This window comes from Streptomyces sp. NPDC008317 (assembly GCF_042955955.1).
Classification (GTDB): Bacteria; Actinomycetota; Actinomycetes; order Streptomycetales; family Streptomycetaceae; genus Actinacidiphila.
In genome coordinates this window covers 658,010-714,565 of record NZ_JBIBFQ010000004.1, presented here as the reverse complement: position 1 = coordinate 714,565, position 56,556 = coordinate 658,010, and the positions used below count along the sequence as shown (strand labels likewise).

Genomic DNA, 56,556 nt, shown 5'->3' with positions numbered 1-56,556 from the left:
GCAACGATTCCCGCGAGTCGCCGCATGCGTACCGCGCCCTTCGCCGCGCCACGGCCGCTTGCCGCGTGCTCCTTTTCGGAGGCTATGTCCGGTGTGTCCGGAGCGCGACTCGGAGTTCCGTTCCCGCCAGCCCGCCAGCCCGCCCCGCCAGCCCCGCCCGCCTGCTCCCCCTGCCCGCCCCGCGCGGGGCGGGCAGGCAGGCAGGGGAGAGGGGAGCTACTCGCCGCGGCGGCGGATCTTGTTGCCCAGCCAGATCAGCGGATCGTACTTACGGTCCACCGCCCGCTCCTTGAGCGGGATCAGCGCGTTGTCGGTGATCTTGATGTGCTCCGGGCACACCTCGGTGCAGCACTTGGTGATGTTGCAGTAGCCGAGCCCGTGGTCCTCCTGCGCGGACGAGGCGCGGGTCAGACCGGCCTCGGAGGCCGCGTCCAGCGGATGCATGTCCAGCTCCGCGATCCGCATCAGGAAGCGCGGCCCGGCGAACGACGTCTTGTTCTCCTCGTGGTCGCGCACCACATGACAGGTGTCCTGGCACAGGAAGCACTCGATGCACTTGCGGAACTCCTGCGAGCGCTCCACGTCGACCTGCTGCATCCGGTACTCCCCGGCCGCGACCCCCTTCGGCGGCACGAAGGCCGGGACCTGCCGGGCCTTGTCGTAGTTGAAGGAGACATCGGTGACCAGGTCGCGCACGACGGGGAAGGTCCGCATCGGGGTGACCGTGATCGTCTCCTCCGGTGCGAAGACCGACATGCGGGTCATGCACATCAGCCGCGGCCGTCCGTTGACCTCCGCGCTGCACGACCCGCACTTGCCCGCCTTGCAGTTCCAGCGGACCGCCAGGTCGCCCGCCTGGGTGGCCTGGAGGCGGTGGATGATGTCGAGCACGACCTCGCCGTCGTTGACCTCGACCTGGTAGTCGCGCAGCTCGCCGCCCTCGGCGTCACCGCGCCACACCTTGAAGTGCGCTTCGTAACTCACCCGTCGAGCTCCTCGTCCGTCAGGTATTTGAGCAGCTCGTCCCTGTCGAAGAGGTCGAGCAGGTCGCCCCGGATCGGGTCCGTCGCGCGCCGGCGCAGACCGATCTGGCCGTGGTCGGGGTCGGTGGCGGCCAGGCCCCCGGTGGGGTCGGTCAGCTCGCAGACCAGATTGACCTTGCGCCAGGCGCGGTCCATCTCCGGATGGTCGTCGCGGGTGTGGCCGCCGCGGCTCTCGGTCCGCTCCAGCGCGGCACGCGCCACGCACTCGCTGACCAGCAGCATGTTCCGCAGGTCGATCGCCAGGTGCCAGCCGGGATTGAACTGCCGGTGCCCCTCGACGCCCGCCCGCCGCGACCTGGCCCGCAGCCCGGTCAGCCGGTTCAGCGCGTCCTCCATCTCGGGACCGCGCCGGATGATGCCCACCAGGTCGTTCATCACCTGCTGGAGCTCCTGGTGCAGGGTGTACGGGTTCTCCGCGGGCCGCGCCCCGCCCGCCTGCGCGCCCCCGCCCGCCTGCGCGCCCCCGGCGGCCTCCGCCGCGTCCGCGTCCTCCGCGCTGAACGGCCGCAGCGCCTCGGCCGCCGCGGTGTCGATCTGCTCCTCGGGTACGACGGGACGCGCGCCCTCGACGAACGAGGCCGCGTACCGCGCCGCGTGCAGCCCGGCCCTGCGGCCGAAGACCAGCAGGTCGGAGAGCGAGTTGCCGCCCAGCCGGTTGGAGCCGTGCATGCCGCCCGCGACCTCGCCCGCCGCGTAGAGCCCCGGCACCCCGCGCGCCGCGGCGGTGTCCGGGTCCACGTCGACGCCGCCCATCATGTAATGACAGGTCGGGCCGACCTCCATCGGCTCCGCGGTGATGTCGACGTCCGCCAGCTCCTTGAACTGGTGGTGCATCGACGGCAGCCGCCGCTTGATCTCCTCGGCGGGCAGCCGCGTCGACACATCGAGGAAGACGCCGCCGTGCGGGGTGCCGCGCCCGGCCTTCACCTCGGAGTTGATCGCGCGCGCCACCTCGTCGCGGGGCAGCAGCTCCGGCGGTCGGCGGTGGGTGTCAGGGGCGGAGTACCAGCCGTCGGCCTCCTCCTCGGACTGCGCGTACTTCTCCTTGAAGACGTCCGGCACGTAGTCGAACATGAACCGCTTGCCGTCGCTGTTGCGCAGCACCCCCCCGTCGCCGCGCACCGACTCGGTGACCAGGATGCCCTTCACCGACGGCGGCCAGACCATGCCGGTCGGGTGGAACTGGATGAACTCCATGTTGATCAGCGGCGCCCCGGCCAGCAGCGCCAGCGCGTGCCCGTCGCCGGTGTACTCCCAGGAGTTGGACGTCACCTTGAAGGACTTGCCGATGCCGCCGGTCGCCAGCACCACCGCGGGCGTGTCGATCACGAACAGCCGCCCGGACTCGCGCACGTAACCGAAGACGCCCGCGACCTTGTCGTCCTGCTTGAGCACGCGGGTGACCGTGCACTCCTGGAAGACCTTCAGCCGCGACTCGTAGTCGCCGGTCTCCGCGAAGTCCTCCTGCTGGAGCGAGACGATCTTCTGCTGGAGGGTGCGGATCAGCTCAAGGCCCGTACGGTCGCCGACGTGTGCCAGCCGCGGGTACTCGTGGCCGCCGAAGTTGCGCTGCGAGATCTTGCCGTCGGGGGTGCGGTCGAACAGCGCGCCCCAGGTCTCCAGCTCCCAGACCCGGTCGGGAGCCTCCTTGGCGTGCAGCTCCGCCATCCGCCAGTGGTTGAGGAACTTCCCGCCGCGCATGGTGTCGCGGAAGTGCACCTGCCAGTTGTCACCGGAGTTGACGTTGCCCATGCTGGCCGCGATGCCGCCCTCGGCCATCACCGTATGGGCCTTGCCGAACAGCGACTTGCAGATCACGGCGGTACGCATGCCCCGCTCCCGGGCCTCGATCGCGGCCCGCAGCCCGGCGCCGCCCGCGCCGACCACGACCACGTCGTACGCGTGCCGTTCGACTTGTGTCATCTCAGAAGAACCTCGGATCGTCGAATACGCCGCTGGAGACCAGATAGATGTAGAGGTCGGTGAGGCCGACGCTGATCAGGGACGACCAGGCGAGCAGCATGTGACGGCCGTTCAGGACGCCGACCCAGCCCCAGAGGCGGTAGCGCACCGGGTGCGCGGAGAAGTGCCTGAGCTTGCCGCCCATGATGTGCCGACACGAGTGGCACGACAGCGTGTACGCCCAGATCAGGATGATGTTCACGAGCAGGACGACCGTGCCCAGACCCATGTGGCCCCAGCGGTCGTGCTCGTCGCGGAAGCCGAGCACCGTGTCGTAGGTGAGGATGCCCGCCACCGGCAGCGCGAAGTAGAAGAAGTAGCGGTGCACGTTCTGCAGGATCAGCGGCAGCCGCGTCTCGCCGGTGTACTTCGCGTGCGGTTCGGCGACCGCGCAGGCGGGCGGCGAGGCCCAGAAGCCCCGGTAGTACGCCTTGCGGTAGTAGTAGCAGGTCAGCCGGAAGCCGAGCGGGAAGACCAGCACCAGCAGGGCCGGTGACAGGCCCCACCAGTCGCCGAACAGCGGCCAGTTGGCGCCGCCCTTCATGTCCGCGCAGTTCGACGCCAGGCACGGCGAGTAGAACGGCGAGACGTAGGGCGCCGCGTAGTAGTGGCTGTTGGCGAAGGCCCGCCAGGTCGAGTAGACGACGAAGGCCGCCAGGCCGAGCGCGGTGACCAGCGGTGGCACCCACCACCGGTCGGTCCGCAGATGCCGTTCGGAAATGGCCGCGCGCCCCGGCGTCAGGACGCCGCGGCGCGCGGTGGGGGAGGGGGTGGTTCCGGTGGCCAAGGAGGACTCCGAAGGAACGGGGGAGGGGACGCCGCCGGGTGCGGGCGCCGAGGGGTGCGGGGGTGGTACGGCCGCCGCGGGCCGGTGCCGCGCGCTACGGCGCGTGCCGGTGCGGCGAGCCCAGCCCCTCGTCCTCCGCGTCGGCCCACAGGCCGCGGTCGTACGGCGCGTCCGGGATCGTCACCATCTCGACCTTGCGGATGCCCGCGGTTGTCGGGACGGCCTCGTGCAGCAGAGCCAGGCTCTCCCGCAGATGGGCCGCGTCGGCCCGCACCCTGCGCATGTCCAGGCTGTCGCCCACGTGCTCGTCCAGCCGCCCGACGCAGCGCATCAAATCGTCGAGCCGCCGGGTGACCGACGTCAGATCGTCTTGCAGGGACATACGGATGCCTCACCTTCTCCGCCGTGCGGGGGTGATGCGGTTGATGACGCTGCCGCGCCTGGAAGTGTCGCGCGTCACACCTTCGGTTGGGAAGACGCGTGCACCAATTCCCCTCCGGGGCGGTTCGCCGGTCTCCGGGCGCGCCGCCCGCCCGGCCACCCCGCGCAGTCCCCCGCGCCCCTCATGGGCCGCCCCCCGCGCCAAGGGGCCGTCCGGGTGGAAGAGCGGGGCATTGCGGTCGTGTCGGGGCGGAGAGCCGCTCCTCGTCCCCTCCACTGGGAAGTGATTACCCGGAAATCAGGCCAAATGAGTATGTCCCCGGTCTATGCCGGGCCGCCGGAGGTGTCCGATCCATGAACCGCAGCGCGAACCCACCCGTATTGCGCGCCGCCGTGGCGCTGACCGCCGGGGCGGCCATGACCCTGACCGCCTGCTCCTCGGGCGGCGGCGCCGCCGGGACGGCGGGCACCGACATCGCGACCGTCTCGCGCGCGGGCGTCCGCGACGGCGGCACGCTGCGCTGGGCGACCGATGAGCTGCCCCGCACGCTGAACGCGTACCAGGCGGACGCGGACGCCGACACGCTGACGATCGCGGGAGCCACCCTCCCGGCGATGTACCGGCTCGACGGCCACGGCTCCCCGCGGGCCGACAGCGACTTCCTGGCGAGCGCGGACGTCGCGCAGTCACCGCGCCAGGTGGTCACGTACCACCTGAACCCCAAGGCGAAGTGGAGCGACGGCCAGGCGGTCGGCGCGGCCGACTTCGTCGCCCAGTGGAAGGCGCTGAACGGCAAGAACAGCGCCTTCTGGACGGCCCGCAACGCCGGTTACGACCGGATCTCCGACGTCCGGCAGGGCAAGGACGCCCAGCAGGTCGACGTCACCTTCGCCAGCCCGTACGCGGACTGGAAGTCGCTGTTCAGCCCGCTGTACCCGAAGTCGGTGACCAGTGACGCGGACACCTTCAACGACGGCGTGCGCACCAAGCTGCCGGTCGTCGCGGGCCCCTTCGCGGTCGAGGCCGTGGACACCAAGAAGGGCACCGTCACGCTGGACCGCAACAAGGCGTGGTGGGGCGAGCCCGCCAAGCTCGACCGGATCGTGCTGACCGCCGTGCCGGTGGACAAGCGCCCCGCCGCGCTCGCCGCGGGCGCCCTCGACCTGGCCGAGATCGACCCCGGCGCGGTCACCGCCGTGACCGGGACCAAGGGCCTGGCCGTACGGAAGGCGCCCGACGCCGCGTACGCGCAGCTCGCCATCAACGGCAGTACGGGACCGCTGGCTGACGAGCGCATCCGGCACGCCGTGGCCCGCGCCATCGACCGCAAGGCCATCGCCACCGCCGTGCTCAAGCCGCTCGGGCTGCCCGACGAGGCGCTCGGCAACCACCTGGTGCTGCCCTCGCAGGACGGCTACCGCGACAACAGCTCGGCGCTCGGCACCAACGACGTGCAGCAGGCCCAGGCGCTGCTGGCCGACGCGGGCTGGACGCGCAGCAACGCCAAGACCGGCGACCAGGCGGCCGGCGGCCCCGGCCGTACCGCGGCCTCCGGCGCCGTCACCGTCGTGGAGCCCGCAGCCGCCGTCAGCAAGGCGGGCAAGCAGCTCACCATGCGCTTCGTGCTCCCGGCGGACTCCCCGACGCTGGACGACGTCGGCACCCGGATCGCCTCGATGCTCTCCGGCATCGGCATCCGCACCGAGATCACCAAGGTCGCGGGCGACAGCTACTTCCAGGACCACATCGCCTCGGGCGACTTCGACCTGGCGCTCTACTCCTGGCCCGGCACGGCCTACCCGGCCACCGACGACACCCCGATCTTCGCCAAGCCGGTGCCCGCCCCCGACGGCTCGCTGACCGTGGCGCAGAACTACACGCGGGTCGGCACCGACCAGATCGACCAGCTCCTGGACCGGGCGGGCGGCGAGCTGGACACCTCCGCGGCCCGCGACCTGACCTCCAAGGCCGACGCCCGGATCTGGGCCGCGGCCGGTTCCATCCCGCTCTACCAGCGCCCCGGCCTGGTCGCGCTGCGCACCACCGTCGCCAACGCGGGCGCCTTCGGCTTCCAGACCCCCGACTACCAGAACCTCGGCTTCCGCAAGTAGGCGCGCGCGGTCGCGGAAAACCGTGCGATTACGGGCCCCAAATCCCCTCTGAAGCCAGCCATCGGCGGCCGAGGGGGGTTGGGGCCCGTACCATGGGGTAAGGCCGCGGCGTGACCTTGCCCGGCAGGCGAGCGCGTCAACGAGGAACGCGACGTCCATCCACGATTCCGGGAGAAGCGCCGCAGCATGTCCACGCGCCACGATATTCGTAACGTCGCCATCGTCGCCCACGTCGACCACGGCAAGACGACCCTCGTCGACGCGATGCTCAAGCAGGCCGGCGCATTCGCCGCCCACCAGCATCTCGACGATCGGATGATGGACTCCAACGACCTGGAGCGCGAGAAGGGCATCACCATTCTCGCGAAGAACACCGCCGTGAAGTACCACCCCAAGGGCGGTGGCGATGTCATCACGATCAACATCATCGACACCCCGGGCCACGCCGACTTCGGCGGCGAGGTGGAGCGCGGCCTGTCCATGGTCGACGCGGTCGTGCTGCTGGTGGACGCCTCCGAGGGCCCGCTGCCGCAGACCCGTTTCGTGCTCCGCAAGGCGCTGTCGGCGAACCTGCCGGTCATCCTCTGCGTGAACAAGACGGACCGCCCCGACTCCCGGATCGACGAGGTCGTCAACGAGACGTACGACCTGTTCCTGGACCTGGACGCCACCGAGGACCAGATCGAGTTCCCGATCGTCTACGCGTGCGCGCGGGACGGCATCGCCTCGCTGACCAAGCCGGAGAACGGCACGGTTCCGGCCGACAGCGACAGCCTGGAGCCGTTCTTCTCCACGATCCTGTCCACCGTCCCGGCCCCCACGTACACCGAGGGCGCGCCGCTCCAGGCGCACGTCACCAACCTCGACGCGGACAACTTCCTCGGCCGTATCGCCCTGCTCCGGGTGGAGGAGGGCGAGCTGCGCAAGGGCCAGCAGGTCGCGTGGATGAAGCGCGACGGCTCGGTCAGCCAGGTCAAGATCACCGAACTGCTGATGACCGAGGCGCTGACCCGCAAGCCCGCCGAGATGGCGGGCCCCGGCGACATCTGCGCGGTGGCCGGTATTCCGGAGATCACCATCGGCGAGACGCTGGCCGACCTGGAGAACCCGGTCGCGCTGCCGCTCATCACGGTCGACGAGCCCGCGATCTCGATGACCATCGGTACGAACACCTCGCCGCTGGTCGGCAAGGGCGGCAAGGGCCACAAGGTCACCGCCCGCCAGGTCAAGGACCGCCTCGACCGGGAGCTGATCGGCAACGTCTCGCTGCGCGTGCTGCCCACCGAGCGCCCCGACGCCTGGGAGGTCCAGGGCCGTGGCGAGCTGGCGCTGGCCATTCTGGTCGAGCAGATGCGCCGCGAGGGCTTCGAGCTGACCGTCGGCAAGCCGCAGGTGGTCACCAAGGTGATCGACGGCAAGGTCCACGAGCCGGTCGAGCGGATGACGGTGGACTGCCCCGAGGAGTACCTGGGCGCGATCACCCAGCTCATGGCGACCCGCAAGGGCCGCATGGAGACCATGACGAACCACGGCTCCGGCTGGGTCCGCATGGAGTTCGTCGTCCCGGCCCGCGGCCTGATCGGCTTCCGTACGGAATTCCTCACCGACACCCGCGGCACCGGCATCGCGCACAGCATCTTCGAGGGCCACGAGCCGTGGTTCGGCGACCTGCGGACCCGTAACAACGGCTCCCTGGTGGCCGACCGCGCCGGTGTCGTGACGCCGTTCGCCATGATCAACCTCCAGGAGCGCGGCGTGATCTTCGTCGAGGCGACCACGGAGGTCTACGAGGGCATGATCATCGGTGAGAACTCGCGGTCCGACGACATGGACGTGAACATCACCAAGGAGAAGAAGCTCACCAACATGCGCGCCGCGTCCGCGGACAACACCGAGAACGTGGTGCCGCCGCGCAAGCTCTCGCTGGAGCAGTCGCTGGAGTTCTGCCGCGAGGACGAGTGCATCGAGGTGACCCCGGAGACGGTCCGCATCCGCAAGGTCGTCCTGGACCAGAAGGAGCGGGGACGCTCGGCCGCTCGGGCCAAGCGCTGACCGCGCAGCGCCCGTAGGGGCGCGGGGAGCCGCGCGACCAGACTCCGCCGCCGGACGGCGGGGACCGGTCACGCGCTCTCCGCGCCCCTTTTGGGTTTTTCGCACTGTCCGTTATCCGGACGTTCATCTCCGCTCAGCGGCGTAAGAAAGATCACACTGTCCGTTTCGAACCTGTCTGTGTACGTTCCAGATTGTCCGAATTTTGAGCAGGCTCCTCTGCCCATCGTGACCGAAGCGAAACCAGACCCTGTTCCGAGCGACCTCAAACGTGCCCGATAGTGGACGAAGTTGAGCTCGGGTCAATGGGTCACGCGCTGATGGGGAGCGCCGACTCACGAGCACGGAAGGCCAGGCCCTTCTCCTGTCAGGGGTGTCAGGAGTGTCAGCAGCGACCGGCCTTCCTTTCACGTATCGACAGTGACTCCTGAGGAGGCAAACCCATGCGCGGTGCCAAGAGCGCCAAGTGGGTCATAGGCGCGGCAGTCGTCGCCCTCGCGGCAACCGCCTGCGGTTCCGGTGATTCGGACAACAAGGCCGGCGGTTCCAACGACGGCATCGTCAGGGCGTGGTGGGGAGACCCCCAGAACCCCCTGGAGCCGGCGAACACCAACGAGGTCCAGGGCGGCAAGGTCCTGGACATGATCTTCATGAACCTCAAGGAGTACGACCCCAAGACGGGGAAGGCCAACCTTGAGGCCGCTGACTCGATCACCACGACCGACCAGCAGAACTTCACCATCAAGATCAAGCAGGGCCTGAAGTTCTCCGACGGCACCCCGGTGACCGCCAACTCGTTCGTCGACGCCTGGAACTACGGCGCGCTGCTGACGAACAAGCAGCTCAACGCGTACTTCTTCGCGGACATCGACGGCTACGCCGCGGTGCACCCCGACAAGGAGGGCGCCGCCCCGACCGCGAAGACCATGTCGGGTCTGAAGGTCGTGGACGACACCACCTTCACCGTCAAGCTCACCCAGAAGTTCTCCACGTGGCCCGACCGCCTCGGCTACAAGGCGTTCGCGCCGCTGCCGAAGTCGTTCTTCACCGACCACGCCGGCTACCTGAACAAGCCGGTCGGCGACGGCCCGTACATGATCGACTCGTACAGCAAGGGCTCCAGCATGAAGCTGGTCCCGAACCCGAACTACACGGGCCCGAGCAAGCCGAAGAACAAGGGCGTGCTGCTGAAGGTCTACACCGACAGCAACACCGCCTACGCCGACCTCCAGGCGGGCAACCTGGACGTCCTGGACGACGTTCCGGCCGAGCAGCTCAGCCACGTGAAGTCGGACCTCGGCGGCCGCTACCTCAACCAGCCGGCCGGCATCATCCAGACGGTCTCCTTCCCGCTGAACCAGAAGGCGTGGAGCGCCCCCGGCATGGAGAAGGTCCGCCAGGGCCTGTCCATGGCGATCGACCGGAAGACCATCACCGAGAAGATCTTCCAGGGCACCCGCACCCCGGCCACCGACCTCACCTCCCCGGTGCTGGGCGCGGCCGGCGGTTACAGCGACTCCGTCGGCGGCGAGTCGGTCACGTACGACCCGGTCAAGGCGAAGCAGCTCATCCAGGAGGGCGGCGGCATTCCCGGCGGTCACATGACCATCGGGTACAACGCCGACACCGGCTCGCACAAGCAGTGGGTCGACGCGGTCTGCAACAGCATCAACAACGTGGTGGGCAACAACAAGGCGTGCGTCGGCGCCCCCACCGGCACGTTCGCGGACTTCCGCAACCAGATCACCAAGGGTGAGATGACCCAGCCGTTCCGCTCCGGCTGGCAGATGGACTACCCGCTGATCGACAACTTCCTGACGCCGCTGTACGTGACGGGCGCCAGCTCGAACGACTCGCACTACAGCAACCCGCAGTTCGACTCGCTGATCAAGCAGGCGAACTCGGAGCCGGACACCGCCAAGGCGATCGGGTTCTACCAGGACGCCGAGAAGATCCTGATGAAGGACATGCCCGTCATCCCGCTCTGGTACCAGAACGGTGGCGCCGGCTGGTCGTCCCGGGTGTCCAACGTGACGGAGAACGCCTTCAGTGTCCCCGTCTTCACCGACATCACGGTCAACAACTGACCTGATGCGGTAAGCGCGCCCGCCATGGCACCCCGTGGCGGGCGCGCGTTCGGGGGGAACTGACAGCAACCGCTCGCGGTGCGGAGGTCGGCCGGGGTCACAAGCCCCGGCTCACGTCTGCCCCGATCCCTGGAGGACAGATGGGGCGCTACGTCATTCGACGACTGCTCCAGATGGTTCCGGTCTTCATCGGAACCACCTTTTTGATCTTCGTCATGGTCTACGCGCTCGGCGACCCGGTGGCCGCCATGTTCGGCGACCGGGCGCCCGACCCCGCCACGGCGAACCAGATCAGGCACGACCTGTATCTGGACCACTCGCTGCCCGCGCAGTACGGGCACTACATGTGGCAGATCCTCAGCGGCAACTTCGGCACCGCCGCCACCGGGCAGCCGGTCACCGAGCTGATGGGCACGGCCTTCCCGGTCACCATCCGGCTGACCATGGTCGCCTTCGCGATCGAGGCGGTCGTCGGCATCGGGCTCGGCCTGCTGGCCGGGCTGCGGCGCGGACGGTTCGCGGACTCGGGCGTGCTCGCGTTCACGCTGCTCGTCGTGTCCATCCCGACCTTCGTGACCGCCTTCCTGCTCCAGTACTTCGTGGGCGTGAAGTGGGGCCTGGCCAATCCGGCGGTCGCCGAGGGCGCCCCGATCGGTGACCTGATCCTGCCGGGACTCGTCCTGGCCGGTGTCTCGCTCGCCTATGTGGCCCGGCTGACCCGTACCTCGGTCGCGGAGAACTCCCGCGCGGACTACCTGCGCACGGCCGTGGCCAAGGGGCTGCCCAAGCGCCGGGTGGTCACCGTCCACCTGCTGCGCAACTCGCTGATACCCGTGGTGACCTTCCTCGGCACCGACCTCGGCGCGCTCATGGGCGGCGCCATCGTCACCGAGCGGATCTACAACATCCACGGCGTCGGCTACCAGCTCTACCAGGGCATCCTGCGGCAGAATCCGCCGACCGTCGTCGGCTTCGTGACGATCCTGGTGATCGTCTTCCTGGCCGCCAACCTGCTCGTCGACCTGCTTTACGCGGTCCTGGACCCGAGGATTCGCTATGTCTGAGATGTCCGACGCCCGGAGCGCCGCGAACGCGATATCCACAGCGCCCGCCGGGCTGCCCGTGGACGGACCGCGCGGCCCGGTGGAGCCGTCGAAGCCGTCGCGTGACGCGGAGCGCGAGAAGCCGCGCAGCCTGTGGAACGACGCCTGGCACGACCTCAGCCGCAAGCCGATGTTCTACGTGTCCGGGCTGCTGATCCTCTTCCTGGTCGTCATCTCGATCTGGCCCAGCCTGATCGCCGGGGGCAGCCCGCTCTCCTGCGACCTCGCCAAGTCGCAGAACGGGGCGACCTCCGGGCACCCCTTCGGCTTCGACCAGCAGGGCTGCGACGTCTACACCCGCACCGTCTACGGCGCGCGCGCCTCGGTGTCGGTCGGCATCTTCGCGACCCTCGGCGTCACCGTGCTGGGCTCGCTGCTCGGCGGCCTGGCCGGTTACTTCGGCGGCTGGTGGGACTCGATCCTCTCCCGGATCAGCGACATCTTCTTCGGCATCCCGATCCTGCTCGGCGGCATCGTCTTCCTGTCCGTGGTCAAGGGCGGCAGCGTCACCACCGTTTCGCTCTTCATGATCCTGCTGGGCTGGCCGCAGATCGCGCGTATCGCGCGCGGCTCGGTCATCACGGCCAAGCAGCAGGACTACGTGCAGGCGGCGCGGGCACTCGGCGCGGGCAACGCGCGGATGCTGCTGCGGCACATCGCGCCCAACGCGCTCGCCCCGATCATCGTGGTCGCGACGATCGCGCTGGGCACGTACATCTCGCTGGAGGCGACGCTGTCGTTCCTCGGCGTGGGCCTCAAGCCGCCGGCCGTCTCCTGGGGCATCGACATCTCCCAGGCGTCCACCCAGATCCGCAACGCGCCGCACATGCTGCTGTGGCCCGCGGGCGCGCTCAGCGTGACGGTGCTGGCGTTCATCATGCTCGGCGACGCGGTGCGCGACGCCCTCGACCCCAAGCTGCGCTAGGAGGTACGGCGTTGACTGTCATCGATGAGACCGCGAGCGCCCCGGCGCCCGGCGTGCCGACGGCTCCGCTGCTCGAAGTACGGGACCTGCACGTCGAGTTCCACACCCGCGACGGTGTCGCCAAGGCCGTGAACGGCGTCAACTACTCGGTGAACGCCGGGGAGACGCTGGCCGTGCTCGGCGAGTCCGGCTCGGGCAAGTCCGTGACCGCGCAGGCGATCATGGGAATCCTCGACATGCCGCCCGGCCGTATCCCGCAGGGCGAGATCCTGTTCCAGGGCCGCGACATGCTCACGATGTCCGGCGAGGAGCGGCGCAAGCTGCGCGGCCGGAAGATCGCGATGATCTTCCAGGACGCGCTGTCGTCCCTCAACCCGGTGCTGTCGGTGGGCTACCAGCTCGGCGAGATGTTCCGGGTGCACCAGGGCCTGTCCCGCAAGGCCGCCAAGGCCAAGGCGGTCGAGCTGATGGACCGGGTGCGCATCCCGGCGGCGAAGGAGCGGGTGAACGACTACCCGCACCAGTTCTCCGGCGGTATGCGGCAGCGCATCATGATCGCGATGGCGCTCGCCCTCGAACCCGACCTCATCATCGCGGACGAGCCGACGACCGCGCTCGACGTCACCGTGCAGGCGCAGGTGATGGATCTGCTGGCCGAACTCCAGCGGGAGTTCAACATGGGCCTGATCCTCATCACCCACGACCTGGGTGTGGTCGCGGACGTGGCCGACAAGATCGCGGTGATGTACGCGGGCCGGATCGTCGAGAGCTCGCCGGTCCACGAGATCTACAAGAACCCGGCGCACCCGTACACCAAAGGCCTGCTCCAGTCGATTCCCCGGCTGGACCAGAAGGGCCAGGAGCTGTACGCGATCAAGGGGCTGCCGCCCAACCTGCTGCGTATCCCGTCGGGCTGCGCCTTCAACCCGCGCTGCCCGATGGCGCAGGACATCTGCCGGACCGAGGTGCCCGTGCTGCACACGATCGGCGACGGGCGCGGCAGTGCCTGCCACTTCTGGAAGGAGACGCTCGGTGAGTGACCTCTCGAACCGGGGTGAACCCATCCTCCAGGTGCGGAACCTGGTGAAGCACTTCCCGCTGACGCAGGGCATCCTGTTCAAGAAGCAGGTCGGCGCGGTCAAGGCGGTCGACGGGATCTCCTTCGACCTCTACCGCGGCGAGACGCTCGGCATCGTCGGCGAGTCCGGCTGCGGCAAGTCCACGGTCGCCAAGCTGCTGATGAACCTCGAACAGGCCACCGCGGGCGAGGTGTTCTACAAGGGCGAGGACATCACCAAGCTGACCGGGCGCGCCCTGAAGGCCGTCCGGCGCAACATCCAGATGGTGTTCCAGGACCCGTACACCTCGCTCAACCCCCGTATGACGGTCGGCGACATCATCGGTGAGCCCTTCGACATCCACCCCGAGGTGGCTCCCAAGGGGTCGCGCCGCAAGCGTGTCGAGGACCTGCTGGACGTGGTCGGCCTCAACCCCGAGTACATCAACCGGTATCCGCACCAGTTCTCCGGCGGCCAGCGGCAACGCATCGGCATCGCACGGGGGTTGGCGCTCAACCCGGAGATCATCATCTGCGACGAGCCGGTCTCCGCGCTCGACGTCTCGGTGCAGGCCCAGGTCATCAACCTGATGGAGAAGCTCCAGGACGAGTTCACCCTCTCCTACCTCTTCATCGCGCACGACCTGTCGATCGTCCGGCACATCTCCGACCGCGTCGGCGTGATGTACCTCGGGCGGATGGCGGAGATCGGCACCGACACCGAGATCTACGAGCACCCGACCCACCCCTACACCCAGGCCCTGCTCTCGGCCGTCCCGGTCCCCGACCCGGCCGCGCGTGAGCACCGCGAGCGGATCATCCTCTCCGGCGACGTGCCCTCCCCGGCCAACCCGCCCTCCGGCTGCCGCTTCCGCACCCGCTGCTGGAAGGCCGAGTCCCGCTGCGCCGAGGAGACCCCGCTGCTGGCGATCCCCGCCCGCTTCCAGGGCGGCTCCACCCCGGCCACCCACGAGTCGGCCTGCCACTTCGCCGAAGAAAAGGACGTCGTCGGCGCCGCCTGACGATCCCCCACCCCAGAGGGGCGCCCCCCACCCCGGGGGGCGCCCCTCTCGCGCGCGTCAGGCGCGCGCGTCAGGCGCGCGCGGCCTCGCGGTCGGCTTGGCTGCGCAGGACGCAGAATTCGTTGCCCTCGGGGTCGGTGAGGACGGCCCAGCCGGTGCCGTCGGGGTTGCGGCGGTCGGTGAGGAGGGTGGCGCCGAGGGCGAGGAGGCGGTCGACCTCCTCGTCGCGGGTGGTGTCGGGCCGCAGGCACAGGTGGACGCGGTTCTTGACCGTCTTGGGCTCGGGCACCTGGTTGAAATGGAGCAGGGGGCCGTCCGCGAGGAGCACTTGGACCTCCGGGTCGCCCGGCCGGTCCTCCGGATCCAGCGGACGGCCGGTGACGCCGCTCCAGAAGAGAGCCAGGCTGTAGGCGTCCGCGCAGTCGATCGCCACGTTCTGCACTACCGAGACCATGGCCCGAGCCTTCCCGATCCCGGCGCCCGGCGCCACCGGGTATCCGCCGGACACGTCCTCGGACGGTGCCGCTCTCCCGCCGCACGGGACCGGACGGGCGAGCGGGCGCGGCCGCCTCCATTCTTGACGCGGACAGGTCACTTCGTGCGGGCCGTGACACGGCTTTCTGACAGGGCGTTGCGCCATGGCCAACGCATTGGACATGCCGACACGGAGTAGTAGAAGTGCGACTTTGGCTCTATTGCGGTGTCATGGGTGACTAAGTGTCATTTGTGATCCATGAGGAGGCACGCGATGCGCGGAGCCACGCGCTTGAAGTGGGCCGTCTGTGCGACGGCCGTCGCCCTGGCAGCCGCCGCCTGCGGCAGCAGCAGCAACAACAGCGGTGGGGGCGGCGGCGGCAGCGGCTCCGGCGTCGTGCGCGCTTCCTGGGGCGACCCGCAGAACCCGCTGGAGCCCGCCAACACCAATGAGGTGCAGGGCGGCAAGGTGCTCGACATGGTCTTCCGCGGCCTGAAGAAGTACGACCCGAAGACCGGCAAGGCGACCGACATGATCGCCGACTCGATCACCACCACCGACTCGCAGACCTTCGACATCAAGATCAAGTCTGACTGGACCTTCAGCAACGGCGAGAAGGTCACCTCCGACTCCTTCATCAACGCCTGGAACTACGGCGCGCTGCTGAAGAACGCCCAGATCAACGCGTACTTCTTCCAGTACATCGACGGGTACGACAAGGTCCACCCGGACACCGCGGGCGCCAAGTCCTCCGCGACCACGCTCTCCGGTCTGACCAAGGTCAGCGACACCGAGTTCAAGGTGAAGCTCAACCAGAAGTTCTCCACCTTCCCCGACACCCTCGGGTACTCGGCGTACTACCCGCTGCCGAAGGCGTTCTTCGACGACCACGCCGCCTGGCTGAAGAAGCCGATCGGCGACGGCCCGTACACCATCCAGTCGTACAGCAAGGGCTCGCAGATGAGCCTGCGCAAGTGGGACGGCTACAAGGGCCCGGACCCGGCCCAGAACGGCGGCGTCGACCTGCGGGTCTACACCGACAACAACACCGCCTACACCGACCTCCAGGCGGGCAACCTGGACCTGGTCGACGACATCCCGGCCTCGCAGCTCAAGAACGTCAAGAGCGACCTCGGCGACCGGTACATCAACCAGCCCGCCGGCATCATCCAGACCCTCGCCTTCCCGCTGTACAACTCGCGGTGGTCGTCCGCGAACTCCGCGAAGGTCCGGCAGGGCCTGTCGATGGCGATCAACCGCCAGCAGATCACCCAGCAGATCTTCCAGAACACCCGCACCCCGGCCACCGACTGGACCTCCCCGGTGCTGGGCGCGTCCGGCGGCTACAAGGCGGGCCTGTGCGGCGCCGAGTGCACGTACGACGCGGCCAAGGCCAAGCAGCTCATCCAGGAGGGCGGCGGCCTGCCGGGCGGCAGCATCACCATCGGCTACAACGCGGACACCGGCTCCCACAAGGAGTGGGTCGACGCGGTCTGCAACAGCATCAACAACGTGCTGGGCAACAACAAGGCGTGCGTCGGCAGCCCCACCGGCACCTTCGCCGACTTCCGCAACAAGATCGTCAACAAGCAGATGGACAACCCGTTCCGGTCCGGCTGGCAGATGGACTACCCGCTGATCCAGAACTTCCTCCAGCCGCTGTACTACACCAACGCGTCGTCCAACGACTCGCACTACAGCAACGCCAACTTCGACAAGCTGGTCAACCAGGCCAACGCCGAGACCGACACCGCCAAGGCCGTCGGCCTCTTCCAGGACGCCGAGCGCCAGCTCGTCAAGGACATGCCCGCGATCCCGCTGTGGTACCAGAACGGCAGCGCCGGGTACTCCGACAAGATCACCAACGTCGAGCTGAACCCGTTCAGCGTCCCGGTCTACAACGAGATCAAGGTCAAGTGACGTCCGCCGGAGGCCGCACCGGTAACCCGGTGCGGCCTCCGGCCGCTCCGCTTCCCGCCCCTCCCCGTCACTGCTCGGAAGGCCCTTCGGAAGGCACCGCATGGGACGCTATGTGATCCGGCGGCTGCTCCAGATGATCCCGGTGTTCATCGGCAGCACATTCCTGATCTTCCTCATGGTCTACGCGCTCGGCGACCCCGTCGCCGCGCTCTTCGGCGACCGCGCACCGGACCCCGCCACCGCTGCCCAGATCCGCTCGGACCTGCACCTGAACGACCCGCTGTGGAAGCAGTACCTGCTCTACATGGGGAACATCTTCCGCGGCGACTTCGGCACCGCCTTCAACGGGCAGTCCGTCACCTCCCTGATGGGCAGCGCCTTCCCGGTCACCATCCGGCTCACCATCGTCGCCATCATCTTCGAGATCATCATCGGCATCCTGCTCGGCGTGATCACCGGCATGCGGCGCGGCAAGCCGATCGACACCGGGGTGCTGCTGATGACCCTGGTCGTCATCTCGGTGCCCACGTTCGTGACCGGCTACGTGCTCCAGTACCTGTTCGGCGTGAAGCTCGGCTGGGTCAGCCCCTCGGTCTCGCCCAGCGCCCCGTTCAACGAACTGATCCTGCCGGGTCTGGTCCTCGCCCTGGTCTCGCTCGCGTACGTCACCCGGCTGACCCGTACCTCGATCGCCGAGAACACCCGCGCCGACTATCTGCGCACCGCCGTCGCCAAGGGCCTGCCACGCCGCAAGGTGATCTTCCGGCACCTGCTGCGCAACTCGCTGATCCCGGTGGTCACCTTCATCGGCACCGACATCGGCGGCCTGATGGGCGGCGCGATCGTCACCGAGCGCATCTTCAACATCCACGGCGTCGGCTTCCAGCTCTACCAGGGCATCCTGCGCAACAACTCGCCGACGGTGGTCGGCTTCGTCACGATCCTGGTGCTGGTCTTCCTGCTGGCGAATCTGCTAGTCGACCTGCTGTACGCGGTCCTGGACCCGAGGATTCGTTATGCCTGAACAGAGCAACCCGCTCGACCCCGGCCAGTCCGTCTCGGCCGCGGGCGGTGGCGGCGGCTTCGACCTGGCGGCGGAGGAGGCCGGGTCACTGGAGAAGGGGCCGGGGCCCGACGGCGGCGACCCCGCGGAGAAGCCGCGCAGCCTGTGGTCGGACGCCTGGCGCGACCTGCGGCGCAACCCCATCTTCATCATCGCCGCGCTGATCATCCTCTTCCTGGTGATCATCTCGATCTGGCCCGGACTGATCGCCACCCAGGACCCGCTGAAGGCCGACCTGTCCAAGGCCCAGCAGGGCGCGAGCCCCGGCCACCCCTTCGGCTACGACCAGCAGGGCCGCGACGTCTACACGCGCGTGGTCTACGGCGCCCGCGCCTCGGTCACCGTCGGCGTCTGCGCGACCCTGGGCGTGGTCCTCCTCGGCAGCGTCCTCGGCGGCCTCGCCGGGTTCTTCGGCGGCTGGTGGGACGCGGTCCTCTCCCGGATCAGCGACATCTTCTTCGGCATCCCGGTCATCCTCGGCGGCCTGGTCTTCCTGTCCGTGGTCACCAACAGCACCGTCTGGCCGGTCATCGGCTTCATGGTGCTGCTCGGCTGGCCGCAGATCGCCCGTATCGCCCGCGGCTCGGTGATCACCTCGCGGGAGAACGACTACGTGCAGGCCGCGCGGGCGCTGGGCGCGGGCAACTCCCGCATCCTGCTGCGGCACATCACGCCCAACGCCGTCGCGCCGGTCATCGTCGTCGGCACCATCGCGCTGGGTACGTACATCGCGCTGGAGGCGACCTTGTCCTACCTCGGCGTGGGCCTCAAACCGCCCACCGTCTCCTGGGGCATCGACATCTCCGACGCGTCCTCGCAGATCCGCAACGCGCCGCACATGCTGCTGTGGCCCGCGGGCGCGCTGAGCATCACCGTGCTGGCCTTCATCATGCTCGGCGACGCGGTGCGCGACGCCCTCGACCCCAAGCTGCGCTGAGGAGCCCGTACATGAGCACCGAGTACCTGGCCGCAGAACACACCAGCGCCCCGCCCAGCGGCAATCTGCTGGACGTCCACGATCTGCACGTCGAATTCCGTACCAGGGACGGGGTCGCCAAGGCGGTCAACGGCGTCACGTACTCGGTGGCCGAGGGCGAGACGCTGGCCGTGCTCGGCGAGTCCGGCTCCGGCAAGTCCGTGACCGCGCAGGCCATCATGGGCATCCTCGACTCGCCGCCCGGCTTCATCACCAAGGGCGAGATCGTCTTCCAGGGCAAGAACCTGCTGACGATGGTCGGCGAGGAGCGGCGCAAGGTCCGCGGCGCGAAGATGGCGATGGTCTTCCAGGACGCGCTGTCCTCGCTCAACCCCGTGCTCACCGTGGGGGAACAGCTCGGCGAGATGTTCACCACCCACCAGGGCATGTCGAAGAAGGACTCGCGGATCAAGGCCGTCGAGCTGATGGAACGGGTCCGCATCCCCGCCGCCGCCGAACGCGTCAAGCAGTACCCGCACCAGTTCTCCGGCGGTATGCGGCAGCGCGTGATGATCGCCATGGCGATGGCCCTGGAACCCGCGCTGATCATCGCGGACGAGCCGACGACCGCGCTCGACGTGACGGTGCAGGCGCAGGTGATGGATCTGCTCGCCGAACTCCAGCGGGAGTTCAACATGGGCCTGATCCTCATCACCCACGACCTGGGCGTCGTCGCGGACGTGGCCGACAAGATCGCCGTGATGTACGCGGGCCGGATCGTGGAGACCTCGCCGGTCCACGAGATCTACAAGCGGCCCGCCCACCCGTACACCAAGGGCCTGTTGCAGTCGATTCCGCGGCTGGACCAGAAGGGCCAGGAGCTGTACGCGATCAAGGGGCTGCCGCCCAACCTGCTGCACATTCCGCCCGGTTGCGCCTTCAACCCGCGCTGCCCGATGGCCCAGGACATCTGCCGCACCGATGTGCCCCCGCTGGCGAAGGTGAGCCCCGACCGGGCGAGCGCCTGCCACTTCTGGAAGGAGACGCTCGGTGAGTGAACAGCCCGTCATGCACAAGGACCCGGTCAAGGCGGCGCACGAGCCGATCCTCGAAGTACGCGACCTGGTCAAGCACTTCCCGCTGACCCAGGGCATCCTGTTCAAGAAGCAGATCGGCGCGGTCAAGGCCGTCGACGGTGTCTCCTTCGACCTCTTCCCCGGCGAGACGCTCGGCATCGTCGGCGAGTCCGGCTGCGGCAAGTCGACCGTCGCCCGGCTGCTGATGAACCTCGAAGTGCCCACCGCCGGACGCATCCTGTACAAGGGCGACGACATCACCAAGCTGTCGGGGCGGGCCCTGAAGGCCGTCCGGCGCAACATCCAGATGGTGTTCCAGGACCCGTACACCTCGCTGAACCCCCGTATGACGGTCGGCGACATCATCGGTGAGCCGTACGAGATCCACCCCGAGGTCGCGCCCAAGGGCGACCGGCGCAAGCGCGTGCAGGACCTGCTCGACGTCGTCGGCCTCAACCCCGAGTACATCAACCGCTATCCGCACCAGTTCTCCGGCGGCCAGCGGCAACGCATCGGCATCGCACGGGGGTTGGCGCTGCGCCCCGAGATCATCGTGGCCGACGAGCCGGTCTCCGCGCTCGACGTGTCGGTGCAGGCCCAGGTCATCAACCTGATGGGCAATCTCCAGAAGGAGTTCAACCTCTCCTACATGTTCATCGCGCACGACCTGTCGATCGTCCGGCACATCTCCGACCGGGTCGGCGTGATGTACCTCGGCAAGATCGTCGAGATCGGCGGCGACGAGGCGATCTACGAGCACCCCACGCACCCGTACACCCAGGCCCTGCTCTCGGCCGTCCCGGTCCCCGACCCGGCCGCCCGTGAGCACCGCGAGCGGATCATCCTCTCCGGCGACGTGCCCTCCCCGGCCAACCCGCCCTCCGGCTGCCGCTTCCGCACCCGCTGCTGGAAGGCCCAGGAGCGCTGCACCCTGGAGGAGCCGCTGCTGGCGGTCCCCCCGGCCTTCCGCGGCACGGCGGGCCCGGCCGAACACGACTCGGCGTGCCACTTCGCGGAGGAGAAGCAGGTCGTCCCGAACGACTGACCGCGCGCCGCGGCCGGGAGCGTGTGACGGGCGCCGGCAACGCGAGACGGTCCGTACCCGGGTGGTGCTGGGGTGTCCGGGTACGGACCGTTTCCGAGCGGAGGCTGAACTGAGCCCGGGTCAAAGGGTCTTGTCAGCCGCCTCCTCGATCGCGGCCAGCGCGGGGTCGAGGACGATGTCCTCGTCCCGCGCCGCGATCGTCGGCTCTTCGGGGAAGTGACAGGCCGTCAGGTGCCCGTCCGTGTTCCCGTCGATCTGGACCAGCGGCGGTTCGTCCGTCGCGCACTTGTCCTGCGCCTTCCAGCACCGGGTGCGGAAGCGGCAGCCGGACGGCGGGTTGATCGGCGACGGCACGTCACCGGCCAGCCGGATCCGCTCGCGGTCGTCCGCGTGGTCCACGTCCACCTCGGGCACCGCGGACAGCAGCGCGTGGGTGTACGGGTGGCGCGGGCGCAGGTAGATCGAGTCGCGGTCGCCGACCTCCACGACCTTGCCCAGGTACATCACCGCGACGCGCTGCGAGAAGTGCCGCACGATCGCCAGGTCGTGCGCGATGAACAGGAACGCGATGCCCATCTCCTCCTGCACCTTCTGCAGGAGGTTGACGACCTGGGCCTGGATCGACACGTCGAGCGCCGACACCGGCTCGTCCGCCACGATCAGCTTCGGCTTGAGGGCCAGCGCCCGTGCCACGCCGATGCGCTGCCGCTGACCGCCGGAGAACTCGTGCGGGAAGCGGTTGTAGTGCTCCGGGTTGAGACCGACGGTCTCCAGCAGCTCGCGCACGTGCTTCTCGCGCCCGCCGGGCGGGTTGATCCCGTTGATCTCCATCGGGCCGCCGATGATGGTGCCGACCGTCTGGCGCGGGTTCAGCGACGAGTAGGGGTCCTGGAAGATCATCTGGATCTCGGACCTGATCGGCGCCAGTTCCTTGCGCGAGGAGTGCGCGATCTCCTGGCCCCGGTACAGCACGCTGCCCCCGGTCGGCTCCAGCAGCCGGGTGATCAGCCGGCCGGTCGTCGACTTGCCGCAGCCCGACTCGCCCACCAGGCCGAAGCTCTCGCCGGCGTGGACCTCCAGGTCCACCCCGTCCACGGCCCTGACGGCGCCCACTTGGCGCCTGAACGGAAAGCCGCCGTAGATCGGGAAGTGCTTGGTGAGGTCCTTGACCTCCAGCAGCTTCTCGCCGACGGGCCTTTTGTCGCGCTGTTCCGGGACCGTTTCGGTCACGGTAGCGCTGGTGTCGTTGCTCATGGTGGTATGCCTGCCCCTGGTGACCGGTCAGCCCAGCCGGGGCTGAATCTTCTCGATGAATACGGACTGCCGCTGTTCCGCGGTCAGATGGCACGCGGAACCGCGACCAGCCGGCAGGTCGGGCCGCGACGTGACGCAGGTGTCGCCGCCGACCAGCGCGGGGAACTCGCAGCGCGGGTGGAACGGGCAGCCGGTCGGCGGCCTGAGCAGGCTCGGCGGAGCGCCCGGAATCGGCGTCAGCGGGTCGTCGACATTGCCGCTGAGGCGCGGCATCGAGCTGAGCAGACCCCAGGTGTACGGGTGCTGCGGCTCCTTGACGATCTCCCGCACCGAACCGCGCTCCACGGCGCGCCCGGCGTACATCACGAGCAGGTCGTCGGCGACCTTGGAGACCACACCGAGGTCGTGGGTGATCAGGATGATCGCGGACCCGAACTCCTGCTGGAGGTCCTTGAGCAGGTCCAGGATCTGGGCCTGCACGGTCACGTCGAGCGCGGTGGTCGGCTCGTCGGCGATCAGCAGATCGGGGTTGCACACCAGCGACATCGCGATCATCGCGCGCTGCCGCATACCGCCGGAGAACTGGTGCGGGTAGTCGTCCACGCGCTGCTTGGGCTGCGGGATGCCGACCTTCTCCAGCATCTCGATCGCCCGGTCCCGGCCCTCGCGCTTGCTGGCGCCCAGGTGCTTCCGGTACGGCTCCGCGATCTGCCGGCCGACCGTGTAGTACGGCGACAGGGCGGTCAGCGGGTCCTGGAAGATCATCGCCATCTTGTTGCCGCGCAGCCGCTCCAGCGTGCGGTTGCTCGCACCGGTCAGCTCCTGGCCGTCCAGGATGATCTCCCCGGCGATCTCGGTGGTCGCCGGATTGTGCAGCCCGAGGATCGACAGGTTCGTCACCGACTTGCCGGAGCCGGACTCACCGACGATGCCGAGCGTCTGGCCGCGCTCCAGGTCGAAGGAGAGACCGTCGACGGCCTTGACGGTGCCGTCCTCGGTGGAGAAGTGGACGTACAGGTCGCGTACGGACAAGAACGAGTCCGACCCGCCCTTGTGCGTGCCCTCCTCGGGCTTGGTCATGGTGGTCACTGACGTTCTCCTAGGACAGTCGCACGCGCGGGTCGATGAACGCGTAGGCGGCGTCCACGATGATGTTGAACAGGACGATCAAGGTGGCGCTGAAGAGCATCACGCCCATGAGCATGGGCAGGTCCGTCTTCATCACGGAGTCGATCGCCAGTCGGCCGAGCCCGGCGAGCTGGAAGGTGTACTCGGTGATCATCGCGCCGCCGAACAGCGAGCCGAGGTCGATACCGAGGATCGTGACGATGGGGATCAGCGAGCCACGCCAGGCGTACCGGAAGAAGACGTACGCCGACGACATGCCCTTGGCACGCGCGGTCCGTACATGTTCTTCCTGTAGCTGCTCGATCATCGTCGAGCGCGACATACGCGTGTAGTTGGCGGTGAAGATCACCGACAGCACACACCATGGGATGAGCAGTCCGTTGAACCAGGAGAGCGGATTCTGCGTGAACGGCACGTACTTGGGCTGATCCAGGATCTGGTTGTTGTAGACCAGCAGGGCCAGCACGATCGGGCCGAGGAAGTAGATCTGCATCGAGCTGAGAACCAGCGACGCGGAGCTGAAGATCTTGTCGATGAACGTGCCGCGCTTCCAGGCGGCCAGCATGCCGGAGCCGAGACCGACGAGCAGGAAGACCACGGTGCCGCCCGCGGCGAGCGAGATGGTCGTGGGCAGGCGGTTCATCAGGGTCGGCCAGACCGGCTCACTCGTGGCGAACGAGTAACCGAGGCAGGGCGCGGGGCAGTTGCCGGCACTGAACCTGTGGCCGGTGAATATCCGCACCATGTAGTTCCAGTACTGGACCGGCACCGGGTGGTCGAGACCCAGGTTGTGGTGGATCAGCGCGATGTTCTGCGGCGTGCAGTTCTTGCCGCAGGAAAGGAGCGCGGGGTCGTGCGGAATGGCGAAGAAGAGGAAGAACGTGAAGGCGCTGATGAACAAAAGAATGACCAGAGCGCCGAGCGTCCGGCGGACGAGGAATCGAAGCATGGCGGTCGCAGCTCTCAGAGGACGGCGGCGGTGGGCGGGTGATCGCACCCCAGGTGGGGCCGGGCGGCTGCCCGGCCCCACCGAAGGCCGCGAGGGTGCTTACTTCTTGACGTACAGCTTCGTCAGGTCGATGCCCGAGGTGACGTTGTTGTAGACAACGCCGCCCACCTTCGAACCGAAGATCTGGAGCTGCTTGTAGTACACAGTCGGAACACCGGGGATCACCTTGGTGGTGATGTAGGTGTTGAGCTGGAACCAGGCGTCAGCCGCTTCCTTCGGGTCCGTGATCTTCTTGATGCGGTCGATCTCGGAGTTGATGTGCGGGTCGTTCACGTGCGAGTAGTTCGGCGCCTGGTCGGCGATCGTCCGGCCGTCGAAGACCGGGGGGATCACCGTCAGGGTCGACGGCCAGTCGGCACCCCACGCGGAGGCGTAGATGTCGTACGGGTTGTCGACCTTGCCGATCAGGTCGTAGTACGTGTCCGACGGCAGTTCCTTGCGCTGGACGTTGAAGCCCGCCTGGGTCAGCGTGTTGGCGATCGCCAGGGAGTACTGCTGGCCGGCGGTGGTGTTGATGTACGCGTAGGTGATCTTCATGCCGACCTTGCCGGCGTCCGTGAGCAGCTTCTTGGCCGCCACCGGGTCACCGTCGGGCTTGGCGACCTTGCCCAGCGGGTCGGCCTTCTGGTAACCGGCGAGGGTCGGGCTGATGAAGCCGCCCGCGTACTCGGCGCCGTAGGAGGCACCGAGCGCCTGCCACACGGGCTTGGTCGGGATCGCGAGCGCCAACGCCTTGCGGATGTTGACGTCCTTGATCTTGTTCATGTTGAAGTTGATCTCACCCACGAACGGCTGGTAACCGGCCACCGTGCGCTTGTAGATCGACGGGGTGCCCACCACGGTCGGGGTGTCGTCCGGGTCGACCGCGTTCGCGAAGCTCAGCGAGGTCTGGTTGTCACCGGAGTCCGACATCAGGCGCTTGGTGGAGTCCTCGGCCTGGTGGTTGAACGTGATGTCGTACGTGTCGACGTACTGGTGACGCGCCGCGTCCGTCTTCGGGTCCCAGGCGGGGTTCTTCACCAGGGTCATGGACTTGCCGGTGTCGAAGGTCTTGATCATGTACGGACCGGACGCGACGGGCGCCTTGTCGTACTTCTCCTTGGTGTCCTTCGCGTGGTCCACCACCGAGTAGCCCGGCATCGCGAACAGGTACGGAGCGTCGGGCTCCGGGTTCGGGAAGTGGAAGACGATGGTCTTGTCGTCCGGCGTCGACAGCAGGCTGTCCGGCAGGTGCTTGCCCTTGTACGGGCCCTCCGGGAGCAGCTTGCGGAAGTCCGAGCCGCTGGTGTTGGCCAGCCACTGCTGCAGGTACTGCGGGCCGTTGGTGACGAACGGGGCGAACAGCCGCTCAACGGTCCAGCGGATGTCCGTGGCCGTGATCGGCGTGCCGTCCTGGAACTTGATCCCGTCCTTCAGCTTGAAGGTCCAGGTCTTGCCGCCGTCGGACTCCACACCGCTGTCCGTGGCGAGGTCGCCGACGACGGTGTAGTTGCCCTTGCTGTCCAGCTTGTACGTGGTCAGACCACGGTGGATCAGGGTGGCGAGCTGGCCCTCGTTGCTGACGTAGATCTGGCCCGGGTCGAGGTGCGTGTAGCTGTCGCGCTCCAGGGCGTGCAGTGTGCCGCCCTGCTCGGCGCCCGCGATGGGCTCCGCCGGTCCGGTGGAGGCCGCGGCGTCACCGAAGGTGATCTGCGACTGAAGCTGGGTCTTGCTCTTGTCCTGCTTCTGCTTGGCGTCGTTGTTCTCGCCCTTGCCGCCCCCGCCGCCGCTGCTGCAAGCGGTGAGAACCAGCGCACCGGCGGCGACCGCCACCAACGCAGCCCGGGTTCTACGCATGGAAAGGTTCATAGCGGTGAATGCACCCCTGTTCGTTGTTACCTGTTAGCTGCCTGGCTCTCCTGGTGAGAGGGGCGGCAGCCACCCCCTGTTGCTGTGCTTCCTCAGCGTGCGGTCTTCGGATCGAACGCGTCCCGGACCGAGTCCCCGAGCAGGTTGAACGCGACGATGAAGATCACCATGGCGATACCCGGGAAGAACATGTAGGTGAGGTCGTTCTGGTAGATCTCACCGGCTCTGGCGAACATCCGTCCCCAGTCGGGGGTCGGCTCCACGAGGCCGACACCGAGGAAGGACAGGCCCGCCTCGGCGGTCACGAACCCGGGCAGCATGAGCGTGCTCTGCACCAGGATCGGGGTGACCAGGTTGGGCAGCAGTTCCCGGCGGACGATGCGCCAGGGCGAGGCGCCGGTGACCCGGGCGGCCTCGATGAACTCACGCTCCCGAAGCGTGAGCACCTGGCCGCGCAGCAAGCGGGCCAGACCCATCCAGCCGAGGAACCACTGCACCACGATCAGCGCGATCACGCGGATGTAGGTGGGGGTCGCGTCGGACGGCGACACCAGAAGCGCGGTGACCACGGGCATGAAAGCGACGAAGAAGAGCTGGGCGGGGAACGCCATCAGCAGGTCGCTGATCCGGCCGATGAAGTAGTCCGTCTTGCCGCCCATGTATCCGGCGACCACACCGAGGATGATCGCGGTGATGGTGACGATGATCGTCACCGCGATGCTGATCGCCAGCGAGGTGCGGATGCCGTAGAGGAGCTGGGTGAAGACGTCGCGGCCCAGCGTGGGTTCGATGCCGAACCAGAAGTGGCTGCTGATACCGCCGTTGGGCGCGACCGGGTAGCCGAACTCGTTGAGCAGGTCCGGACTGTTCTGCCCGTAGAGAGTGTACGGGTTCTTGCCGTACAGCTTGGCGATCAAGGGAGCGAAGATCGCTATCGCGAAGAAGAACAGGACCACATAGGCCGATATGACACCGGTTCGGTCGCGCCTGAACCGCCGCCACATGAGCTGGCCCGGTGACCGCCCGACCAACTCGGGGTCCACCTTCGTGGCCGCTGCCCCCTCCTTCCCGGGGTCGCCGGGGTCACCGATCGGCTCGGTGACCGTGGTCGATGTGGAACTCGTCATCGCGATTGCCCCCGCAGCAGGAGTCTGGTCGACGCGACGGGGTTGTGCGTCGCGGGTTGAGCGGACTTTCGCAATGGAATCAACCTTCAGTCAAGGGGGGAAGGAGGGAAGAAAGCTTGTTGTTTGGCATCTTGAGCGAAGATTTTGCAGATCGTCCTCCGTACGTGCTTGACAGTGATCCAAAACATCGGGCATTTCGGATATATCCAGGCGAAGCGCGTTAACATGCGTGCAACTTAGCCGTCGCAACTCCGATATACGGACGTAGCAGTCTGAACAACGTACGGCCGTGCGGGTGCCGTAGGCCGGCCGGGCGTCGCGAGCGACCCCGGCCGGCCGCTCGTCAACTCCCCGCAGTCTCCTCCTGGTTCGCGAACCGACTGTTCCTACCCCAAGTGGCACGGGTATATCTGAGGGAACACTGGGCCATGGGGGAGAAGGCCATGCAGCAGGGTATGCAGCAGCAGTCGCCGTACGGGCAGGGGTCCGGCTTCACGCCGCCAGGTCCGGTCGGACCGCGGACACTCGCGCCGGGAGCGCGGATCGCGGGGGCGCTGATCTGCGCGGTTCTCCTCGCGGTGGAGATCGCCTGGACGGTCCGCGACATCAAGCACGTCGGATTCCACGACACGCTCTGGGCCTGGCTCGGCCTCGACCACGCCGTCTACCAGCACGCTTTGCTGGCCACCGCGGCGCTGGACGGCGTACTGCTCGTGGTCCTGCTCGGCGCCCTGGTGTGGTCCGCGCGGCCCGCCGCCGGTTGGGCCTTCGTGACCGCCGGGGTCTTCGCGTTCGGATATCGGTTGCCCGGTCTGTGGATCTTCCAGTCGGACTGGACCGCCGGGGCGCAGATGCACACCCGGGCGCTGGCCACCGCGGTCGCCTTCACGCTCGGCGGGATCGCGCTCGTGGTCATCGGCCTCGCGGGCAGGCGCCCGGTGCGGGGCGGCGCGCCGGTCGGGGATGTGCCGCTGAGCGGTGCGCCGTCGGACACCGCGCCGTCGAGCGGGCCCGGCGCCGCGCCGGTGGGGCCGCGGCGCGGAGCGGCGGTGGCCGCGGGGGTGCTGCTGGTGCTGCTCGCGATCGAGGGGGCCGGCTGGCAGATCTTCGAGACGCACAAGTACACGACGGCCAACGACTTTCCGCCGCACTTCTACCGGCACCTGCTGACCGGAGAGGGCACGCTGACCACGCTGCTCGGCATGCCGGTCGCCTACGCGGGCTGGCTGCGGGTCGTGTTCGCGCTGCTCGTCGCCTGGGTCGCCTTCGCGAAGTCGGCGGCTTCCAGGGCGCTCGGCGTCGCCTTCGGCTTCGCGGCGGTCGTCTTCTGCGTCGTCGCGCTGGACAACTGGCACAGCTACCACGAGCTGTTCGAGTTCGACCACCTGCCGCTGTATCAGAAGAGTCAGCAGGTCTTCCTGGTGGTCGAGTTGGCGGTGGGGCTGGTGGTGCTCCTGCTGCTGGCGGTGCCCGGCAGGAGTACGGACGGCCCGCGGCCGGTGCCCGCTTGGGGTCCGCCGCCGCTGGGGTACGGCGCGGCGCCGGGGTCCGTGCCCGCATCCGCGCCGGGGTCAACGCCGGGCTCGGCACCGGGTTCGGCACCGGGTTCGGCGCCCGCTCCCGGCGGCTGGGGTCAGCCGCCCCACGCGTCCCCTTATTCCCAGCCGCCTCAACAGCCGCCCGCGGGCGGGGGATTCGGCCCGCCGCCGCAGTTTCCGCCGCAGTCCCCGCCGGGCTACCCGCCGCCCCCGCCCGGCTTCCCGCGGGAGCCGGGCGGCGACGGACGCTGATCATCCGCGCGGCTGGACCTCAGTTCCTGTCCAGGCCCAGGGACCGCTTCAGGAAGTCCACTTGGAGCAGCAGCAGATTCTCCGCGACCTGCTCCTGCGGCGTCATGTGCGTGATGCCGGACAGCGGCAGCACCTCGTGCGGGCGGCCCGCGGCGAGCAGGGCGGTGGACAGCCGCAGGCTGTTGGCCACCATCACGTTGTCGTCGGCCAGGCCGTGGATGATCATCAACGGCCTGGCGGGCTCGGCGAGTTCGGTGATGCCGTCCCGCGTGACCACCGAATTCGCCTCGTACACGCCCGGCCGCTCGCCGGGCTGCCCCAGGTAACGCTCGGTGTAGTGCGTGTCGTAGAGCCACTGGTCGGTCAACGGCGCGCCCGAGACGCCCGCGTGGAAGACGTCCGGACGGCGCAGCACCGCCGCGGCGGCCAGCGTGCCGCCGAACGACCAGCCGCGAATGGCCACCCGGCCCAGATCCAGCGGATACGTCCCCGCCAGCGCGTGCAGCGCGGCGATCTGGTCGGTCAGCGACACCTCGATCAGCTTGTCCGCCATGGCCTTCTCCCAGCCGGGGGAGCGCCCCGGGGTGCCGCGGCCGTCCGCGACGATCACCGCGAAGCCCTGGTCGGCGAACCACTGCGAGACCACATGCGCGTTGTGCGCCGCCTGCACCCGTTGGCCGTGCGGGCCGCCGTACGGGTCGAGCAGCACCGGCAACGGCCCGTCGCCCTCGGTGTATCCGCTCGGCAGCAGGACGGCGGCCGGGATGCGGTCCTCGCCCGCCTCGGTCAGCCGCGCCCTGGCGGTCAGCGACGGCGTCTGCGCGTACGAGGCGATCTCCGCGATCTGCTCGCCGTCGCGCAGCACCCGCGCCGTGCGCCCCGGACGGTCCGGCGTCGCCGAGTGCAGCACCGTCACCCGCCCCGAGCGCGTCGCGGTGTGCACGCCGGGCTCGGTCGAGACGCGCTCCACGCCCCGCTCGCTCACCCGCAGCACATGCAGCTCGCCGATCTCCGGCTTGGCGGCGGCGGCGCCCGCCGACGCGGCGATCAGCACGTCCTCGTCGCCGACGTCCAGCACCGCCCGCACATGCGACTCGGGACCGGTCAGCGCCCGGTCGCCGACCATCAGCACCCGTACGTCGCCCTCGTCGGCGATCCGCACCAAGGTGCCGTCGGACGTGGTGGCGGGGACGCCGGGGAAGAGATCCAGCCAAATTCGATCTTCCTCCGTGCGCAGCGTCCGCGTCGTACCGGTCGCGATGTCCACGTTCAGGTAGAGCTGTTCGCGCTGGTCGCGGGCCTGCACCAGCAGGACCGGCGGACCGGCCGCCGACCAGTGGACGGCCGCCAGGTACGGGTAGCGCTCCCGGTCCCACTCCACGTCCACCCGGGAGCCGTCCAGGCCGAGCAGCGCGAGCGTCACCACCGCGTTGTCCGTACCGGCGGCCGGGTAGGCCACCTCGGCCGGCGGGCGCTCGGGGTGCGCCGGGTCGGAGATCCACCAGCGGCCGACCGGTGACTCGTCCACCCGCGCGGCGAGCACCGCGGAGCTGTCCGGCGCCCACCAGAAGCCGCGGCTGCGCGACATCTCCTCGGCGGCGATGAACTCCGCCAGCCCCCAGAACACCGACTCGCCGTCCGGCTCCGCCAGCGCCCTGTCGTCCGCGCCCGAGGCCGCCACGACCCGCAGCGCGCCGCCCGAGGCGTACGCCACCCACCGGCCGTCCGGCGAGGGCCGCGGATCGACCACGGGACCCGGCACCGTCAACTCCCGTGCCCCCGCGGCCCCCGGCAGCAGCCCGGCGGTGAACAGCCGCCCGGAGAGCGCGAAGGCGGCCAGCGACACCGTGTCGTCCACCGCGTAGCCCACGACGCCCGCGGAGCCCTCCCGGCTGCGCTCCCTGCGCGCCCGCTCGGCCGCCGACAGCTCCTCCTGGCCGCCGCCGAGCAGCGCCGCGGGGTCGGCCGCCGCGTACTCCGTGCCCGCGCCCTCGCCCGCCCCTTCTTCCCGCAGGTCACGGACCCACAGCAGATGTGACGGGTCGTCCCCGGCGCGGGATCTGAGGAACACCACCCGGCCGCCGTCGGGCGACACGGTGAAGGAGCGCGGGGCGCCGAGGGTGAACCGCTGCGTACGGGCGTGCTGTCGGGGGAATGAGAGCTGCGTCATATCCGTGACACTAGGCCGTACGTCCGACACTCGCCGTTCTTCCCGGGGACCGGCCGCCGCCGTACCTCCCCACCTGCGCCGGAGCACCACCGCGAGGACCGCGCCCGGTGGCTGGATCTGGTCATGCGCCCCCATGTGCTTCCGTGCCCCGACATATGCGGTGGCACGGAAAGTTATGATCAGTAGCCGTGGGTGGGTAATAAGCATGTGGCAACTGACATGACCCTGCGTACTGGGAGGTGAGCCGCTGTGGCACTCTCGATTTCGGCGGTGCTGCTGCTGCTGATCGTCGTCGTCCTGTTGATCCGCCGTTCCGGGCTCAAAGCCGGGCACGCGATCGCCTGTACGTTGCTCGGTTTCTACCTGGCGAGTTCAACCTGGGCGCCACAGATCACAGACCTCACCAACAACGTTGCGGGGATGATCTCGGACATCAAGTTCTGAGCGGCCCGTGCCGGGCTCGGTGAGCTGCGGGGAAGAGCGGTACGCCGGGGAGCCGTAGGCTTCCCTCATGACCGATCTTCCCGCGCGGCGTCTGCTGCTCGTCCACGCCCACCCGGACGACGAGACGATCAACAACGGCGCGACCATGGCCAAGTACGCGGCAGAGGGCGCCCTTGTCACCCTGGTCACCTGCACCCTCGGTGAAGAGGGCGAGGTGATCCCGCCCGAGCTGGCGCACCTGGCCGCCGACCGCGACGACACCCTCGGCGAGTACCGCATCGGTGAACTCGCGGCCGCGATGGCCGAGCTGGGCGTCACCGACCACCGCTTCCTCGGCGGCGCGGGCCGCTACCGCGACTCCGGGATGATGGGCGTCTCCCAGAACGACCGCGAGGACTGCTTCTGGCAGGCCGACCTGGACGAGGCGGCGGGACACCTGGCCGAGGTGATCCTCGACACCCGCCCGCAGGTGCTGGTCACGTACGACAGCAACGGCGGCTACGGCCACCCCGACCACATCCAGGCGCACCGGGTCGCGCTGCGCGGCTACGAACTGGCCGCCGAGCGGGGCCACCGGATCGCGCGGGTCTACGAGATCTGCACCCCGCGCTCGATCGTCGAGGCGGGCTTCGCGCGGCTGGCGGCGGCGGGCAAGGACTTCCCCTTCGGCGGGATCGCCTCCGTGGACGACGTGCCGGGTGTCGTCGACGACGACCTCGTCACCGTCACCGTCGACGGCGCCGACCACACCGGGCAGAAGACGGCCGCGATGCGCGCGCACGCCAGCCAGATCGCCGTGGACGGCCCCTTCTTCGCGCTCTCCAACGACCTCGGCCAGCCGTTCTTCGCCACCGAGCACTACCGGCAGGTGCGCGGCGAGGCCCTGACCGAGGGCCGCGGCGACGACCTCTTCCCCGCCGAGGGCGGTCCCGACTCCGACGGCGGTGCGCGGTGAGCCAGCCGCTGCGCGTGGTCGCGTACGTCGTCCTCGGTGTGCTCGGAGCGCTGGTCGCGGCCGCCGGGGCGCTCGTCCAGGCGGGCTGGTTCCCCGGCGGGCTGCTGCTGGGCCTCGCGGGCTGCGTGGCGGTCTTCTACGGCGGCGTGACGCTCACCCGCACCCGGCTCGGCGCGGTCGTGCCCGCCGGGGTCTGGCTGGTGTGCGTGATGCTGCTGAGCACCACCCGCCCCGAAGGTGACTTCCTGTTCGCGGCCGGACTCGGACCGTATGTGTACCTGCTCGGCGGGGCCATGGCGGGCGTGATCTGCGCCACCCTGCCCCAACTGCCCCCATCCGGGCCGAATACCGCCTGACTTGGCGGGCGGGGGCGGGCTCGTGGTTGGCTGAGACCGAGCGTTCCGCCGGACCAGAGTCGTCGTTACACGCCGGTCGGTATGGTGGTGCGCGCCGGCGAGCCGCCCGCGGAGAACCGTGACGGGTGGCGAAGCTAACCGGGAGAGCCTGCTTTGAGTCGTGAAACTGACAGTTCGTCGTCCGGGCCGCAGGGCCGCGGCGGTGCCGCGTACCCCTCGGGCACTCCGCCGTACGGCTCGCGCCCGTTTCCTTCGCTGCACCCGCAGGAGCGTCCGCGACCGGGCGGTACGCCCGAGCCGGCCGCCGCGCCCGAACCGCCGCCGGCCGACGAGCCGAAGACCGAGACGACGCTGACGACGCGCATCCGGATCAACATCCCCGGTTCGCGCCCGATCCCGCCGGTCGTGGTCCGCAAGCCGGTCGACGAGAACAACCCGGCGCCCGAGCCGCCCGCTCCCGAGCCCGCGCCCGCCGCGGAACCGGCCGCCGCCGAGGCGTCGGGCGAGCCGGAGCCGCAGCCGGAGAAGACCAGCGACTGGTTCGCGCCGCGCAAGTCCCAGGCCGGGCAGCCGGGTCCTGGCTCCGCTCCCGCCCCCGGCGCGGGTTCCGGCACGGGCGCCGGTCCTGCTGCCGGTGCCGGTGCGGGCTCCGACTCCCGTACCGGTTCGAGCCCGTACCCGTCGTCGGCCGCCGCGCCCGGTACGGCGTCCACGCCGTACCTCCCGCCGCCGGTCGGCACCCCGCAGGGCGGCGACCCTTCCGCGCGCGGCCCGCACGACACCCCGGCCGCCGGTGTCCCGTCGCTCTTCGCCGGGGAGTTCGGCCCGGAATTCGGTACGGAGCCGCAGCCGGAGCCGCCGTACGGCATCGACGCGTTCCCGCCCGGAGTGCCGCGGCCCGCGGGCACCTTCCCCGGACCCGACCCGTACGGCCGTCCCGAGGACCAGGGCCAGAGCCAGGGTCAGGGCCAGGGACAGAGCCAGAGCCAGAGCCAGGGGCAGGGTCCCGATCCGCTGAGCACCCCGTACGGCGCCCAGGCCGCCGCGGCCCCCTACGCGCCGCCCGCCGACGGGCCCAACAGCCCCTTCCCGGAGTACCAGCCGCCCGCGGGGCCGACCACCGGCCCGGTGACCGGCCACATGCAGGTGCCGCCCGCCGCCGACCAGCGCGGCCGGTCCGCCCCCTCCGCCTTCCGCCCGCCGACGCCCGGCGACGGACCCGGCCCCGAGGACACCAGCGGCGGCTTCCGCGCCCCGACGCCTCCCGGCGACGGGCTCGGTCCCGAGGACACCAGCGGCGGCTTCCGGCCGCCCGTCGTGCCGGACGGCCCGGGCGGACGGCTGTCGGACGACACGTTGGTCAGCGGTATTCCGGCCGTGCAGCCCGGAGGTCCGGGAGCGCGCACGCCGCGTGCGCCGGGTCCCGCCGCGCCCGTGCCGGGCGGCCCCGGCGCCGGTCCCGTGCCCGCCCCCGTCGTCGCCGAGCCGCGCGCGGCGCAGCCCGCGCCCGCCGCGCCGCGTCCGCCCGCGAAGAAGAAGGGCCGCTCCAAGGTGGCCCTGCTGGGCGTCGGGGTGTGCACCGTCGCGGTGCTCGCGTACGGCGCCGGACTGCTGATGACCCACGGCGACGTGCCGAAGGGCACCACCGTGGTGGGCGTCGACATCGGCAACCAGAACAAGGGCGACGCGGTCAAGATGCTGGACACCGCGCTCGGTGACCGCAAGACCGCGCCGCTCGAACTGACCATCGGCGACCGCAAGTTGAGCCTCAAGCCGTCGGTGGCGGGCCTGTCGGTCGACACCGACGCGACGGTCCGGGGGGTCGCGCACTCCGACTACAACCCGGTCTCCGTCGTCGGCTCGCTCTTCGGCGGCAGCCGCGTCGCCGACCCGGTCATAGTCGTCGACGAGGACAAACTGCGGGTCGCGCTCAAGTCACTGGCGGGCCAGAGCGGTTCGGGCTCCGACGGCATGGTCCGCTTCGCCGACGGCAAGGCCGTCCCGGTGGCGGGCACGTCCGGCCAGTCCTTCGACGTGAACGCCGCCGCGGCCAAGGTCGCCGCCGCGTACCGTACGCGCGCCGAGACCGGCTCCAACCCGGCCATCGCGCTGCCGGTCACGACCACCCCGCCGAAGGTCACCCAGGCCGAACTGGACGCCGCCGTCAACGGGTTCGGCAAGCGGGCCATGTCCGACTTCGTCGTCGTCCGGGCGGGCCTGAAGTCCATCAAGTTCGGGCCGATGAAGTCGATCCCGAAGTTCCTGACGATGGTGCCGGACGCGGACGGCAAGCTTCAGCCGCACATCGACCTCGCGGTCCTCAAGGGGCTCTACGGCGGCACGTTCGACACCGTCAAGCTCAAGGCGAAGGACGGCTCCACCAGGGCCGTCACCCCGCAGGACGTCGCGGACGCCCTGCTGCCCGCGCTGGACGCGACGGGCGCCAAGCGCGATGTGACCCTGCCGAACGTGGCGGGCTGAGACGGCCCCAGGGGTTCTCAGACGCCGGTCGGACTCGTCTCGTCGGCGCCGACCGGCACCGTCGCCGTCAGGCGGAAGCCGCCGTCGCCCGAGGGCGCGGTGCGCAGGGTGCCGCCGGCCAGGATGAGGCGCTCGGTCAGGCCGTTGAGGCCGTTGCCCGGGGTGTGGTGGGGAGCGGGGCCGCGGCCGTCGTCGGAGACGGTGAGGGTGGCGGCGGCGCCGTCCGCGCTGGTGCTCACGGCGATCACGCAGGTGAGGGCGCCGCTGTGACGGACGACATTGGTCACCGCCTCGCGCAGCGCCCAGGCCAGGGCGCCCTCGCCGTCCGGCGCGAGACCGGGCAGCCGGTCCGGCTGGTGGACGCGCGCGGCGATCCCGGCGGAGGCCAACGCGGAGCGCGCGGAGGCCAGTTCGGTGGCCAGCGTCGGGCGGCGGTAGCCGCTGACCGCCTCCCGTACGTCGACCAGCGCCTGCCTGCTGACCTTCTCGATGTCGGCGACCTGCCGCGCCGCGTCCTGCGGCCGGTCCGGCAGCATCCGCCCGGCCAGTTCGCTCTTGAGCGTGATCAGGGACAGCGAGTGCCCGAGCAGGTCGTGCAGGTCACGGGCGAGCCGCAACCGCTCCTCGGTGGCGGCCAGATGCGCCACCGTCTCCCGCGCCTCGCGCAACTCCCGCATGGTCCGGACGAGTTGCCGCACGCCCACCATCGCGAAGCCGCCGAGCAGGGCCGGGATGACCAGTGCCGGGTAGAGGTCGCCGCTGCTGTCGACCCAGGCGCCGACCCCGGCGAGTGCCGCCGTGACCGCGGGAATCGCCCACCGGGACTGCGTGCCCGGCAGCGACGCCCCGCAGGCGACGGCCACGTAGACGAACATCACCAGCCAGTCCTTGCCGAGCGTCGCGGACAGCGTGAAGGCGAGCGCGAGCTGGGCGGCGAGCACCCCGTACACCCAACGCTCCTGCATGTACGCGGTGTTGGTGCGCAGGAAGACGACGGCGAGGTAGGAGACCACGAAGACGAGCAGGCCGCAGCCGGCGACGACGGTGACCAGGGCGCCGTGGTGGCCGTCGGCCAGGTCGCTGACGGGGGAGCCGAGGTAGAGCAGCCAGATGCCGATCCACATCAGCTTGACCAACGCCTGGCCGCGGGTCTCGGGGGCGCGGCCCATGGCGGTGGTGTCCGCGTCCTCCACCGCCTGCCGCCACGGCGGCCAGGGCCGGTCCCGCGCCCGCGCCTGCTCCTCCGCCCGGTCCCGCGCCCGTGCCTGTGCCCGCCGCGCCTGCTCCTCCTTCGCCATCCGCGTCACGCCTTCTGCGTGTCCTTGCGGTACAGCCAGGCGGCCGTACCCGCGAAGAGCAGCAGGTAGAAGGCGAGGACGGCGATGTCACGGGCGTGCGGCGCGTTGCCGAACTCGATGGACTGGCCGAGCGCCGCGTACGGCCGTCCCGGCAGGTAGTCGGCCGTCGTCCGGAGCCAGTGCGGGAAGGTGGTGATCGGCACCCACAGACCGCCGAGCATCGCCAGGACGAAGTAGGCGAGCATCGAGACCGGCCGGGCGACGTCGGCCGTGGCCACGTATCCGATGGCGACGCCGAGCGCCGCGAAGACCATGCTGCCCGCCCAGGTCGCGCCCAGGATCGCGATCCACTGCCAGGCGTCCAGCCGGACGTTCTTCACGGTCGCGCCGAGGATCAGCACGATCAGGATCGACGGCAGGCTGACGGTCGCGGCGGAGGCGATCTTCGCGGTGACGTAGCCGCGGCCGGGCAGCGCGGTCAGCCGCAACTGCCGCACCCAGCCCTTCTCGCGCTCCCGCGCGATCCGCTCGGCGTTGCCCATCAGCACCGCCGTCATCGCGCCGAACGCCGCCATCGCGACCATGTAGTACGCGACCAGCGTGAGATTCAGGCCGTCGATCTTCTTCGTCCTGTCGGCGCCCGCCGTGATGATCAGGAAGAGCAGGCCCGGGTAGAGCACCGAGAAGAACATGAACTTGCGGTTCCGCAGGGTGCGGACGATCTCCAGTCTGACCAGGGTCTTCATCGGTTCTCCGCCTCCTCGGCGGACGCTGCGTCGGTGATGGCGAGGAAGGCCTGCTCCAGGCCGAGGCCCGAGACCTCCAGATTGCGCGGGTACAGGCCGAGCGCGTACACGGCGTGCGTCGTGGCGTCCGCGTCGTCGGAGCGGATGCGGACGGTCGGGCCGGTGATGTCGAGGCCGACGATGTGCGGCAGCGCGCCGAGCGCCCGCTCGTCCGGCGTGCCGTCCAGGTCGAAGGTGATCCTGCGGGCGCCCGCCCGCGCCTTGATCTCCGCGGCCGTCCCGTCGGCGATCAGCCGCCCCCGGTGCAGCACCAGGACGCGGTCCGCGATGGCGTCCGCCTCCTCCAGGTAGTGGGTGGCGAACAGCACGGTCCTGCCCTGCTCCACCTGGCCGCGCATCGTGGCCCAGAACGCCTGCCGCGCGCTGACGTCCATGCCGACCGTCGGCTCGTCCAGCACGATCAGGTCGTTCGCCCCGGCCGTCGCGAGCGCGAACCGTACGCGCTGCTCCTGACCGCCGGAGAGCTTGTTGACCTTGCGGTCGGCGATGTCGGCGATGTCGGCGCCGGCCAGCACCTCGTCCACCGGGTACGCCTTCGGGTGCAGGTCGCACGCCAGGCTCACCAGCTCCCGTACGGTCACGTCCTCCATCAGGCCGCCGCTCTGGAGCATCGCGCCCACCCGGCCCGCCGCGATGGCCTGCGCCGGGGTCGTGCCGAACAGCCGCACGCTCCCGCTGTCCGCGTTCCGCAGCCCCAGCATCAGGTCGAGCGCGGTCGACTTCCCCGCGCCGTTCGGGCCCAGCAGGGCCACCGTCTCGCCCGGGTGCAGCGTCAGGCTCAGCTCCGCGACGGCCCGCACCGGCCCGAAGCTCTTGTTCACATCGCTGAAGGCGACCACGGGCTCGCCCTTGACGGCGGCCCCCGGCCCGTTCGCGGTCGTCATCCCCATCGCGCTCATGCCACCAAGCTTCGCCCGCCCGCCCCTCGCCCGTGCAGTGCCGCGAGTCGTGTCTTCCCCATGACAGATGTCATACGGCGGTCCGCGTCCGGGTCCGGCTGTCACCGCCGGGTCCTCACGCTGTAACCATCCGTGCCGGGGGTGGGACGCCGGGCCTCCGCGCTCGGTACGGTCCGGCCACCGGGCGCCGCCGTGGCGCCTTCCTGGGGGGAGTCGACGTGACGCGTTCCGCTACGAGACGTGTGATCAGACGTACGGTGCCGGCGGCCGGGGTCGCGGTGGCCGGAGTGCTCCTGCTGGCCGCCTGCGGCGGGGGCTCGGGGGGTTCCAGGCCGTCCGCCACGGGGTCGGGCAAGGCCACCGGCAGTGCTTCTGCCGCCTCTCCGTCCGCCTCAGCCTCAGCCTCAGCCTCCGCCTCCGCTGGCTCCGGCGGTGCCAATCCGGTCGACGGGCCGACCTTCTGCGCCTTCCTCGCCAAGGAGGGGCCCCGCATCAAGGACTCCGGCGCCCCCGCGGGCGCCAAGGCGTTCTTCGCCATCGACCTCGCCAACTGGATCGAGCAGCACCCCGATCAGAAGCCGCGCACCGCCGCCGATCTTGACGCTGCCGCTTTGGGCTCCTGCCCCAAATACCGTGCCACCGTCACCTCTGCCATGGGCGCCACCAGCTTCACCGAAGCCCTCGGCTAACCCCGCCGCGACCCCGCCCCCGGGCGGTTCTTCTGCGTGGCGGCGGGCCGATCTTTCGGGGCGCGGCCCTGGGCGGCCTCTCAACCTGGGCGGTAGACCGATCTTTTCAGGGGGCGCGCCCTGGGGCGGTTCTTCTGCCGGGGGCCAGCCACGTGTCTTTAGGGGCGCGGGGAACTGCGCGGCCCGCCACGACGGTGGCGCGGTGTTCGCACGGCGGGTCGTGCCCCGAAGGGGCGCGGGGAACTGCGCGCTCAGCCCGCGCGGTGGCGCGGCTGAAGAACCGGCCCCAGCGGGGCAGATGCTCTTGTTTTCGGGCTGACAGCCCGGTGGGGGCGGGCCGCGCAGTTCCCCGCGCCCCTGAAAAGATCGGCCAGCCGTCCTGGCGGAAGGACCGCCCGGGGGCGCGCCCCCTGAAAGAATCGGCCCACCGGCCTGGTGAGGGAGCGGTCTGGGGGGGGGCGAGCCCTGGAAGGGGGGGCGGGCGACCGGGCGGGGAACCGTTGTGGGGGGAGGGCGGAGCCCTAGGGTGGGGGGATGAGGAGAAGCGTCCGGGTGCTGCTCGCGGAGGATCAGTCGATGGTGCGAGAAGCACTGGCGACGCTCCTCGGCCTCGAAGAGGACCTTGAGGTCGTCGCCCAGGTGGCCCGCGGCGACGAGGTGCTGGCGGCGGCCAGGACGCACCGCCCGGACGTGGCGCTGCTGGACATCGAGATGCCGGGCCTGACCGGCATCGAGGCGGCGGCGCGCCTCCGCGAAGAGCTGCCGGAGGTCAAAATCGTGATCGTCACGACCTTCGGCCGCCCCGGCTATCTGCGCAGAGCGATGGAATCGGGCGCGGAGGCGTTCCTGGTCAAGGACGCTCCGGCGGCCCAACTGGCCGACGCCGTACGGCGGGTGCTGCGCGGCGAGCGCGTCATCGACCCCACGCTGGCCGCCGCGGCGCTCGCCGACGGCGCCGATCCGCTGACGGCCCGCGAGCGCGAGGTGCTGCGGGCCGCCGCCGACGGTTCGGTCAACGCCGACATCGCGCGCGGCCTGCTGCTGTCGGAGGGCACGGTCCGCAACTACCTGTCGACCGCGATCCAGAAGACGGGCGCGCGCAACCGCGCGGAGGCGGTCCGTATCGCCCGCGAAAAGGGCTGGCTCTAAACGGCGGGGCTCAGTTCAGCAGCGCCCGCGCCGCGCGGGCCTTGCGGCGGATCTTCTCCGCGGTCTCCGGGTCGAAACCGCCGATCAGTTCGGCGTACTCGTCAAGGGCCGCGGCGCCGCCGGTGAAGTCGCCGAGGCGGACGAGGAGTTGGGCGCGCTCGTAGCGCAGGCGGGCCGGGTGGCGGGGGAGGAGCAGGGCGAGGTCGATCGTCCACAGCTCGACGGCGGCCTGTTCGAGGCGGGCGGACGCCCAGGCGCGGATGTTGTTCAGGACGCGGTGCACGGTGTCCAGCGGATCGGCGGGCGTGAGCATGCCGGGAGCCAGCGGGGCGCCGGTCGCGCCCGCGACCAGGAGTTCCGCGTCGGGCCCCGACAGCACCCGGCCGCCCTCGAAGGGGTCGACCAGGACGTACGCGCCCGCCGGATCGCCGAAGCCGACGACGTAGTGGCCGGGCAGCGCGACCCCGTACACCGGCGCGCCGGCCCGGCGGGCGACCTCCGTCCAGACCACCGACAGCAGGATCGGCAGCCCGCGCCGCCGCCGCAGCACCTGCTGGAGCAGCGACGACGAGAGCTTCTGGTAGTCGCCGGGCTCGCCGTGGAAGCCCAGCCGGGCCCCGAGCAGCCGGTGCAGGGCGTTCGCCCACTCCAGCGGCGTCGTCAGGCCGTACGGGAGCATCCCGGCGAGCCGGTCCAGCTCGATCTGGGCCGCGTCGATCGCGACGCCGTCCAGCGCCGGGTCGGCCTCCGCGCCGATCAGCAGGCACAGCTCGGCCAGGTCGGGGCGCTCCTCGCGCGCCGCCGCCGCGAACCGTTCCCGTACGTCCGCGCTCATACCGACGGGCGCCGGTAGTGGTAGCCGTGGTGGTCGGTGAAGCCGAGCCCGTCGTAGAGCGCGCGGGCCGCCTCGTTGTCGGCCTCCACCTGGAGGTACGCGCTCCTCGCGCCCTCGTCGGCGGCGCGCCGGGCGAGCGCGCCCATGACGGCGGTCGCCAGGCCCCTGCGGCGGTACGAGGGCGCCACCTCGACCGCGCCGAACAGCACCCACGGCCCGTCGACCACGGCCCGCCCGATGGCGCCGGGGGTGGTCGCGAACCACACCGAGGGCCCGCCGGAGACCACCTTCAGCGCCGCGTCGGCGAGCGAGCCGGTGCGGTGGTAGGCGGCCAGCCACGCCGCGTCGGGCGTCCGGGACAGCGTGACGGCGTCCGCGCCCGGCAGCCGGGTGAGCGGCGCCAGCGGCGCGACCCTGACCAGCGTGTCCGCCTCCCGTACCCACCCGCGGCGCTCCAACTCGGCCGCGTAGGGCGAGGTGTCGGGCACCTGGAGATACGGTGTCGTGCCCCGCGCCCCGTACCAGCCGACGACCTGGTCGAGCGCGGCGTCCAGCGGGCGGTCGGGATCGCCGTCCACCAGGACGGAGTTGGCGCGGCGGGTGAAGCCCTCCCGCCTCCCGCCACCGCCCTTGTCCTGCTCCGCTTCTCGCTCGCCCGCGACGGCCGAGCGCAGTGTCCACCGGCCCAGCGGCTCGGTCTCGGTGGCGGGCCAGGCGCGCGAGGCGAACGCCTCAAGCTCCTCGGGGGACGCGGACGTCACACGCGACATTCTCCGTGACGGCGGGGTGGGCGGCACCACCTTCCCCGCGACGAGGAGCGATTCGTCGATGCGTACCGTTTCCCCGGACCTCCGCGTGACGCACACCACTCCCGCATCCCACGATACGAGAACACCGACCGTATCGGTGAACGTAGGATGCCCGTCGGTGATCTCCAGAACCTGCCGTACCGATACGCGTTTTCCCACGTCAGACGGGGTAATCCGGATCACGAGCCGCGCTCCGGAAGAGAAATCCCCTGCCATGCGTGCCCCTCCTGTTCGGATCGTGCTCAGGAACGGAGATACTAGGTGCGGGCATCGACGACGCCGCGCTCCCGCGCGAGATGAGCCCTATCGAGGAGGAACGACAGCGTGACCTACGTCATCGCGCAGCCTTGTGTCGACCTGAAGGACAAGGCGTGCATCGAAGAGTGCCCGGTCGACTGTATCTACGAGGGCTCCAGGTCCTTGTACATCCACCCGGACGAATGCGTCGACTGCGGCGCCTGTGAGCCGGTCTGCCCCGTCGAGGCGATCTTCTACGAGGACGACACCCCGGAGGAGTGGAAGGACTACTACAAGGCGAACGTGGAGTTCTTCGACGAACTGGGGTCGCCCGGCGGCGCGTCCAAGCTCGGTCTCATCGAGCGCGACCACCCCTTCATCGCAGCGCTGCCCCCGCAGAGCCAGGACCACTGATCCCGGTCGGGCAGTCTCCGCCCGGCCCCGTACGGCGCACCGAGCCACGCTCGGCGCTGTGCGGGGCCGCGGCGTACGTCCGTCATGGACATTTCGATCACGGATCATCGATCGACAAGCGAGAGTGAGCACGTGAGCATCTCCGCCCGCCTCCCGGTCTTCCCGTGGGACCGCCTGGAGCCCTACAAGGCGACGGCCGTCGCGCACCCGGACGGTGTGGTCGACCTGTCGGTGGGGACCCCGGTGGACCCGGTGCCCGAGGTGATCCGGCGCGCGCTCGCCGCCGCCGCCGACAGCCCCGGCTATCCGCTGACGTACGGCACGCGCGCGCTGCGCGAGGCCGCCGCCGGATATCTCAGCCGCTGGCACGGCGTGAGCGGCGCCGCCCCGGCGAACATCCTGCCGCTGCTCGGCTCCAAGGAACTGGTCGGCTGGCTGCCGACGCTGCTGGGCATCGAGGCGGGCGACCGGGTCGCGTACCCGCGGCTCGCCTACCCGACGTACGAGATCGGCGCGCTGGTGGCCCGCGCGGAACCGGTCACGTACGACGACCCGGTGACCGAACTCGACCTGGACGGCCTGAAGCTGCTCTGGCTCAACAGCCCGTCCAACCCCACGGGCCGCGTGCTGTCCGCCGCCGAGCTGCGCCGGATCGTGGCGTGGGCGCGCGAGCACGGGGTGCTCGTGGTGTCCGACGAGTGCTACATCGAACTGGGCTGGGAGGGTACGGAGCCGGTCTCCGTACTGCACCCGGACGTGTGCGGGGACAGCCACGAGGGGCTGATTGCCGTCCACTCGCTGTCCAAGCGGTCCAACTTCGCGGGCTACCGCGGCGCCTTCCTCGCCGGTGACGCGTCCGTCGTCGCCGGTCTGCTGGAGGTCCGCAAGCACGTCGGCATGATCGTGCCCGCGCCCGTACAGGCCGCGATGGTCGCCGCGCTCGACGACCGCGAGCACGCGGTGGAGCAGAAGGAGCGGTACGCGCGCCGCCGCGCCGCGCTGCGGACCGCCTTCGAGGGCGCGGGTTTCCGGATCGAGCACAGCGAGGCCAGCTTGTACCTGTGGGCGACCCGCGCGGAGAACTGCTGGGACACCGTCGGCGACCTGGCCAAGCGCGGCATCCTGGTGGCGCCCGGCGAGTTCTACGGGCCGACGGGCGAGCGGTTCGTCCGGATCGCCTTCACGGCGGTCGACGAGCGGGTGGCGGCGGCCGTCGAGCGGCTGCGCTGAACCGCTCCCGCTGAACCGCTCCCGCTGAACCGCTTCCGCTGAACCGCTTCCGCCGGGCTGACCCGACCAGGCCGGCCTGAGGGCGCCTCGCCGGTCTGAGAGCGCTGCCCGGCAGACGCGCGCGGGGGCCGGGAGCGGTCGCTCCCGGCCCCCGCGCGCGTGCGGTTCGGCGATCAGCCCAGGGGGAGGCCCTTGAGCGGCAGCATGTCGGTGGTGGGCAGCGCGCCGGCCGGCAGTTGGCCGGTGTTGGGAAGCGCGGAGACCGGCAGCGTCTCGGTGTGCGGGGCGACGCCACCGGCGGACTCGGCGGTCTGGCCCACGATCCGGCCCGCGGAGTCGGCGGCGTCGCCCGCTGCCTTCTGCGCGGCCGGGGCGGCGGTCCTGCTCGCGGTGCCCACGATGCGGCCGGTGGCCGGGAGCGTGGTCTTCATCGCCTGGGTACCGGCCTGCCCGGCCACCCCGGTGGCCTGCTGGGAAGCGCTGTCCAGCGTGTTGCCGACATTGGCGCCGTCCAGATTGCTCAGCCCGCCCAGGTCCGTCGGCGGCAGCGCGGCGGCCTGCGCGGCGCCCGCTCCGATCAGCGGCGCGGCGGCGGCGCCGATCAGCAGGGCGGCCTGGGCGAAGCGGCGGGTCAGGGGGAGGGACATGGTGCTCCTTTTACGGAGTTGGCTCCGTGAGGGGACGTATTGCGTCCGCCGGGCGGACGTCGTGACTACCGCTCAAGGAGCCCGAAGGTTGCGGTCGTTCGAGGTAAAGAGTTGGCAATGTGTCGCATTATAGGAATCCGACAGATCGGATATAGCGGACAGCTCATATGACTTTGATGAAACGTCACATCCCTGCTGCGGCAAGGGAATTGCCATCCGGTCGAGCGGTTTTCCCGCAGCCCGCGTTTGACCGCGGGAGCGGGCACTTCCGAGTGAATGCGCGCACTATTGCGCGACGGTGATCCGTACGTATCCGTCCGGCTTGACGGCCGCGGAACCCTGCGCGCCGCCCGCTTTCTGCTTCTGCCAGCCCTTGCCGGACTGCGCCGCGGCCCACTTCCGGCCGCCGAAGGTCACCTGCTCGACCTTCAGGTCCTGCGCGTGCGCCACCGCCCACTGCGCCAGCTCCCAGCCGCGCCGGGTGCCGTCGCCCTCCGCCGCGCCGCCCGCGGGCCTGGCGGGCACCGCGACCGTACGCGGCTCGTCGGCCGCCACCGGCTTCACCTGGCTGCCGAACTCCCGCGTCAGCCTGGCCGTGACCTGCGACGTACTGCCCAGCTTGCCGCCCGCGCTGAAGGGCGTGTCCGAGCCCGTCGTACAGCTCAGCGCGCCCGCCTTGCGGCCGTACAGCGCCGCCGACAGCAGCGTCGCGTCCGCCTCGTGCTTCGCGTACGCCTGGGGGAAGCCGCTCTTCTGCACGCGCTGCGCCGCCACGGTCAGCGGCAGCCGCGAATAGCCCTCGATCTTCACCAGGCCGTCGAAGAAGGCGTTCGTCGAGTACACCGGGTCCTGGACCTGCTGCGCGGTGCCCCAGCCCTGCGAGGGGCGCTGCTGGAACAGTCCGAGCGAATCCCGGTCGCCGTGATCGAGATTGTCCAGCCGTGACTCCTGCAACGCCGTGGCCAGGGCTATGGTGAGCGCCCTTTCCGGCAGCCCGCGCGAGGTGGCCACGGCGGCGATCGTCGTCGCGTTCGCCGCCTGCGACGGGCTCATGTCCAGCGTGTCGCCGTCCGCCGTCACTGTGCAGTCCGCGCTTTCCGGCGCTTTGTTCTCCTCCGCGGCGCGGTAGAGGCCATAGGTGGCGAGCCCCAGCAACACCACGGCCGCTGTGGCGATCCTGCGGCCCCGGCGCTTGCGCTTGGGGGGCTTCTGAGGGGGGGAGCTGGGCACGCGCCGAGCGTACCGAAGGCGGCGGGTCCCGAATGACCTACGACGGCGCCGTCTTCGGCTTTCTCCTCCGTGCGCGTGAACGGGGCAGGCGGCCGGGGCCTTCGGGGCATCCGGGCCCGAGGCCCTACGCTCGGCGTATGCGCAGCGAACTCGACCTCAGCCAGGATGCCGCTCGGCTCACCGCCCAACTCGTGGACGTGCCGTCCGTGAGCCAGCAGGAGAAGGCGCTGGCGGATCTGGTGGAGGAGGCGCTGCGGGGGCTGCCGCACCTGACGGTGGACCGGGACGGCGACGCGGTGGTGGCGCGGACCCGGCTCGGGCGCGCCGAGCGGGTGGTGCTCGCGGGCCACATCGACACCGTGCCGATCGCGGACAACCTGCCGTCGCGGCTGGACGAGAACGGCCTGCTGTGGGGCTGCGGCACCTCGGACATGAAGGCGGGCGTGGCGGTGCAGCTGCGGCTGGCGGCGACCCTGACCGCGCCGAACCGCGACCTGACCTACGTCTTCTACGACGCCGAGGAGATCGCGGCCGAGTTCAACGGACTCAAGCGGCTGGTCGAGCGGCACCCCGAGTGGCTGGCCGGGGACTTCGCGGTGCTGATGGAGCCCACCGACGGCAAGGTCGAGGGCGGCTGCCAGGGCACCCTGCGGATCCGGGTCGAGACCACCGGCCGCCGGGCGCACTCGGCGCGGAGCTGGCTCGGGGACAACGCCATCCACAAGGCCGCGCCGATCCTGGACCGGCTCGCCGCGTACGAGCCCCGCCGGGTCGTCATCGACGGCCTGGAGTACCGCGAGGGGCTGAACGCGGTGCGGGTCGAGGGCGGCCACGCGGGCAATGTGATCCCCGACTCCTGCGCGGTGACCGTCAACTTCCGCTTCGCGCCCGACCGGAGCGAGGCCGAGGCGCTCGCGCACGCCGAGGAGGTCTTCGACGGCTTCACCGTGGTGCTCACCGACAGCGCGCCGGGCGCGCTGCCCGGCCTCGCGCACCCGGCCGCCGCCGCCTTCGTCCGCGCCATCGGCACCGAACCCGCCCCCAAGGACGCCTGGACCGACGTGGCCCGCTTCTCCGCGCTCGGCGTGCCCGCGGTGAACTACGGCCCCGGCGACCCCAAGCTCGCCCACGCCCGCGAGGAGCACGTCGCGGTCGCCGCCGTGCTGGAGGCCGAGGAGCGGCTGCGCGGCTGGCTCACCGACTGACCGGGCCCGATCCCGCGGCCCCGGCGACCGCCCCGCCTCACTCGTCCGACTGATCCGGCGAAAGGCGGAGCAACCGAACAGGGGTGCCCATCGGTCTTCCCTCGCGGCATGGTGTGATCGGAGCCGTAGGGATCGGTTGGGGGAAGAGGCGTGTCGTGGGACTGACCAGCAGAGGATTCGCCGTACTGCTCCTCGTCGTCGCGGTGGCCGCGGTGGCGGGCGCGGTGCTGCTCTGGCCGCGGGTACGGGGCCCGCGGCCGGTACGGGTCGTCGCCCGCGTCGGGATGATCGTGCTCTGTCAGGTCACCGCGATCTTCGTGGTGATGGTCACGGTCAACAACGACTACGGCTTCTACGCGTCCTGGGACGACCTGCTCGGCAACGCCAACAGCGGCGGCAAGTCCGTCGCGGGCCCCACCGCCACGCCCACCCCCACCAAGCCCGACTACCGGGTCAAATTCGCCTCGTACTCACAAGGCTTCGAGAAGGCCACCGTGCGCGGCTGGAAGTCCGGGACGAAGGGCGACGTCATCGTCTGGACGCCGCCGCAGTACAAGAAGAAGGAGTTCGCGCACACCCGCTTCCCCGTCATAGAGGTCCTGCACGGCATCCCCGGCACCCCGCACAGCTTCCTGCGCGGCATGCGGCTCGGCCAGATCATGCAGGACGAGATCACCGCCGGCCGCGCCGAGCCCGCGATACTCGTGCTGCCCACCATCACCCCGGACCGGGCCAACACCGGCTGCGCCGACGTGCCGGGCAAGAGCAAGGTCGGCACCTGGCTCACCGACGACGTGGCGCAGACGATCGCGCACAATTTCCGTACGCTCCCGGCGCCGCGCGGCTGGGCCGTGATGGGCATATCCACCGGCGGCTACTGCGCGGTGCGGATGGCGCTCGAACACCCCGACCGGTTCGTGGCCGCCGCCGCGATGGCCCCGGACAATCCGGCCGAGTCCGCCCGCGGTGTCCGCTCGCCGCTGTGGCTGGCCCAGAACACCCGCCCCGACGTGCACATCCTCATCGAGTCCAGCAAGCAGGACCCGGAGAGCCCGCCGAAATTCGGCGACTGGATCACCGCCGCCGTCCGGCCGCCCACCTCGGTCAGCACGCTGCGGATCGACCGCGGCGGGCACAACTGGAAGACCTGGGGCGGAATGTTCCCCGCGGCCTTCACCTGGGTCAGCGCCCGCCTCGAAGCGCCCCGGGCGGTCCCATTGGCGCCGTCCGCCGCACCTTGATGCGTACGCTTCCCGTATGACTGACTCACACACGGGAGCGGCCGGGCAGAGTCCGGACGCGCAGGAGGCGGCTGCCGCGGCCAACGAGGCGGCGGAGACCGTGCTGACCGGCAAGGGCTGGCCGGAACGGCACACGGGCCCTGTCGTACGGCGGCGCGGCCAGGTGCAGGCGGGGACCACCGATCAGCGGTTGCTGGACAGTCGAGGAGAGTCGGACTGGGTGCACGGCGACCCGTGGCGTGTGATGCGGATCCAGTCGGAATTCGTCGAGGGCTTCGGCGCCCTGGCCGAACTCGGCCCCGCCGTCAGCGTCTTCGGCTCCGCCCGCACCCCGGTGGACTCCCGTGAGTACGCGGCGGGCGTACGGATCGGCCGCGCCCTGACCGAGGCCGGTTTCGCCGTCATCACCGGCGGCGGCCCCGGCGCGATGGAGGCCGCCAACAAGGGCGCGCTCGAAGCGGGCGGCATCTCGGTCGGCCTCGGCATCGAGCTGCCCTTCGAGCAGGGCCTCAACTCCTATGTCGACATCGGCGTGAACTTCCGCTACTTCTTTGTCCGAAAGACGATGTTTGTGAAGTACGCGCGGGGATTCGTCGTGCTCCCCGGCGGCTTCGGCACCCTCGACGAACTCTTCGAGGCGCTCACCCTCGTCCAGACCAAGAAGGTCACCCGTTTTCCGATCGTGCTCTTCGGCACCGAGTACTGGGGCGGCCTGGTCTCCTGGATCCGCTCCACGCTCGTCGCGGGCGGCAAGGCGTCCGAGGCCGACCTGGAGCTGTTCCACGTCACGGACGACGTGGACGAGGCCGTGGCGCGGGTGACGAAGGAGAGCGCCTAGGGCCTCGCAGGGCCTCTGGCCCCCGCCCAGCGGGCCCCTAGGCCAGGCCCCTGCGGGCCACGGCGGGCGGGCGGTGACCCGCGATCGAGGCCACCATCTCCAGCACCTGACGGGTCTCGGCGACCTCGTGGACGCGGTACACCCGCGCCCCGAGCCACGCCGACACCGCCGTGGTGGCCAGCGTGCCGATCAGCCGCTCCTTGACCGGCCGGTCGAGCGTCTCCCCGACGAAGTCCTTGTTCGACAGGGAGACCAGCACCGGCCACCCCGTCGCCGTCATCTCCGGCAGCCGCCGGGTCGCCTCCAGCGAGTGCCGGGTGTTCTTGCCGAAGTCGTGACCCGGGTCGATCAGAATCCCGTCACGCGGCACGCCCAGCGCCGCCGCCCGCTCGGCCAGCCCCACCGTCACCCGCAGGATGTCGGCCATCACGTCCTCGTACCCCACCCGGTGCGGCCGGGTCCGCGGCTGCGCGCCGCCCGCGTGCGTGCACACCAGCCCCACGCCGTACCGCGCCGCGACCTCCGCCAGCCGCGGGTCCACCCCGCCCCACGCGTCGTTCAGCAGGTCGGCGCCCGCCTCGCACACCGCCTCGCCGACCTCGTGCCGCCAGGTGTCCACGCTGATCACCACATCCGGGTGGCGGCGGCGCACCTCCGCCACGAAGGCGACCGTGCGGCGGATCTCCTCCGCCGCCGAGACCTCCTCGCCGGGGCCCGCCTTCACCCCGCCGATGTCGATGATCGCCGCGCCCTCCGCGACGGCGCCCGCGACCCGCTCCAGCGCGGGTTCGTCGGTGAAGGTGGCGCCCTGGTCGTAGAACGAGTCCGGCGTACGGTTCACGATCGCCATGATCACCGGCTCCCGCTCGCCGAATTCGCGGGTCCCCAACCGAAGTGCCACTGCCGCTCCTCATCTCAGACTCATGCGATCGTGGCACGATCGTGCCTGACACGTAGGCCGGACCCCGGGAGATCGAGTTGTTCTGGTTCATGCTCATCGCGCTGGTCGCGGTGGTCGCCGCCGTCGCGATGGCCGTACTCGGTGACGGCGGCACCCTGCGGGACTCCGAACCCGACCGGATCGACGACCGGCTGCCCGCCGACCGCCCGCTCATCAGGTCCGACATCGACGCCGTCCGGCTGCCGATCGCCGTACGCGGCTACCGCATGCTCGACGTCGACGAGGTGCTGGACCGGCTCGGGGCGGAACTCGCCGAGCGGGACGCCAGGATCGCCGACCTGGAGGCCGTGCTGGCCGGGGCGCGGGCCGACGCGGTCGGCGCCCCCGTGACGCCGTCCCTGGACAAGGACGAGACGCCGCGGGACGACACCGGTGAGTGACACGATCGTCGGGCCCGACGGACTCGCGCGCTGCCCCTGGGGGCTGTCCGCGCCGGATTACGTGGCCTACCACGACACCGAGTGGGGGCGGCCCGTGCACGGGGACGACGCCCTGTTCGAGCGGACCTGCCTGGAGGCGTTCCAGTCCGGGCTGTCCTGGATCACGATCCTCCGTCGCCGCGAGGGGTTCAGGGCCGCCTTCGACGGCTTCAAGATCGACGCGGTCGCGGGCTTCACGGCGCAGGACGAGGCGCGGCTGCTGCTCGATCCCGGGATCATCCGCAACCGGGCGAAGATCGCCGCCTCCGTCGCCAACGCGCGGGCCGCGCAGGTCCTGCGCGACAGCTACGACGGCGGGCTCGACGCCCTCATCTGGTCCTTCGCGCCCGACCCCGCGACCCGCCCGGCGCCGCGCCGCCTCGCCGACGTGCCCGCCACCACCCCCGAGTCGGTGGCTCTCGCCAAGGCGCTCAAATCCCACGGCTTCCGCTTCGTCGGCCCCACCACCGCCTACGCCCTGATGCAGGCCTGCGGCCTGGTCAACGACCACCTCGCCGACTGCTCCGCCCGCTAGGGCCGGTCCGGACGGGCCGGAGGTCGCGCCGGACCCGCGCCCCCTTCGGCCCGTCCGGCGATCGAGGACCGGCCGGAGCGGCGACGGGCGTCCCGCGTCAGCGGCCCACGTAGCGCGGAGGCTGCTTGGCCACGAAGGCGTTGACCGCGATGCGGTGGTCCTCGGCGGCTCCGGCCAGGGTCTGGAGCTCGTCCTCCTTGGCGAGGGTGGAGAGCAGGGAGTGGGCGGCCCCGTGGGCGAGGGACGCCTTGATGGCGGCGTAGGCGACGGTCGGCCCCTCGGCCAGCCGCCGGGCCACGGCGACGGCCTCGGCGGGAAGATCCGCGGCGGGCACGACCCGGTTGGCGATCCCGAGGTCGTACGCCTCCGCGGCCCCCACCGAGCGCGGGAAGAGCAGGAGATCCGAGGCCCGGCTGTGCCCGACCAGCCGCGGCAGCGTCCACGACACACCCGAGTCCGCGCTGAGCGCCACCCCGGCGAAGGACGTGTTGAAGGCGGCGGTGTCCGCCACGATCCGGTAGTCCGCGGCGAAGGCGAACCCGGCCCCGGCGCCCGCGGCGACCCCGTTCACCCCCGCCACCACCGGCTTGGGCATCGTCGCGATCGCGGTGACGATCGGGTTGTAGTGCTCGGCCACCGTCGTGAGCCCGCCGCCCGCCGCCAGCGTCGCCAGATGCTCCTTGAGGTCCTGTCCGACGCAGAAGGCCCGCCCGGTCGCGGTGAGCAGCACCGCCCGCACCGCGGTGTCGTCGGCCGCTTCCCGCAAGGCGTCCCGCAGGGTGTTCTTCGTGTCCGTGTCGAGCGCGTTCATCGCCTCGGGACGGTTGAAGGTGACGGTCGCGAGCCCGTCGCTCACCTCGTACAGAACGCTGTCGGCCATGGCTGAACCCCTTCGTCGCGGCATCGGTCCTGGCCAGAATGCCGGACTTCACGGCACCCCGACATGTGACGTACGTCAAACGTCCGACCGAACCGATACCCTTCGGGAACCCGGTCGATCACTGTCCACTCGCCGAATTGGCCGGTTTTGGGGAGGGCCCATGCTGAACGTAGTGCGACCGATGTTGGTCATCGGGTCGATAGATGCGGGATAATGGCCGAGAACCAATGTGTTCGAGTCCGAGCTGGTTTCAGGAAGGGGAACGAGCATGGCGGCCATGAAGCCGCGGACGGGTGACGGCCCGCTCGAGGTGACCAAGGAGGGGCGGAGCATCATCATGCGCGTTCCGCTTGAGGGCGGCGGGCGGCTTGTTGTCGAGCTGACCCCGGACGAGGCGGATGCCCTCGGCGACGCGTTGAAGAAGGCCATCGCCTGAGACCAGCGGTCCCATAAATCGTCGCGGCCCCGTACACGGAATGTCGTGTACGGGGCCGCCGTCGTTTTCCTGCGCGCGCCGCCGCGTCACTTCCGGCGCACCGCGCACAGCAGACCGTCGTCGGTCGGCAGCAGGACGGGGGAGAGCCGGGGGCTGTCCCGGACCGCGCGCATCAGCTCGCGCAGCCGCACCGACTCGGCGTCCTGGTGGGCGGCGTCCAGCGCGCGCCCGCGGGCGAAGGCGCCCTCGAAGCAGACCAGGCCGCCGATCCGCAGCAGCCGCAGCGCCTCGTCGAGGTAGTCCAGGTACTCCAGCCGGTCGGCGTCGCAGAAGACCAGGTCGTAGCCGCCGTCGGTGAGCCGGGGGAGCACGTCCAGGGCCAGGCCGGGGATGACGCGGGAGCGGTTGGCGGCGAAACCGGCCTCGCGGTACGCCTCGCGCGCGAGCTGAAGGCGGTCCGGCTCGGTGTCGACGGTGGTCAGGATGCCGTCGGGGCGCATGCCGCGCAGCAGGTGGATGCCGGAGACCCCGGTGCCGGTGCCGATCTCGACGACGGACTTCGCGTCCCCCGTGGCGGCCAGCAGCCGCAGGGCCGCACCGGTGCCGGGCGAGACGGGCCGCAGACCGGCCGCGTGGGACCGGGCGCGGGCGCGTATGAGGGCGTCGTCCTCGGCGACGAACGCGTCGGCGAACGCCCAGCTCGCCTGCCGGTTGCCGGTAATGTCCCTCTCCCTGTCCCCGGGTCGATCCCTGTCGTAGGTGCAGCCCGCCCGGCGACTGTATCCGCTGGGGGCGGGAACCCGCTGATGGGACTGTGCGTTATCCGTAAGGACGGCTACCGGCGGGAGAAGGCCCCGGCTCTCCCCGCCGAGTGGAAGTCCTGGGAAGTCAATGGCAACAGCGCACTTATCCGGAGCTAACGGGCGAGGTGGATATGGTAGGGGCTCTACTGGACACCACCAGAGCCGACAGGGGAGGTGCGGCTGCGGCCGGTGACAAGGGAGGAACGCTCAGGCGTATTCTCCGGTCCGCCGGACAGCCGAAATCCGTGACCAACACTGCTGATGACCGTTCACGCGAAAACACTCCCGCGACCGCGACGTTCGCCACCGACGGGGACGCTCAGGCGTGGACGCCTCCCTCTTGGGAGGAGATCGTCAGTACCCACAGTGCCCGGGTGTACCGGCTGGCGTACCGCCTGACCGGCAACCAGCACGATGCGGAGGACCTCACCCAAGAGGTCTTCGTGCGGGTCTTCCGTTCCCTGTCCACCTACACGCCCGGCACGTTCGAGGGCTGGCTGCACCGCATCACGACCAATCTCTTCCTGGACATGGTGCGCCGCCGCCAGCGGATCCGCTTCGACGCCCTCGGGGACGACGCGGCCGAGCGGCTGCCCAGCCGCGAGCCGTCCCCCGCGCAGCACTTCAACGACACGCACTTCGACGCGGACGTCCAGCAGGCGCTGGACACCCTCGCCCCGGAGTTCCGCGCCGCCGTGGTGCTCTGCGACATCGAGGGACTGTCGTACGAGGAGATCGCCGCGACGCTGGGTGTGAAGCTGGGCACGGTGCGGAGCAGGATTCACCGTGGCCGCTCCCACCTGCGCAAGGCTCTGGAACACCGGGCGCCCGGCGCCCGGCCGGCTCCCGCGCTCGCTGCCGCCACACAGAAACCTGGCCAGGAGGGCGGGAGAACGTGAGCAGTAGCGGTTCAGGCGAACAACGTGCAGCGCCTGCCGAGCAGCACCTTGGCGACCGGCTCGCCGCATTTGTCGACGGCGAGCTCGGCGACGACACCCGGGACCGGGTGCTCGCCCATCTGGTGACCTGTCCGCAGTGCAAAGCCGCTGCCAGCGAGCAGCGGCGTCTCAAGAGCGTCGTGGCGGCCTCCGAGCAGCCGATGCTCTCCGCCGGGCTGCTGGCCCGGCTCCAGGGCCTTCCCGGCCTACCACCGACCGGCGACGGGACCGAGGACGCCGACCGTACGCGTGACTGGCGCGACCGGGACGACGAGGGCCACGGCCCCGGCGCCGCCGGCGGGCGGGACCAGGAGCGGCGCGGCCCCTTCGACGGCGGCCTGCTCGGCTCCGGCGTGTTCGGCGGCGGCGGTTCACGGCGCCGCGAGGAGTTCTCGTACCTCACACCGGGCCGCGACCTCGTGCCCGGCGGCTCCGGCGGTCGCGGTTTCCGCATCCATGAGCTGACCCGCGCCGCCGCGGCCGACGGGCGCCCCGAGGACCGGGAGCAGCCGGAGGCCCCCGCGCACAGCGGCTCCGGCACCGCGGCCTCCCGCGGCAGGCGGTTCGCCTTCGCCGCCGCGGGCGCCTTCTCGATGGCGGCCATCGCCCTGGGCAGCGCCCTGCCCATGGAAGCCGCGGTCGACGGCGGCGCCCGCCCCGACGACGGCCCCGCGGTCAGCCCGCTCAGCGCCAACTCCGTGCCGGACACCCGCGGGGTCACCCCGCGCGGCGTGCTCGACGCCGGGGACCGGCGCATGCTCCGCGCGCCCGCCGCGGTCACCTCGGTGACACCCGTTTCGGTGACCCGGCCGCTGATGGCGCCCGGCGCCCTGCCGCTCGTGACGCCCGCCGCTTCCCCCGTGTCGCCCGGCCCCCAGGCCCCCGCGATACGGCGCTGACCGGCCACCGGCCGGTCTCCGGCCGGTCACCGGAGCGGGCTCGGGGGCTGACCCTTTACCCCCTGGCGACGTACTGTTAGCCGGAGCCACTCCCGCACCGCCCGCGTGGACAGGTACCGTAAAGTCCGCCGGACCCTGCCTTCCCGGCTGTGGACGTCCCAAGGAGCTGCAAGGTGTTCTTCGACATAGGCCCGCTGGAGCTGGTCGCGATCGTGGTCCTTGCCGTCCTCGTCTTCGGCCCCGACAAGCTGCCGAAGGTCATCCAGGACACCATGAACTTCATCCGGAAGGTCAGGGAGTTCTCGGACAGCGCCAAGGAAGACATCCGGCGGGAGCTGGGTCCGGAGTTCAAGGACTTCGAGTTCGAGGACCTCAATCCGAAGACGTTCATCAAGAAGAATCTGATGAGCGACAGCGACATGGACGAGCTGGGCCTCAAGGACATCCGCAACGGCTTCGACTTCCGCAAGGAGATGGCCGAGGTCACCGACGCGGTCAACGGGGTGGAGCCCGCCTCCGCCGCCAACGGCTCGTCCGGCGCGGCCGGTTCGTCCTCCGGCGTGCCGGGACCGACCTCCGGCGGCGGCTCCTCGGCCACCCCCGACAGGCTCCGCAAGAAGGACGGCCTGGAGCCCGGCGAGGCTCCGCCGTTCGATTCCGACGCGACCTGAGTCAACCAGATCACGCCTTTTCACCCCTCCAGGTGGCTATTGTCCGTGTGTTCGCCGTCACCGTGAGCCGGTTCGGCTCCCGAACCCACCCAGGGTCGGGCAAGATGGCGAGTCGCCCAGATGGGCACGGAGGAGGCGTAACACCGCATGGAGACGAAGACCGGCAGTGCTCGTGGGACGGTCGACGGCTACTTGATGGCCGACTTCCCTTGGTACGGGCTGGACGAGGCGTTCACCGGACGGCGCTGGCTGGGCACGGTCGGCGTGAGCGGGGACGGCACGGTCGAGCACGGCTCAATAGGGCATGGTGACGAGCCTTCGCTGAAGGCGGCTCCGGCGGACGCGGAAGGGCTGCGGTTCGCCGCGGTCGTCACCCTCGCCAACCGACCCGGACGGCGCAGCTCCGACGGCACCGGCGTACTGGAGGCGACCTCGGTCTCCTCCGCGGCCTGGCTCGCCGGGTCCGGGCTGCTGTCCTGCACCTGGCCCACCACCATGGACCGGGCCCTGCGCCAGGACTGGCTCGACCAGCAGACCGCCACCGCGTGGGAACTCGCCGACGACCTGGCGGGCAGCGGCTGGTCGACGCTGACCCTTCCGGTCGACGGCGACCCGACGCCGTTCCACTACCGCGAGTCCGAGTACGGCTGGGTCATGGCGGGCTCGGCCCGCGGTGTCCACCTCGGCGCGTACGGCCGCGGCATGAGCGCGTACGGCCTCGGACTGGCCGTGGTCAAGGACGTGACCCTGTACGAGGTCTGAGGCGCCCTCAGGGCGCTTCCAGGCACCTTTGCGGCGCTCCGCGGACGGCGGGGGGGGGGGGGGGGCCCCAACCCCCCCCCCCCCCCCCCCCCGCGGGCGGGCGGCCGGGCGCCCCCCCCGCCCCCCCGGCGCGCCCACAG

At 70.5% G+C, this 56,556-nt stretch carries 53 protein-coding genes (1 of these 53 running past the window's edge); 31 read left to right on the top strand and 22 right to left on the bottom strand.

The features are described 5' to 3' along the window. The 5 genes from ACFY9V_RS16460 to ACFY9V_RS16440 form a co-directional block, all read right to left on the bottom strand. Positions 1-26 carry the beginning of a TPM domain-containing protein gene (locus tag ACFY9V_RS16460; RefSeq protein ID WP_391161667.1) on the bottom strand. The gene continues 2,029 nt to the left of window position 1, outside the view, so the window shows 26 of its 2,055 coding nt (coding positions 1-26); its start codon is at positions 24-26; its stop codon lies off the left edge, out of view. A 190-nt stretch (positions 27-216) separates the two neighbouring features. Further along, positions 217-984 (bottom strand): succinate dehydrogenase/fumarate reductase iron-sulfur subunit, encoded by a 768-nt coding sequence (locus ACFY9V_RS16455; RefSeq protein WP_355348299.1) that lies wholly within the window; start codon positions 982-984, stop codon positions 217-219. Then, on the bottom strand, positions 981-2,966 hold the full coding sequence (locus tag ACFY9V_RS16450; protein ID WP_391161666.1) for a fumarate reductase/succinate dehydrogenase flavoprotein subunit: 1,986 nt from the start codon (positions 2,964-2,966) through the stop codon (positions 981-983). The genes ACFY9V_RS16455 and ACFY9V_RS16450 overlap by 4 nt, the downstream gene beginning before the upstream one ends. 1 nt (position 2,967) lies before the next feature. Next, positions 2,968-3,792: a hypothetical protein gene (locus ACFY9V_RS16445; RefSeq protein WP_355348294.1), complete on the bottom strand. Its 825-nt coding sequence runs from the start codon at positions 3,790-3,792 to the stop codon at positions 2,968-2,970. Positions 3,793-3,886: 94 nt separating this feature from the next. Continuing rightward, the gene (locus tag ACFY9V_RS16440; protein WP_355348291.1) at positions 3,887-4,174 is read right to left on the bottom strand and encodes a hypothetical protein; all 288 of its coding nucleotides are present in this window, start codon (positions 4,172-4,174) and stop codon (positions 3,887-3,889) included. Between the two features lie 353 nt (positions 4,175-4,527). On the opposite strand from ACFY9V_RS16440, the gene ACFY9V_RS16435 reads away from it, so the two are divergent. The 7 genes from ACFY9V_RS16435 to ACFY9V_RS16405 all read left to right on the top strand — a co-directional run bounded on the left by ACFY9V_RS16435 (position 4,528) and on the right by ACFY9V_RS16405 (position 14,528). Further along, a complete protein-coding gene (locus tag ACFY9V_RS16435) occupies positions 4,528-6,285 on the top strand; it encodes an ABC transporter substrate-binding protein (protein WP_391161665.1) in 1,758 nt (585 codons plus the stop codon). Between the two features lie 186 nt (positions 6,286-6,471). Then, entirely contained in the window at positions 6,472-8,337 is a 1,866-nt protein-coding gene (gene typA / locus ACFY9V_RS16430) for a translational GTPase TypA (RefSeq protein ID WP_391161664.1), read from the top strand. Between the two features lie 440 nt (positions 8,338-8,777). After that, positions 8,778-10,421 carry an ABC transporter substrate-binding protein gene (locus ACFY9V_RS16425; protein WP_391049267.1) on the top strand — a complete coding sequence of 548 codons (1,644 nt, stop codon included), beginning with the start codon at positions 8,778-8,780 and terminating at the stop codon, positions 10,419-10,421. A 140-nt stretch (positions 10,422-10,561) separates the two neighbouring features. Continuing rightward, on the top strand, positions 10,562-11,485 hold the full coding sequence (locus ACFY9V_RS16420) for an ABC transporter permease (RefSeq protein WP_188285682.1): 924 nt from the start codon (positions 10,562-10,564) through the stop codon (positions 11,483-11,485). Beyond that, positions 11,478-12,449 carry an ABC transporter permease subunit gene (locus tag ACFY9V_RS16415; RefSeq protein WP_391161663.1) on the top strand — a complete coding sequence of 324 codons (972 nt, stop codon included), beginning with the start codon at positions 11,478-11,480 and terminating at the stop codon, positions 12,447-12,449. Before ACFY9V_RS16420 ends, ACFY9V_RS16415 begins: the two co-directional genes overlap by 8 nt. Before the next feature lie 11 nt (positions 12,450-12,460). Next, positions 12,461-13,489 (top strand): ABC transporter ATP-binding protein, encoded by a 1,029-nt coding sequence (locus tag ACFY9V_RS16410; protein ID WP_355348278.1) that lies wholly within the window; start codon positions 12,461-12,463, stop codon positions 13,487-13,489. Further along, entirely contained in the window at positions 13,452-14,528 is a 1,077-nt protein-coding gene (locus tag ACFY9V_RS16405; protein ID WP_355348275.1) for a dipeptide ABC transporter ATP-binding protein, read from the top strand. The genes ACFY9V_RS16410 and ACFY9V_RS16405 overlap by 38 nt, the downstream gene beginning before the upstream one ends. 70 nt (positions 14,529-14,598) lie before the next feature. Here the strand turns inward: ACFY9V_RS16405 and ACFY9V_RS16400 are convergent, their stop codons facing one another. Continuing rightward, positions 14,599-14,982, bottom strand: coding sequence for a VOC family protein (locus tag ACFY9V_RS16400; protein ID WP_391161662.1), 384 nt, complete (start codon positions 14,980-14,982; stop codon positions 14,599-14,601). A 294-nt stretch (positions 14,983-15,276) separates the two neighbouring features. On the opposite strand from ACFY9V_RS16400, the gene ACFY9V_RS16395 reads away from it, so the two are divergent. From ACFY9V_RS16395 to ACFY9V_RS16375, 5 genes are all read left to right on the top strand, one after another. Next, complete coding sequence (locus tag ACFY9V_RS16395) at positions 15,277-16,923, top strand: ABC transporter substrate-binding protein (protein WP_355348269.1); 1,647 nt, start codon at positions 15,277-15,279, stop codon at positions 16,921-16,923. Between the two features lie 100 nt (positions 16,924-17,023). Beyond that, complete coding sequence (locus ACFY9V_RS16390; RefSeq protein WP_355348266.1) at positions 17,024-17,947, top strand: ABC transporter permease; 924 nt, start codon at positions 17,024-17,026, stop codon at positions 17,945-17,947. Beyond that, the gene (locus ACFY9V_RS16385; protein ID WP_355348263.1) at positions 17,940-18,923 is read left to right on the top strand and encodes an ABC transporter permease; all 984 of its coding nucleotides are present in this window, start codon (positions 17,940-17,942) and stop codon (positions 18,921-18,923) included. Before ACFY9V_RS16390 ends, ACFY9V_RS16385 begins: the two co-directional genes overlap by 8 nt. Positions 18,924-18,934: 11 nt before the next feature. Further along, positions 18,935-19,960, top strand: coding sequence for an ABC transporter ATP-binding protein (locus ACFY9V_RS16380; RefSeq protein WP_355348260.1), 1,026 nt, complete (start codon positions 18,935-18,937; stop codon positions 19,958-19,960). A 10-nt stretch (positions 19,961-19,970) separates the two neighbouring features. Next, positions 19,971-21,023 carry a dipeptide ABC transporter ATP-binding protein gene (locus ACFY9V_RS16375; protein ID WP_355348357.1) on the top strand — a complete coding sequence of 351 codons (1,053 nt, stop codon included), beginning with the start codon at positions 19,971-19,973 and terminating at the stop codon, positions 21,021-21,023. 120 nt (positions 21,024-21,143) lie between these two features. Here the strand turns inward: ACFY9V_RS16375 and ACFY9V_RS16370 are convergent, their stop codons facing one another. From ACFY9V_RS16370 to ACFY9V_RS16350, 5 genes are all read right to left on the bottom strand, one after another. Beyond that, a complete protein-coding gene (locus ACFY9V_RS16370) occupies positions 21,144-22,277 on the bottom strand; it encodes a dipeptide ABC transporter ATP-binding protein (RefSeq protein ID WP_391049279.1) in 1,134 nt (377 codons plus the stop codon). Positions 22,278-22,304: 27 nt separating this feature from the next. Beyond that, positions 22,305-23,366, bottom strand: coding sequence for an oligopeptide/dipeptide ABC transporter ATP-binding protein (locus tag ACFY9V_RS16365; protein WP_391049281.1), 1,062 nt, complete (start codon positions 23,364-23,366; stop codon positions 22,305-22,307). Between the two features lie 10 nt (positions 23,367-23,376). Then, positions 23,377-24,354, bottom strand: coding sequence for an ABC transporter permease (locus tag ACFY9V_RS16360; protein ID WP_355348256.1), 978 nt, complete (start codon positions 24,352-24,354; stop codon positions 23,377-23,379). A gap of 99 nt (positions 24,355-24,453) precedes the next feature. After that, positions 24,454-26,250 (bottom strand): ABC transporter substrate-binding protein, encoded by a 1,797-nt coding sequence (locus ACFY9V_RS16355; protein WP_355348254.1) that lies wholly within the window; start codon positions 26,248-26,250, stop codon positions 24,454-24,456. Positions 26,251-26,354: 104 nt separating this feature from the next. Then, positions 26,355-27,389 (bottom strand): ABC transporter permease, encoded by a 1,035-nt coding sequence (locus ACFY9V_RS16350; protein WP_355348251.1) that lies wholly within the window; start codon positions 27,387-27,389, stop codon positions 26,355-26,357. A gap of 443 nt (positions 27,390-27,832) precedes the next feature. Between ACFY9V_RS16350 and ACFY9V_RS16345 the strand changes: the two genes are divergently transcribed. Beyond that, complete coding sequence (locus ACFY9V_RS16345; protein ID WP_391161660.1) at positions 27,833-29,179, top strand: hypothetical protein; 1,347 nt, start codon at positions 27,833-27,835, stop codon at positions 29,177-29,179. Between the two features lie 19 nt (positions 29,180-29,198). Here ACFY9V_RS16345 and ACFY9V_RS16340 read toward each other — a convergent pair whose 3' ends face one another. Further along, entirely contained in the window at positions 29,199-31,349 is a 2,151-nt protein-coding gene (locus tag ACFY9V_RS16340; protein ID WP_391161659.1) for a prolyl oligopeptidase family serine peptidase, read from the bottom strand. Positions 31,350-31,598: 249 nt separating this feature from the next. On the opposite strand from ACFY9V_RS16340, the gene ACFY9V_RS16335 reads away from it, so the two are divergent. From ACFY9V_RS16335 to ACFY9V_RS16320, 4 genes are all read left to right on the top strand, one after another. Next, the gene (locus ACFY9V_RS16335) at positions 31,599-31,793 is read left to right on the top strand and encodes a hypothetical protein (protein WP_355348242.1); all 195 of its coding nucleotides are present in this window, start codon (positions 31,599-31,601) and stop codon (positions 31,791-31,793) included. Between the two features lie 67 nt (positions 31,794-31,860). After that, positions 31,861-32,748, top strand: a complete 888-nt coding sequence (gene mshB / locus ACFY9V_RS16330) for an N-acetyl-1-D-myo-inositol-2-amino-2-deoxy-alpha-D-glucopyranoside deacetylase (protein WP_391161658.1) — start codon at positions 31,861-31,863, stop codon at positions 32,746-32,748. Next, complete coding sequence (locus tag ACFY9V_RS16325) at positions 32,745-33,104, top strand: DUF6113 family protein (protein WP_317453004.1); 360 nt, start codon at positions 32,745-32,747, stop codon at positions 33,102-33,104. The genes mshB and ACFY9V_RS16325 overlap by 4 nt, the downstream gene beginning before the upstream one ends. A gap of 153 nt (positions 33,105-33,257) precedes the next feature. Further along, positions 33,258-35,585, top strand: coding sequence for a hypothetical protein (locus ACFY9V_RS16320; protein WP_391161657.1), 2,328 nt, complete (start codon positions 33,258-33,260; stop codon positions 35,583-35,585). Between the two features lie 17 nt (positions 35,586-35,602). On the opposite strand, the gene ACFY9V_RS16315 is transcribed toward ACFY9V_RS16320, so the two are convergent. The 3 genes from ACFY9V_RS16315 to ACFY9V_RS16305 all read right to left on the bottom strand — a co-directional run bounded on the left by ACFY9V_RS16315 (position 35,603) and on the right by ACFY9V_RS16305 (position 38,579). Continuing rightward, positions 35,603-36,754, bottom strand: coding sequence for a histidine kinase (locus ACFY9V_RS16315; protein WP_391161742.1), 1,152 nt, complete (start codon positions 36,752-36,754; stop codon positions 35,603-35,605). Positions 36,755-36,888: 134 nt separating this feature from the next. Then, the gene (locus tag ACFY9V_RS16310) at positions 36,889-37,629 is read right to left on the bottom strand and encodes an ABC transporter permease (protein WP_355348229.1); all 741 of its coding nucleotides are present in this window, start codon (positions 37,627-37,629) and stop codon (positions 36,889-36,891) included. Continuing rightward, on the bottom strand, positions 37,626-38,579 hold the full coding sequence (locus ACFY9V_RS16305) for an ABC transporter ATP-binding protein (RefSeq protein ID WP_355348350.1): 954 nt from the start codon (positions 38,577-38,579) through the stop codon (positions 37,626-37,628). Before ACFY9V_RS16305 ends, ACFY9V_RS16310 begins: the two co-directional genes overlap by 4 nt. A gap of 251 nt (positions 38,580-38,830) precedes the next feature. On the opposite strand from ACFY9V_RS16305, the gene ACFY9V_RS16300 reads away from it, so the two are divergent. Both ACFY9V_RS16300 and ACFY9V_RS16295 read left to right on the top strand, forming a co-directional pair. Next, positions 38,831-39,277, top strand: coding sequence for a hypothetical protein (locus ACFY9V_RS16300; protein ID WP_391161656.1), 447 nt, complete (start codon positions 38,831-38,833; stop codon positions 39,275-39,277). Between the two features lie 534 nt (positions 39,278-39,811). Then, a complete protein-coding gene (locus ACFY9V_RS16295; protein ID WP_355348223.1) occupies positions 39,812-40,426 on the top strand; it encodes a response regulator transcription factor in 615 nt (204 codons plus the stop codon). A 10-nt stretch (positions 40,427-40,436) separates the two neighbouring features. Here the strand turns inward: ACFY9V_RS16295 and ACFY9V_RS16290 are convergent, their stop codons facing one another. Together ACFY9V_RS16290 and ACFY9V_RS16285 are read right to left on the bottom strand one after the other, a co-directional pair. Further along, positions 40,437-41,261, bottom strand: a complete 825-nt coding sequence (locus ACFY9V_RS16290; protein ID WP_391049299.1) for a tetratricopeptide repeat protein — start codon at positions 41,259-41,261, stop codon at positions 40,437-40,439. Then, positions 41,258-42,022 (bottom strand): GNAT family N-acetyltransferase, encoded by a 765-nt coding sequence (locus ACFY9V_RS16285; RefSeq protein ID WP_391161654.1) that lies wholly within the window; start codon positions 42,020-42,022, stop codon positions 41,258-41,260. Before ACFY9V_RS16285 ends, ACFY9V_RS16290 begins: the two co-directional genes overlap by 4 nt. A 372-nt stretch (positions 42,023-42,394) precedes the next feature. Here ACFY9V_RS16285 and fdxA point away from each other — a divergent pair, with 372 nt between their 5' ends. Both fdxA and dapC read left to right on the top strand, forming a co-directional pair. Beyond that, the gene (gene fdxA, locus ACFY9V_RS16280; RefSeq protein WP_355348214.1) at positions 42,395-42,721 is read left to right on the top strand and encodes a ferredoxin; all 327 of its coding nucleotides are present in this window, start codon (positions 42,395-42,397) and stop codon (positions 42,719-42,721) included. 84 nt (positions 42,722-42,805) lie between these two features. Next, positions 42,806-43,951 (top strand): succinyldiaminopimelate transaminase, encoded by a 1,146-nt coding sequence (gene dapC / locus ACFY9V_RS16275; RefSeq protein ID WP_391161653.1) that lies wholly within the window; start codon positions 42,806-42,808, stop codon positions 43,949-43,951. A 173-nt stretch (positions 43,952-44,124) separates the two neighbouring features. On the opposite strand, the gene ACFY9V_RS16270 is transcribed toward dapC, so the two are convergent. Both ACFY9V_RS16270 and ACFY9V_RS16265 read right to left on the bottom strand, forming a co-directional pair. Then, positions 44,125-44,598, bottom strand: coding sequence for an ATP-binding protein (locus ACFY9V_RS16270; RefSeq protein WP_355348208.1), 474 nt, complete (start codon positions 44,596-44,598; stop codon positions 44,125-44,127). A gap of 285 nt (positions 44,599-44,883) precedes the next feature. After that, on the bottom strand, positions 44,884-45,828 hold the full coding sequence (locus tag ACFY9V_RS16265; protein ID WP_391161652.1) for a heavy metal transporter: 945 nt from the start codon (positions 45,826-45,828) through the stop codon (positions 44,884-44,886). 137 nt (positions 45,829-45,965) lie between these two features. On the opposite strand from ACFY9V_RS16265, the gene dapE reads away from it, so the two are divergent. From dapE to ACFY9V_RS16250, 3 genes are all read left to right on the top strand, one after another. Continuing rightward, the gene (gene dapE, locus ACFY9V_RS16260) at positions 45,966-47,033 is read left to right on the top strand and encodes a succinyl-diaminopimelate desuccinylase (protein ID WP_391161651.1); all 1,068 of its coding nucleotides are present in this window, start codon (positions 45,966-45,968) and stop codon (positions 47,031-47,033) included. 155 nt (positions 47,034-47,188) lie between these two features. Further along, a complete protein-coding gene (locus tag ACFY9V_RS16255; protein WP_391161650.1) occupies positions 47,189-48,274 on the top strand; it encodes an alpha/beta fold hydrolase in 1,086 nt (361 codons plus the stop codon). A gap of 16 nt (positions 48,275-48,290) precedes the next feature. Next, positions 48,291-49,112 (top strand): TIGR00730 family Rossman fold protein, encoded by an 822-nt coding sequence (locus ACFY9V_RS16250; RefSeq protein ID WP_391127380.1) that lies wholly within the window; start codon positions 48,291-48,293, stop codon positions 49,110-49,112. Positions 49,113-49,149: 37 nt separating this feature from the next. Here ACFY9V_RS16250 and folP read toward each other — a convergent pair whose 3' ends face one another. After that, entirely contained in the window at positions 49,150-49,962 is an 813-nt protein-coding gene (folP, locus tag ACFY9V_RS16245) for a dihydropteroate synthase (RefSeq protein ID WP_355348347.1), read from the bottom strand. A 128-nt stretch (positions 49,963-50,090) separates the two neighbouring features. On the opposite strand from folP, the gene ACFY9V_RS16240 reads away from it, so the two are divergent. Next, positions 50,091-50,453, top strand: a complete 363-nt coding sequence (locus ACFY9V_RS16240; RefSeq protein ID WP_391161649.1) for a DivIVA domain-containing protein — start codon at positions 50,091-50,093, stop codon at positions 50,451-50,453. Continuing rightward, the gene (locus ACFY9V_RS16235) at positions 50,446-51,027 is read left to right on the top strand and encodes a DNA-3-methyladenine glycosylase I (protein WP_391161647.1); all 582 of its coding nucleotides are present in this window, start codon (positions 50,446-50,448) and stop codon (positions 51,025-51,027) included. The genes ACFY9V_RS16240 and ACFY9V_RS16235 overlap by 8 nt, the downstream gene beginning before the upstream one ends. A 97-nt stretch (positions 51,028-51,124) precedes the next feature. On the opposite strand, the gene ACFY9V_RS16230 is transcribed toward ACFY9V_RS16235, so the two are convergent. Continuing rightward, entirely contained in the window at positions 51,125-51,907 is a 783-nt protein-coding gene (locus ACFY9V_RS16230; RefSeq protein WP_355348187.1) for an enoyl-CoA hydratase-related protein, read from the bottom strand. A 268-nt stretch (positions 51,908-52,175) separates the two neighbouring features. On the opposite strand from ACFY9V_RS16230, the gene ACFY9V_RS16225 reads away from it, so the two are divergent. After that, positions 52,176-52,343: a DUF3117 domain-containing protein gene (locus tag ACFY9V_RS16225; protein WP_069464762.1), complete on the top strand. Its 168-nt coding sequence runs from the start codon at positions 52,176-52,178 to the stop codon at positions 52,341-52,343. 86 nt (positions 52,344-52,429) lie between these two features. On the opposite strand, the gene ACFY9V_RS16220 is transcribed toward ACFY9V_RS16225, so the two are convergent. Further along, on the bottom strand, positions 52,430-53,065 hold the full coding sequence (locus ACFY9V_RS16220) for an O-methyltransferase (RefSeq protein WP_355348344.1): 636 nt from the start codon (positions 53,063-53,065) through the stop codon (positions 52,430-52,432). 212 nt (positions 53,066-53,277) lie between these two features. Here ACFY9V_RS16220 and sigE point away from each other — a divergent pair, with 212 nt between their 5' ends. From sigE to ACFY9V_RS16200, 4 genes are all read left to right on the top strand, one after another. After that, positions 53,278-54,045, top strand: a complete 768-nt coding sequence (gene sigE, locus ACFY9V_RS16215) for an RNA polymerase sigma factor SigE (RefSeq protein ID WP_355348341.1) — start codon at positions 53,278-53,280, stop codon at positions 54,043-54,045. Continuing rightward, positions 54,042-54,983 (top strand): zf-HC2 domain-containing protein, encoded by a 942-nt coding sequence (locus ACFY9V_RS16210; protein WP_355348183.1) that lies wholly within the window; start codon positions 54,042-54,044, stop codon positions 54,981-54,983. Before sigE ends, ACFY9V_RS16210 begins: the two co-directional genes overlap by 4 nt. 173 nt (positions 54,984-55,156) lie before the next feature. Next, positions 55,157-55,654 carry a sec-independent translocase gene (locus ACFY9V_RS16205; protein WP_355348180.1) on the top strand — a complete coding sequence of 166 codons (498 nt, stop codon included), beginning with the start codon at positions 55,157-55,159 and terminating at the stop codon, positions 55,652-55,654. 147 nt (positions 55,655-55,801) lie between these two features. After that, the gene (locus ACFY9V_RS16200; RefSeq protein ID WP_391127398.1) at positions 55,802-56,416 is read left to right on the top strand and encodes a hypothetical protein; all 615 of its coding nucleotides are present in this window, start codon (positions 55,802-55,804) and stop codon (positions 56,414-56,416) included. Positions 56,417-56,556: the final 140 nt, after the last annotated feature.

Coding starts and splice junctions, on each gene's coding strand:
- ACFY9V_RS16395 (WP_355348269.1), top strand. CDS start 15,277: ATGCGCGGAGCCACGCGCTTGAAGTGGGCCGTCTGTGCGACGGCCGTC.
- ACFY9V_RS16380 (WP_355348260.1), top strand. CDS start 18,935: ATGAGCACCGAGTACCTGGCCGCAGAACACACCAGCGCCCCGCCCAGC.
- ACFY9V_RS16305 (WP_355348350.1), bottom strand. CDS start 38,579: ATGGGGATGACGACCGCGAACGGGCCGGGGGCCGCCGTCAAGGGCGAG.
- ACFY9V_RS16290 (WP_391049299.1), bottom strand. CDS start 41,261: ATGAGCGCGGACGTACGGGAACGGTTCGCGGCGGCGGCGCGCGAGGAG.
- ACFY9V_RS16340 (WP_391161659.1), bottom strand. CDS start 31,349: ATGACGCAGCTCTCATTCCCCCGACAGCACGCCCGTACGCAGCGGTTC.
- ACFY9V_RS16370 (WP_391049279.1), bottom strand. CDS start 22,277: ATGAGCAACGACACCAGCGCTACCGTGACCGAAACGGTCCCGGAACAG.
- ACFY9V_RS16200 (WP_391127398.1), top strand. CDS start 55,802: ATGGAGACGAAGACCGGCAGTGCTCGTGGGACGGTCGACGGCTACTTG.
- dapC (WP_391161653.1), top strand. CDS start 42,806: ATGGACATTTCGATCACGGATCATCGATCGACAAGCGAGAGTGAGCAC.
- ACFY9V_RS16315 (WP_391161742.1), bottom strand. CDS start 36,754: ATGGGCCGCGCCCCCGAGACCCGCGGCCAGGCGTTGGTCAAGCTGATG.
- ACFY9V_RS16385 (WP_355348263.1), top strand. CDS start 17,940: ATGCCTGAACAGAGCAACCCGCTCGACCCCGGCCAGTCCGTCTCGGCC.
- ACFY9V_RS16440 (WP_355348291.1), bottom strand. CDS start 4,174: ATGTCCCTGCAAGACGATCTGACGTCGGTCACCCGGCGGCTCGACGAT.
- typA (WP_391161664.1), top strand. CDS start 6,472: ATGTCCACGCGCCACGATATTCGTAACGTCGCCATCGTCGCCCACGTC.
- ACFY9V_RS16390 (WP_355348266.1), top strand. CDS start 17,024: ATGGGACGCTATGTGATCCGGCGGCTGCTCCAGATGATCCCGGTGTTC.
- mshB (WP_391161658.1), top strand. CDS start 31,861: ATGACCGATCTTCCCGCGCGGCGTCTGCTGCTCGTCCACGCCCACCCG.
- ACFY9V_RS16295 (WP_355348223.1), top strand. CDS start 39,812: ATGAGGAGAAGCGTCCGGGTGCTGCTCGCGGAGGATCAGTCGATGGTG.
- ACFY9V_RS16435 (WP_391161665.1), top strand. CDS start 4,528: ATGAACCGCAGCGCGAACCCACCCGTATTGCGCGCCGCCGTGGCGCTG.
- ACFY9V_RS16420 (WP_188285682.1), top strand. CDS start 10,562: ATGGGGCGCTACGTCATTCGACGACTGCTCCAGATGGTTCCGGTCTTC.
- ACFY9V_RS16225 (WP_069464762.1), top strand. CDS start 52,176: ATGGCGGCCATGAAGCCGCGGACGGGTGACGGCCCGCTCGAGGTGACC.
- dapE (WP_391161651.1), top strand. CDS start 45,966: ATGCGCAGCGAACTCGACCTCAGCCAGGATGCCGCTCGGCTCACCGCC.
- ACFY9V_RS16425 (WP_391049267.1), top strand. CDS start 8,778: ATGCGCGGTGCCAAGAGCGCCAAGTGGGTCATAGGCGCGGCAGTCGTC.
- ACFY9V_RS16310 (WP_355348229.1), bottom strand. CDS start 37,629: ATGAAGACCCTGGTCAGACTGGAGATCGTCCGCACCCTGCGGAACCGC.
- ACFY9V_RS16450 (WP_391161666.1), bottom strand. CDS start 2,966: ATGACACAAGTCGAACGGCACGCGTACGACGTGGTCGTGGTCGGCGCG.
- ACFY9V_RS16355 (WP_355348254.1), bottom strand. CDS start 26,250: ATGCGTAGAACCCGGGCTGCGTTGGTGGCGGTCGCCGCCGGTGCGCTG.
- ACFY9V_RS16375 (WP_355348357.1), top strand. CDS start 19,971: ATGCACAAGGACCCGGTCAAGGCGGCGCACGAGCCGATCCTCGAAGTA.
- ACFY9V_RS16350 (WP_355348251.1), bottom strand. CDS start 27,389: ATGACGAGTTCCACATCGACCACGGTCACCGAGCCGATCGGTGACCCC.
- ACFY9V_RS16360 (WP_355348256.1), bottom strand. CDS start 24,354: ATGCTTCGATTCCTCGTCCGCCGGACGCTCGGCGCTCTGGTCATTCTT.
- ACFY9V_RS16230 (WP_355348187.1), bottom strand. CDS start 51,907: ATGGCCGACAGCGTTCTGTACGAGGTGAGCGACGGGCTCGCGACCGTC.
- folP (WP_355348347.1), bottom strand. CDS start 49,962: ATGGCGATCGTGAACCGTACGCCGGACTCGTTCTACGACCAGGGCGCC.
- sigE (WP_355348341.1), top strand. CDS start 53,278: ATGGTAGGGGCTCTACTGGACACCACCAGAGCCGACAGGGGAGGTGCG.
- ACFY9V_RS16415 (WP_391161663.1), top strand. CDS start 11,478: ATGTCTGAGATGTCCGACGCCCGGAGCGCCGCGAACGCGATATCCACA.
- ACFY9V_RS16345 (WP_391161660.1), top strand. CDS start 27,833: ATGCAGCAGGGTATGCAGCAGCAGTCGCCGTACGGGCAGGGGTCCGGC.
- ACFY9V_RS16270 (WP_355348208.1), bottom strand. CDS start 44,598: ATGTCCCTCCCCCTGACCCGCCGCTTCGCCCAGGCCGCCCTGCTGATC.
- ACFY9V_RS16400 (WP_391161662.1), bottom strand. CDS start 14,982: ATGGTCTCGGTAGTGCAGAACGTGGCGATCGACTGCGCGGACGCCTAC.
- ACFY9V_RS16250 (WP_391127380.1), top strand. CDS start 48,291: ATGACTGACTCACACACGGGAGCGGCCGGGCAGAGTCCGGACGCGCAG.